Annotated in this window: 49 protein-coding genes and 1 pseudogene (1 of these 50 running past the window's edge); 24 read left to right on the top strand and 26 right to left on the bottom strand. The window is 64.2% G+C overall.

Features of this window, described 5'->3' with window-relative positions; translation table 11 throughout:
• A protein-coding gene (locus tag AC13F7_RS06395; RefSeq protein ID WP_482999611.1) for an efflux RND transporter permease subunit crosses the window boundary here: on the top strand, window positions 1-129 show its end. 2,967 nt of this gene lie to the left of the window's left edge; only the last 129 of its 3,096 coding nucleotides appear in the window; the start codon falls outside the window, past its left edge; it ends in the stop codon at window positions 127-129.
• 149 nt (window positions 130-278) lie between these two features.
• Here the strand turns inward: AC13F7_RS06395 and AC13F7_RS06390 are convergent, their stop codons facing one another.
• The 6 genes from AC13F7_RS06390 to ykgO form a co-directional block, all read right to left on the bottom strand.
• Window positions 279-1,511, bottom strand: coding sequence for a TraB/GumN family protein (locus tag AC13F7_RS06390; protein ID WP_481467915.1), 1,233 nt, complete (start codon window positions 1,509-1,511; stop codon window positions 279-281).
• A complete protein-coding gene (locus AC13F7_RS06385) occupies window positions 1,504-2,034 on the bottom strand; it encodes an N-acetyltransferase family protein (protein ID WP_481467913.1) in 531 nt (176 codons plus the stop codon). Before AC13F7_RS06385 ends, AC13F7_RS06390 begins: the two co-directional genes overlap by 8 nt.
• Before the next feature lie 20 nt (window positions 2,035-2,054).
• Window positions 2,055-2,942, bottom strand: coding sequence for a carbon-nitrogen hydrolase (locus tag AC13F7_RS06380; protein WP_482999610.1), 888 nt, complete (start codon window positions 2,940-2,942; stop codon window positions 2,055-2,057).
• 329 nt (window positions 2,943-3,271) lie between these two features.
• Window positions 3,272-4,306 carry an agmatine deiminase family protein gene (locus AC13F7_RS06375; protein ID WP_482999609.1) on the bottom strand — a complete coding sequence of 345 codons (1,035 nt, stop codon included), beginning with the start codon at window positions 4,304-4,306 and terminating at the stop codon, window positions 3,272-3,274.
• Window positions 4,307-4,352: 46 nt separating this feature from the next.
• Window positions 4,353-4,679, bottom strand: a complete 327-nt coding sequence (locus tag AC13F7_RS06370) for a hypothetical protein (protein ID WP_123729053.1) — start codon at window positions 4,677-4,679, stop codon at window positions 4,353-4,355.
• 181 nt (window positions 4,680-4,860) lie between these two features.
• Window positions 4,861-4,986 carry a type B 50S ribosomal protein L36 gene (gene ykgO / locus AC13F7_RS06365; protein ID WP_017355593.1) on the bottom strand — a complete coding sequence of 42 codons (126 nt, stop codon included), beginning with the start codon at window positions 4,984-4,986 and terminating at the stop codon, window positions 4,861-4,863.
• 194 nt (window positions 4,987-5,180) lie between these two features.
• Here ykgO and cmk point away from each other — a divergent pair, with 194 nt between their 5' ends.
• The 8 genes from cmk to galU all read left to right on the top strand — a co-directional run bounded on the left by cmk (window position 5,181) and on the right by galU (window position 13,488).
• A complete protein-coding gene (gene cmk / locus AC13F7_RS06360; protein WP_046273768.1) occupies window positions 5,181-5,861 on the top strand; it encodes a (d)CMP kinase in 681 nt (226 codons plus the stop codon).
• Window positions 5,862-6,053: 192 nt separating this feature from the next.
• Window positions 6,054-7,739, top strand: coding sequence for a 30S ribosomal protein S1 (gene rpsA / locus AC13F7_RS06355; RefSeq protein WP_019183099.1), 1,686 nt, complete (start codon window positions 6,054-6,056; stop codon window positions 7,737-7,739).
• Between the two features lie 87 nt (window positions 7,740-7,826).
• Complete coding sequence (locus AC13F7_RS06350) at window positions 7,827-8,132, top strand: integration host factor subunit beta (RefSeq protein WP_019183098.1); 306 nt, start codon at window positions 7,827-7,829, stop codon at window positions 8,130-8,132.
• Window positions 8,133-8,235: 103 nt separating this feature from the next.
• Window positions 8,236-8,520, top strand: coding sequence for a LapA family protein (locus AC13F7_RS06345; RefSeq protein WP_123729054.1), 285 nt, complete (start codon window positions 8,236-8,238; stop codon window positions 8,518-8,520).
• A 6-nt stretch (window positions 8,521-8,526) separates the two neighbouring features.
• Window positions 8,527-9,705, top strand: a complete 1,179-nt coding sequence (lapB, locus tag AC13F7_RS06340; RefSeq protein WP_346470447.1) for a lipopolysaccharide assembly protein LapB — start codon at window positions 8,527-8,529, stop codon at window positions 9,703-9,705.
• A 3-nt stretch (window positions 9,706-9,708) separates the two neighbouring features.
• Window positions 9,709-10,683: an MraY family glycosyltransferase gene (locus AC13F7_RS06335; RefSeq protein WP_481467907.1), complete on the top strand. Its 975-nt coding sequence runs from the start codon at window positions 9,709-9,711 to the stop codon at window positions 10,681-10,683.
• A gap of 16 nt (window positions 10,684-10,699) precedes the next feature.
• Window positions 10,700-12,607: a polysaccharide biosynthesis protein gene (locus tag AC13F7_RS06330; protein ID WP_353084197.1), complete on the top strand. Its 1,908-nt coding sequence runs from the start codon at window positions 10,700-10,702 to the stop codon at window positions 12,605-12,607.
• The gene (galU, locus tag AC13F7_RS06325; protein WP_346467423.1) at window positions 12,607-13,488 is read left to right on the top strand and encodes a UTP--glucose-1-phosphate uridylyltransferase GalU; all 882 of its coding nucleotides are present in this window, start codon (window positions 12,607-12,609) and stop codon (window positions 13,486-13,488) included. The genes AC13F7_RS06330 and galU overlap by 1 nt, the downstream gene beginning before the upstream one ends.
• 172 nt (window positions 13,489-13,660) lie before the next feature.
• Here galU and AC13F7_RS06320 read toward each other — a convergent pair whose 3' ends face one another.
• From AC13F7_RS06320 to AC13F7_RS06310, 3 genes are all read right to left on the bottom strand, one after another.
• Window positions 13,661-14,869, bottom strand: a complete 1,209-nt coding sequence (locus AC13F7_RS06320; RefSeq protein ID WP_121042146.1) for an acetyl-CoA C-acyltransferase — start codon at window positions 14,867-14,869, stop codon at window positions 13,661-13,663.
• Window positions 14,870-14,938: 69 nt separating this feature from the next.
• Complete coding sequence (locus tag AC13F7_RS06315; protein ID WP_482999608.1) at window positions 14,939-17,311, bottom strand: 3-hydroxyacyl-CoA dehydrogenase/enoyl-CoA hydratase family protein; 2,373 nt, start codon at window positions 17,309-17,311, stop codon at window positions 14,939-14,941.
• Between the two features lie 43 nt (window positions 17,312-17,354).
• Entirely contained in the window at window positions 17,355-18,017 is a 663-nt protein-coding gene (locus tag AC13F7_RS06310) for a TetR/AcrR family transcriptional regulator (RefSeq protein ID WP_482999607.1), read from the bottom strand.
• A 321-nt stretch (window positions 18,018-18,338) separates the two neighbouring features.
• Here AC13F7_RS06310 and ndk point away from each other — a divergent pair, with 321 nt between their 5' ends.
• The 14 genes from ndk to AC13F7_RS06240 all read left to right on the top strand — a co-directional run bounded on the left by ndk (window position 18,339) and on the right by AC13F7_RS06240 (window position 34,135).
• Window positions 18,339-18,764, top strand: a complete 426-nt coding sequence (gene ndk / locus AC13F7_RS06305) for a nucleoside-diphosphate kinase (protein WP_008265389.1) — start codon at window positions 18,339-18,341, stop codon at window positions 18,762-18,764.
• A gap of 10 nt (window positions 18,765-18,774) precedes the next feature.
• Complete coding sequence (rlmN, locus tag AC13F7_RS06300; protein WP_482999606.1) at window positions 18,775-19,980, top strand: dual-specificity RNA methyltransferase RlmN; 1,206 nt, start codon at window positions 18,775-18,777, stop codon at window positions 19,978-19,980.
• Window positions 19,967-20,764 (top strand): type IV pilus biogenesis/stability protein PilW, encoded by a 798-nt coding sequence (gene pilW, locus AC13F7_RS06295; protein ID WP_482999605.1) that lies wholly within the window; start codon window positions 19,967-19,969, stop codon window positions 20,762-20,764. The genes rlmN and pilW overlap by 14 nt, the downstream gene beginning before the upstream one ends.
• A gap of 6 nt (window positions 20,765-20,770) precedes the next feature.
• A complete protein-coding gene (locus tag AC13F7_RS06290; protein WP_482999604.1) occupies window positions 20,771-21,634 on the top strand; it encodes a RodZ domain-containing protein in 864 nt (287 codons plus the stop codon).
• A 58-nt stretch (window positions 21,635-21,692) separates the two neighbouring features.
• Window positions 21,693-22,331, top strand: coding sequence for a YfgM family protein (locus AC13F7_RS06285; RefSeq protein ID WP_482999603.1), 639 nt, complete (start codon window positions 21,693-21,695; stop codon window positions 22,329-22,331).
• Window positions 22,331-23,539, top strand: a complete 1,209-nt coding sequence (bamB, locus tag AC13F7_RS06280) for an outer membrane protein assembly factor BamB (protein WP_123729064.1) — start codon at window positions 22,331-22,333, stop codon at window positions 23,537-23,539. The genes AC13F7_RS06285 and bamB overlap by 1 nt, the downstream gene beginning before the upstream one ends.
• 12 nt (window positions 23,540-23,551) lie before the next feature.
• Window positions 23,552-24,943 carry a ribosome biogenesis GTPase Der gene (gene der / locus AC13F7_RS06275; protein WP_259261070.1) on the top strand — a complete coding sequence of 464 codons (1,392 nt, stop codon included), beginning with the start codon at window positions 23,552-23,554 and terminating at the stop codon, window positions 24,941-24,943.
• Window positions 24,944-25,017: 74 nt separating this feature from the next.
• Window positions 25,018-26,154 (top strand): molybdopterin-synthase adenylyltransferase MoeB, encoded by a 1,137-nt coding sequence (gene moeB, locus AC13F7_RS06270; RefSeq protein WP_482999602.1) that lies wholly within the window; start codon window positions 25,018-25,020, stop codon window positions 26,152-26,154.
• Between the two features lie 235 nt (window positions 26,155-26,389).
• A complete protein-coding gene (locus AC13F7_RS06265) occupies window positions 26,390-28,216 on the top strand; it encodes a monovalent cation:proton antiporter-2 (CPA2) family protein (protein ID WP_482999601.1) in 1,827 nt (608 codons plus the stop codon).
• A 201-nt stretch (window positions 28,217-28,417) separates the two neighbouring features.
• Complete coding sequence (gene folD, locus AC13F7_RS06260) at window positions 28,418-29,317, top strand: bifunctional methylenetetrahydrofolate dehydrogenase/methenyltetrahydrofolate cyclohydrolase FolD (RefSeq protein ID WP_179459121.1); 900 nt, start codon at window positions 28,418-28,420, stop codon at window positions 29,315-29,317.
• 229 nt (window positions 29,318-29,546) lie between these two features.
• Window positions 29,547-31,004 (top strand): IMP dehydrogenase, encoded by a 1,458-nt coding sequence (guaB, locus tag AC13F7_RS06255; RefSeq protein WP_026069766.1) that lies wholly within the window; start codon window positions 29,547-29,549, stop codon window positions 31,002-31,004.
• Window positions 31,005-31,115: 111 nt separating this feature from the next.
• The gene (guaA, locus tag AC13F7_RS06250; protein ID WP_176989808.1) at window positions 31,116-32,681 is read left to right on the top strand and encodes a glutamine-hydrolyzing GMP synthase; all 1,566 of its coding nucleotides are present in this window, start codon (window positions 31,116-31,118) and stop codon (window positions 32,679-32,681) included.
• Window positions 32,682-32,947: 266 nt separating this feature from the next.
• Window positions 32,948-33,712, top strand: coding sequence for a hypothetical protein (locus AC13F7_RS06245; RefSeq protein WP_482999600.1), 765 nt, complete (start codon window positions 32,948-32,950; stop codon window positions 33,710-33,712).
• Window positions 33,713-33,718: 6 nt separating this feature from the next.
• Window positions 33,719-34,135, top strand: a complete 417-nt coding sequence (locus AC13F7_RS06240; protein ID WP_482999599.1) for a hypothetical protein — start codon at window positions 33,719-33,721, stop codon at window positions 34,133-34,135.
• 429 nt (window positions 34,136-34,564) lie between these two features.
• Here AC13F7_RS06240 and AC13F7_RS06235 read toward each other — a convergent pair.
• From AC13F7_RS06235 to AC13F7_RS06195, 9 genes and pseudogenes are all read right to left on the bottom strand, one after another.
• A pseudogene (locus AC13F7_RS06235) lies at window positions 34,565-34,735 on the bottom strand (transposase); the annotation flags it as partial.
• 26 nt (window positions 34,736-34,761) lie between these two features.
• Window positions 34,762-35,043, bottom strand: coding sequence for a helix-turn-helix transcriptional regulator (locus tag AC13F7_RS06230; RefSeq protein WP_482999598.1), 282 nt, complete (start codon window positions 35,041-35,043; stop codon window positions 34,762-34,764).
• A 208-nt stretch (window positions 35,044-35,251) separates the two neighbouring features.
• A complete protein-coding gene (locus AC13F7_RS06225) occupies window positions 35,252-37,315 on the bottom strand; it encodes a hypothetical protein (protein ID WP_482999597.1) in 2,064 nt (687 codons plus the stop codon).
• 88 nt (window positions 37,316-37,403) lie between these two features.
• Window positions 37,404-38,240 carry a macro domain-containing protein gene (locus AC13F7_RS06220; RefSeq protein WP_482999596.1) on the bottom strand — a complete coding sequence of 279 codons (837 nt, stop codon included), beginning with the start codon at window positions 38,238-38,240 and terminating at the stop codon, window positions 37,404-37,406.
• Window positions 38,241-38,275: 35 nt separating this feature from the next.
• Window positions 38,276-38,845, bottom strand: coding sequence for a TIR domain-containing protein (locus AC13F7_RS06215; protein WP_482999595.1), 570 nt, complete (start codon window positions 38,843-38,845; stop codon window positions 38,276-38,278).
• A 728-nt stretch (window positions 38,846-39,573) separates the two neighbouring features.
• Entirely contained in the window at window positions 39,574-40,980 is a 1,407-nt protein-coding gene (lpdA, locus tag AC13F7_RS06210; protein WP_482999594.1) for a dihydrolipoyl dehydrogenase, read from the bottom strand.
• Between the two features lie 3 nt (window positions 40,981-40,983).
• The gene (locus AC13F7_RS06205) at window positions 40,984-42,327 is read right to left on the bottom strand and encodes a dihydrolipoamide acetyltransferase family protein (protein WP_482999593.1); all 1,344 of its coding nucleotides are present in this window, start codon (window positions 42,325-42,327) and stop codon (window positions 40,984-40,986) included.
• 3 nt (window positions 42,328-42,330) lie between these two features.
• On the bottom strand, window positions 42,331-43,374 hold the full coding sequence (locus tag AC13F7_RS06200) for an alpha-ketoacid dehydrogenase subunit beta (protein ID WP_070427218.1): 1,044 nt from the start codon (window positions 43,372-43,374) through the stop codon (window positions 42,331-42,333).
• 4 nt (window positions 43,375-43,378) lie between these two features.
• On the bottom strand, window positions 43,379-44,629 hold the full coding sequence (locus tag AC13F7_RS06195; RefSeq protein ID WP_482999592.1) for a thiamine pyrophosphate-dependent enzyme: 1,251 nt from the start codon (window positions 44,627-44,629) through the stop codon (window positions 43,379-43,381).
• A 262-nt stretch (window positions 44,630-44,891) separates the two neighbouring features.
• On the opposite strand from AC13F7_RS06195, the gene AC13F7_RS06190 reads away from it, so the two are divergent.
• Complete coding sequence (locus AC13F7_RS06190; RefSeq protein ID WP_176989816.1) at window positions 44,892-45,803, top strand: LysR substrate-binding domain-containing protein; 912 nt, start codon at window positions 44,892-44,894, stop codon at window positions 45,801-45,803.
• Here the strand turns inward: AC13F7_RS06190 and AC13F7_RS06185 are convergent.
• The 8 genes from AC13F7_RS06185 to AC13F7_RS06150 all read right to left on the bottom strand — a co-directional run bounded on the left by AC13F7_RS06185 (window position 45,773) and on the right by AC13F7_RS06150 (window position 57,642).
• The gene (locus tag AC13F7_RS06185) at window positions 45,773-46,924 is read right to left on the bottom strand and encodes a YkvI family membrane protein (protein WP_482999591.1); all 1,152 of its coding nucleotides are present in this window, start codon (window positions 46,922-46,924) and stop codon (window positions 45,773-45,775) included. The genes AC13F7_RS06190 and AC13F7_RS06185 overlap by 31 nt on opposite strands.
• Window positions 46,921-47,925 (bottom strand): class A beta-lactamase, encoded by a 1,005-nt coding sequence (bla, locus tag AC13F7_RS06180; protein ID WP_482999590.1) that lies wholly within the window; start codon window positions 47,923-47,925, stop codon window positions 46,921-46,923. The genes AC13F7_RS06185 and bla overlap by 4 nt, the downstream gene beginning before the upstream one ends.
• Complete coding sequence (locus tag AC13F7_RS06175; protein ID WP_482999589.1) at window positions 47,922-48,965, bottom strand: N-acetyltransferase DgcN family protein; 1,044 nt, start codon at window positions 48,963-48,965, stop codon at window positions 47,922-47,924. The genes bla and AC13F7_RS06175 overlap by 4 nt, the downstream gene beginning before the upstream one ends.
• Before the next feature lie 183 nt (window positions 48,966-49,148).
• Complete coding sequence (locus AC13F7_RS06170; protein ID WP_482999588.1) at window positions 49,149-51,362, bottom strand: TonB-dependent receptor; 2,214 nt, start codon at window positions 51,360-51,362, stop codon at window positions 49,149-49,151.
• Window positions 51,363-51,414: 52 nt separating this feature from the next.
• Complete coding sequence (locus AC13F7_RS06165) at window positions 51,415-52,713, bottom strand: peptide MFS transporter (protein WP_481468338.1); 1,299 nt, start codon at window positions 52,711-52,713, stop codon at window positions 51,415-51,417.
• Between the two features lie 19 nt (window positions 52,714-52,732).
• The gene (locus AC13F7_RS06160; RefSeq protein WP_482999587.1) at window positions 52,733-54,757 is read right to left on the bottom strand and encodes a serine hydrolase domain-containing protein; all 2,025 of its coding nucleotides are present in this window, start codon (window positions 54,755-54,757) and stop codon (window positions 52,733-52,735) included.
• Window positions 54,754-55,752 (bottom strand): dipeptide epimerase, encoded by a 999-nt coding sequence (locus AC13F7_RS06155; RefSeq protein WP_482999586.1) that lies wholly within the window; start codon window positions 55,750-55,752, stop codon window positions 54,754-54,756. The genes AC13F7_RS06160 and AC13F7_RS06155 overlap by 4 nt, the downstream gene beginning before the upstream one ends.
• Before the next feature lie 33 nt (window positions 55,753-55,785).
• The gene (locus tag AC13F7_RS06150; protein WP_482999585.1) at window positions 55,786-57,642 is read right to left on the bottom strand and encodes a serine hydrolase domain-containing protein; all 1,857 of its coding nucleotides are present in this window, start codon (window positions 57,640-57,642) and stop codon (window positions 55,786-55,788) included.
• Between the last annotated feature and the right edge of the window lie 29 nt (window positions 57,643-57,671).

The following is a 57,671-nucleotide window of genomic DNA, read 5'->3' as shown; positions in this document are numbered from 1 at the left end:
CTGCTGTTCCTGCCGACCATCTACGCCATGCTGGATGACATGAGCACGGCGGTGTCGCGGATCATCCAGCGTGCGCGTGGCCGAGGCGTGGCTGCCCCGGTAGTCGAGCCGGGCGCGGAATCGATTTGAGGGTGCGGGGAGGCCCGTTGGGCGGGCCTCCCTTTTTTTGCGAACCGCATCCACGCAGGGCGTGGATCTGCACATGGGGCGGTAGTGCCGGCCGTGCACAAAAAAGGCCACGCATTGCGTGGCCTTTCGATTCACAGCCGGCGCGGGAATCACCCCGCGACCTTACCCCACACCTGGAACCCGGTCAGCCACAACCCGAGCATGCTGCCCAGGTTGGTCAGCATGAAGGTCAGCACCACGCGGGTCACCCGGTTGCGGTACCAGCCCTTGACGCTCTGCGCGTCGTCGCGCAGCTTCAGGAAGTCTTCGTAGGCCGGTTTGCGCAGGCGCGCTTCCACCAGGGCCGAGAATGCACCGGTCGGGATGCTCAGCCGGAACGGCTTGAACGGCGCGACCACGATCGCGGTCAGGATGCTCAGCGGGTGGCTGCCCGCCAACAGGCAGCCCAGGCCGGCCAGACCGCCGGTGTACATCGCCCAGACCGCCAGCAGCTCACTGCCGACACCCAGGCCACCGCGATAGAAGCCCACGCCGATACCGGTCAGCACGATGGCCAGGATCGCCAGCGTGATCCACGGGATGTTGCGCTTCTTCGGCACGTCTTCCAGCGACTCGCGCAGCGGGCCCGGCGCGTCGGTGTCGGTTTCCAGGTACCTGGCCAGACCGGCCAGATGACCGGCACCGACCACGGCCAGCACTTCGCGCTGGGCCGGGTCGTGCACTTCACGCAGGCGCGTAGCCATGTATCGGTCGCGCTCGCCGATGATGGTTTCGTACAGGGCAGGGCTCTCGCTGGCGAACTCGCCGAAGCTGGCTTCGAGCATGTCGCCCTGCTTGAGCTTTTCGATCTCGTCTTCGCCGACTTCTTCCGAAGCGAACAGGCCGGCGCCCAGGCCCATCACCAGCTTGATCTTGCCGAAGAAGCCCAGGCGCTGCGAGGCACGCCGGAAGGTCAGGCCGACCTCGCGGTCGATCAGATGCACGGGCAGGTTGCGTTCGTTGGCCAGGGTGACCGCGCGCTTGAGTTCGGCACCCGGCTCGATTTCGAGCTGTTCGGCCAGGCGGCGCTGGTAGGCGGCCAACGCCAGGTTGGCAGCGAACAGGGCGACGCGGCCCTTGCGGATCACCTCGACCAGGTCGAGCTTGGCCAGCGCATCCGGATCGGTCAGTGCCTGCAGGCGCTGCGCGTCCAGCTCGACCGCGATCGCATCGAAGCGGCCACTTTCGATCGCACGTTCCACCGCTTCCACGCTGGCTTGCGAGACGTGCGCGGTGCCCAGCAGGGTGTAGCGCACGCCATCGCGTTCGACGATGCGGACGGGCTGACCGGCGAACAGAGTGTCGCCGGCGTCAATCAGGGTATCGGTCATTGCATCATTCATTCGAAGGGGCGCTGTCGGCACCATCGCCGAGCGCGCGCTGCATCTGGACGGTATCCAGCCAGCGGCCATGCTTGCGGCCGAGGCCGCGGAAAACGCCGACGGTATGGAAACCGAAACGCTCGTGCAGTTTGATGGAGGCGGTGTTGGTGGGCTCGCCGATCACGGCCACCATCTGCCGGTAACCGCGCGCGACGCAGGCATCGATCAGGCCCTGCATCAGCGCGGTGCCGACGCCGCGGCCCTGGAACGCCGCATCCACATAGACCGAGTTCTCCACGGTCCACTGGTAGGCGATCCGGCCGCGATAGGTATTGGCGTAGGCATAGCCGGCCACCTGGCCATCGACCTCGGCCACGAGGTACGGAAAGCCGCGGCCGACGATGTCCTGCATGCGGCGAAGCATCTCCGCCGCCTCCGGGATGTCGTACTCGTAGGTGTTGACGAAGTCGGTCACTTCCACCGCATAGATCGCGGTGATGGCCGCGATATCGGCATCGGTGGCATCGCGCAGCTGCACGGTCACGGTGGGGGTGTCCTGGTCGGTCAGTCGATGTAGCGCTTGAGCAGATCGCCGTATGCATCGATGCGGCGATCACGCAGGAACGGCCAGATGCGGCGCACGTGTTCGCTGCGCTGCAGGTCCACATCGCAGACCAGCACCGTCGGCTCGCCACCGGCTTCGGCGATGAACTCGCCCTGCGGGCCCAGCACGTGGCTGTTGCCCCAGAACTGGATGCCCGACGCGCCCAGCGGCGAGGCTTCATGGCCGACGCGGTTGCAGCTCAGCACCGGAACGCCGTTGGCCACCGCATGGCCGCGGTGACTGAGCACCCACGCATCCCGCTGGCGGCCCTGTTCGTCGCGCTGGTCATCCGGGTCCCAGCCGATCGCGGTGGGGTAGAGCAGCAGCTCCGCACCGGCCAGCGCCATCAGGCGCGCCGCTTCCGGGTACCACTGGTCCCAGCACACGAGCACGCCGAGGCGACCCACCGAGGTATCGATCGGGGTGAAGCCCAGATCGCCCGGGGTGAAGTAGAACTTCTCGTAGAAGCCCGGATCATCCGGGATGTGCATCTTGCGGTACTTGCCGAGCAGGGTGCCGTCTTTCTCGAAGACCACTGCGGTGTTGTGGTACAGCCCCGCCGCGCGGCGCTCGAACAGCGAGCCGACGAGCACCACGCCGTGCTTCTTGGCCAAGGCCCCCAGCCGCTCGGTGCTCGGGCCCGGGATCGGCTCGGCCAGATCGAACTCATCGACCGACTCGTGCTGGCAGAAGTACGCGCCGTTATGCAGTTCCTGCAGCAGGATCAGCTTGGCACCCTGAGCGGCCGCTTCAGCCACGCGCGCTTCGATGACGGCCAGATTGGCCTCGGCATCGCCGTGGTTGCGCTCCTGGATCAGGGCGACGGAAAGGGTGTGGCGTGAGCTCATCCGGAGACGGTCCTGCAAGGGGAAAAACGCAGTTTATCGCGGATGGGTGCACGCAGCGTGCTGGCTGCTAAATGGGCAACACCTGCATCGGTGGTGCCGGCCGCTGGCCGGCTCTGCAGGATGGCCGGAACATCGGTGGACGGGCCACAACTATCGGTTGCGGGCTGTCGCTCTTCCGTAGGCTGCCGACCCACTGTCGAAGGCGGGTCGGAGCGGGTTTGCGGGGGTATGAGCGGCATGGATGCCGCGACTTAAGCCCCCAGGGATGGGTTTACGGCGTCCCCCGCAAACCCGCTCCGGCCCGCCAGGCCGAGGTGCTCACTGGTCGATCAGGCCAGCAACCCCGCCGGCAGCTGCATCGTGATGCAGTGCAGGCTGCCGTTCTGCCAGATCAGCGAACGGCACGGCACCGCCACGATCTCGCGGTCCGGATACGCCTGGGCCAACACCGCACGCGCAGCCTCGTCGGCGGCATCGCCGTAGGCCGGCATCAGCACCGCGCCATTGAGGATCAGATAATTCGCATACGACGCCGCCAGGCGACGACCTTCGTCGATCACCGGCTGCGCCCACGGCAGCGGGAACAGACGATACGGCTGGCCATCGCTGGTCCGCAGCGCGGCCAGCTCGGCACCCATCGCCTGCAACTCGGTGTAGTGCGAATCGCTGGCGTCATCGCAGGCCTGGTAGACGATGCTGTCGGTCGAGGCGAAGCGGGCCAGCGTATCGATGTGGGCGTCGGTGTCGTCGCCTTCCAGATACCCGTGGTCCAGCCACAGCACACGGTCCTGCGCCAGCCAGGTGGCCAGGTCGGCGGTGAGCGATTCGCGGCTGCGGTCCGGATGACGCTCGTGCAGGCACTGCCAGGTGGTCAGCAGGGTGCCGGCGCCATCGGTTTCGATGCCGCCGCCTTCCAGCGCGAACGGAATGCTCTGCAGCTCCGCGTTGGCGAAGGTGCCGGCCGCGTGCAGCACGCCCACCAGCTGATCATCCAGGCTGGCGTCGAACTTGCCGCCCCAGCCGGTGAAGCGGAAGTCCAGCAGGCGGAAGCCGCCATCGGCACGCTTGAGCGTGATCGGGCCGGAGTCGCGCAGCCAGGTGTCGTCGTACTGGGCGGTCACGAACCGCACGCGGTCCGTGTCGATCCGGTTCGAGCGCAGACGCGCGTCGGCGTACGCCTCCAGGTCGTCGTCGGCGACGATGATCACCACCGGCTGGAAGCGGGTGATGGCCGCGACGAGCGCGATGTAGGTGTCCTCGACGTCACCCAGGCGATCTGCCCAGTCGGTGTCGGCGTGGGGCCAGGCGATCAGGATGGCGGACTGGGATTCCCATTCGGCCGGAAAGCGGAGCGTGTCGTTCATGATCTCGATGCGATGGCCCGCCGGTGGGCGGGCAAAGGGAAAGGGGTCAGCGGATCGGCGGTTTCGGCCCGATCTCGTTGGCGTCGGCGCGGTTGGCCACCACGTCGATCACCTTCTGCTTTTCGAAGTAGACGGTGAACTGCGGGTAGACCCAGCGGTTGATCGTCGGCCATTGGCGCTTCTGCCCGCCGCGCGGTTCCAGACGTTCGCCCGGGTCGCCGAACTGGGCCTGGACCTGCTGCATGCTCTGGCCGCGGACGGGCAGGGCGACAGCGGGCTTTTCACGGCTGCGGTCAATCAGCAGCGTGTCGGCGTGGGCACTGGAAACGGCCAGTACGGCCAGCAACGGCAAGGTGGTCAGGTAACGCTTCATCTCGATCTACTCCCCAGTGGTCAAGAATGCGGAAGGCCCCAGGGTCACAGGTCTGATGACCGACGGCCGTGGGCTACCCGGCGATTACAACAAAAATGGCAGCAAAAAGCCGCCCGTAGGCGGCTTCTTGTTCATCACCCGGCCCGGTGAGGGGCCGGTGGCGGCCGTGAGGCCGGCCGGCTCAGCGCTGGCGAGCCTTGAAACGCGGGTTCGACTTGCAGATCACGAAGATCTTGCCACGGCGACGGACGACCTTGCAGTCACGGTGACGGGACTTGGCCGACTTCAGGGAAGAAAGGACTTTCATTGCATACCTCGGCGTAAACGTTGGATTCGGTTGGAGCGCGGCCGCGATATGCAGATGACAATCGGCAGGTGACGCCCGTTCAAGCCCGCCATTCTACCGGGCTTTTTTCCATCCTTTCAAGTGGTTGCACCAAAAAGGTCTCGGGGCACCCCGGGCAGGGGCTAGAATGGGCCGTCAATTTTACAGGGAAACCCATGAATCAGCTTCCTTCCGTGCTCACCATCGATGGCCCTTCCGGGGCCGGAAAAGGCACTGTCAGCCGCATTGTCGCACGCCGGTTGGGCTGGCATTACCTGGATTCGGGCGCCCTGTACCGGGCGGTGGGCGTGGCGGCCAGCTGGGCTGATATCGATACCTCCGACGCCTCGGCGCTGGTCCGCTGCACCTTCGACACCCATGTGCGGTTCGTGGAATCGGCCGATGGCGGGCTGCGGGTGCTGGTCAACGAGACCGACGCGACCGACGAACTGCGCCTGGAGACCACCGGCGCCCTGGCGTCGGCGATCGCGGCCATCCCGGAGGTCCGGGCGGCGCTGAAAGAGCGCCAGCGCGCATTCAGGATGGAGCCGGGCCTGGTCGCCGACGGCCGGGACATGGGCACGGTCATCTTCCCGGACGCGCCATTCAAGGTGTTTTTGACCGCCAGCGCCGAAGAGCGGGCCGAGCGCCGGCATAAGCAGTTGAAAGACAAGGGTGTTTCGGTTAACTTTGACGACCTCCTGCGCGAGATCATGGCCCGCGACGCCCGTGATGCACAGCGCACAGTGGCGCCCCTGAAGCCGGCAGACGATGCCGTCGTCATCGACACCAGTGGTATTGGCATCGACGCCGTCGTTGCCAAGGTATTGGATCTGCTTCCGGTTTCGGGTGCCTGATCCGTTGTAAAGGAGGCCGTCAATCCATCGGCGGTGTCGCACCATCGCAAGGCAACAAAAGCTCCGTCCCGCAATGATGCGTGGCGGTTTTCCTACTTAACACACGACCTGCGTTTCCGGGGTCGACCAACAGGCGGGCAGTAAGCGGTTCCCTCGGGGGCCAATGCCCATGTGTCCAACAGAGTAAATCTAATGACCGAATCATTTGCAGAGCTGTTCGAAGCCAGTCAGGCCAATCTGGCCAAGCTGAAGCCGGGCTCGATCGTCAGCGGTGTCGTTGTTGAAGTCCGCGGCGATGTCGTGGTGATCAACGCCGGCCTGAAGTCCGAAGGCATCGTGCCGATCGAACAGTTCCGTAACGACGCTGGCGAGATCGATGTCGCTGAAGGCGACGTCGTCAAGGTTGCCCTCGATTCCATCGAGAACGGCTTCGGTGAAACCGTCCTGTCGCGTGAGAAAGCCAAGCGCGCGATGGTGTGGGACGAGCTGGAAGAAGCGTTGGAAAAGAACGAAACCATCACCGGCCGCATCAGCGGCAAGGTCAAGGGTGGTTTCACCGTGGACATCAAGGATGTCCGCGCGTTCCTGCCCGGTTCGCTGGTGGATGTGCGCCCCGTGCGCGACCCGGCCTACCTGGAAGGCAAGGAGCTGGAATTCAAGCTCATCAAGCTGGACCGCAAGCGTAACAACGTCGTTGTGTCCCGTCGTGCAGTCGTCGAAAGCGAGCATTCGGAAGAGCGCGAGCAGCTGATGGACAAGCTGCAGGAAGGCGCGATCCTGAAGGGTGTCGTCAAGAACCTGACCGATTACGGCGCATTCGTGGACCTGGGCGGTATCGACGGCCTGCTGCACATCACCGACATGGCCTGGAAGCGCGTGCGCCATCCGTCCGAAGTCGTGAACGTCGGCGACGAGCTGGACGTGCGCGTGCTGAAGTTCGACCGCGAGCGCAACCGCGTTTCGCTGGGTCTGAAGCAGCTGGGCGAAGATCCGTGGGACAACATCGCCCGTCGTTACCCGGCCAACAGCCGCGTCTTCGGCAAGGTCTCCAACGTCACCGATTACGGCGCATTCGTCGAGATCGAGCCGGGCGTCGAAGGCCTGGTGCACGTGTCGGAAATGGATTGGACCAACAAGAACGTCAACCCGTCCAAGGTTGTGCAGGTCGGTGACGAAGTTGAAGTCATGGTCCTGGACGTGGACGAGGAGCGTCGCCGCATCTCGCTGGGCATGAAGCAGGTTGCCGCCAATCCGTGGGAAACCTTCGCTGCCATCCACAAGAAGGGTGACAAGGTCTCGGGCCAGATCAAGTCGATCACCGACTTCGGCATCTTCATCGGCCTGGACGGCGGTATCGATGGCCTGGTGCACCTGTCCGACATCAGCTGGAACACCACCGGCGAAGACGTGGTCCGCAACTTCAAGAAGGGCGACAACCTGGACGCCGTCGTCCTGGCTGTCGATCCGGAGCGCGAGCGCATCAGCCTGGGCGTCAAGCAGCTGGAGCAGGATCCGTTCGGTCAGTACATGGCTGCCAACCCGAAGGGTTCGAAGGTCGAAGGCGTGGTCAAGGAAGTGGACGCCAAGGGCGCTACCATCGAACTGGCTGACGGCATCGAAGGCTACGTGGCCGCTCGCGACGTTGCGAACGAGCGCGTTGACGACGCGACCCAGTTCCTGAAGGTCGGCGACAAGGTCGAAGCCAAGTTCGTGGGCATGGATCGCAAGGGTCGTACCCTGCAGCTGTCGATCAAGGCCAAGGACGATGCGGAAATGCGCGAAGTGCTGGAGGAATACCAGTCCTCCTCGGCTTCCAGCGGCACCACCCAGCTCGGCGCGCTGCTGCGTGCACAGCTGAACGGCAACAAGTCCGAGTAATCGGTCTGTCGCTGTCGTAGTTTCCTGGACGGCCCGGACATCAGTCCGGGCCGTTTCAGGGTCTGAGTTCCTCCCCAAGAGCCCGTAATGACCAAATCCGAGCTGATCGAAATCCTGGCGCGCCGACAGGCGCATTTGAAGTCGGACGATGTCGATCTGGCCGTGAAGTCGTTGTTGGAAATGATGGGTGGGGCGCTGGCCGGCGGGGATCGCATCGAGATCCGTGGGTTCGGCAGTTTTTCGTTGCACTACCGGCCTGCACGGCTGGGGCGCAACCCCAAGACCGGGGAATCGGTCGCGTTGCCGGGCAAGCATGTCCCGCACTTCAAGCCGGGCAAGGAACTGCGTGAGCGCGTCAGCGCCGTGGTGCCGCTGGAAAGCGATCCTGCCTGAGTGTCCATCCGCCAAGGGGCGGATGCGTGATTTCCACGGAGTCGGCTGGTAGAGCGGAGTGTTAGTCCGCTACTCTTGAGCCCTACGGAACTGGAGCTGCTGCATGAATATCGTACGTCTGCTGATCCTGCTGGCGGTTCTGGTCGTGGGTCTGATCATCGGTGCGCTCAATTCGCAGCCGATCATCATCAGCCTGGGCTTTACCCAGATCAATTCCACCACCGGCGTGGCGATCATCATCGCCTTGTTGTCCGGTGCGCTCATCGGCGGCGGCCTCGTGCTGGCCAGCATGGTGATCCCGCTGTACGCCAAACTGCGCCGTGCGCAGAAGGCCGCGCCTGCCGTGGTCGTGGCTCCCCCTTCTTCTTCTACATTCGACGGACGCTGAGCGCCGATGGAATTTGTCTCCGAGTGGTTCTGGTTCTTCCTGTTCCTGCCCCTGGCCGCGCTGTCCGGCTGGGTGATCGGGCGTCGCGGCGGTCAACGCCATGGCGACAACCAGGTCAGTCATCTGTCCAGCACGTATTTCCGTGGCCTGAACTATCTGCTCAACGAGCAGCCGGACAAGGCGATCGAGCTGTTCCTGCACATCGCCGAGCTGGACAAGGAAACCTTCGAGACCCAGGTCGCGCTGGGCCACCTGTTCCGCCGCCGCGGTGAGGTGGATCGTGCGATCCGCCTGCACCAGGGCCTGGTCAACCGCGCCGATCTGACCGATCAGCAGCGCGTCCAGGCACTGCTGGCGCTGGGCGAGGACTACATGAAGTCTGGTCTGCTCGATCGCGCCGAAACCGTGTTCACCGAGCTGGCCCAGATCGACCAGCGTGCCCCGCAGGCGCTCAAGCACCTGATCGGCATCTACCAGGCCGAGCGCGATTGGGAAAAGGCGATCGACAACGCCAGCCGCTTCGAAGAAGTCACCGGCGAGCCGATGGGCAAGCTGATCGGGCAGTTCGAGTGCGAACTGGCCGAGCGCTACCGCGGTGCCGGCAAGATCGAGGAAGCGCGCGCGGCGATCGCGCGTGCCTACCAGGCCGATGCGATGTCGGTGCGTGCCGGCATCATCGAGGGGCGCCTGGAGAACGATGCCGGCAATGCCGAAGCGGCCGTGCGTGCCTATGAGCGCGCTGCGCGCAACGATCCCGAGTATCTGCCCGAAGTGCTGCAGTCGCTGATGCAGAACTACCGCAAGGTCGGTGACCTGGGTGGCGCGCGCGCGTTCCTGTCGGAGATGACCGAGCACTATCGCGGCATCGCCCCGGTGCTGGCCCTGACCCAGCTGATGGAAGAGCAGGAGGGCGTCGCCCCGGCACGCGCCTATCTCGGCCGTCAGCTCAAGGATCGTCCGTCGGTCCGTGGTGAGTCGGCGCTGATCGACCTGACCCTGGCCGAAGGCGCAGATTCGACCGCGACCCTGCACGACCTCAAGCACATCACCGATCAGCTGCTGGTCCGCAACCCGGCCTACCGCTGCACGCGCTGTGGCTTCGGCGCGCGCACGCATCACTGGCAGTGCCCGAGCTGCAAGGAATGGGGCACCGTCAAGCCCTTGCTCAACTACGCGGTGCTCTGACGCATGATGGTCGCTTGGATGTCCGGGCTGCTGGCAGTGCTGGCGGTGTCGGCGGGGCTGACCTGGGGCGCCCGCGCCTATGCACTGCGGCGCAATCTGTTGGATGAGCCCGGCGAGCGCCGCAGCCATGGTGTCGCGACGCCGCGCGGCGGTGGCATTGCAATCGTATTGACCCTGCTGCTGGCGACGGTCGTCGCGGCGGTGATCTGGCCCAAGGCCTGGGGCGCGCTGGCGGTGTTCGCGCTGGGGCTGGTGCTCGTGGCCGGCATCGGCTGGTGGGACGACCACCGCCCGTTACCTGCGATCCGCCGTCTGCTGGTGCACCTTGTGGCGGCGGCGTTGCTTGCCGGCCTGGTGCTGCATGCCACGGGCAATCCCTGGCAGGCCCTGCTTGCGCTGTTGTTTACCACCTCGTTGATCAACATCTGGAACTTCATGGATGGGATCAACGGGATTGCCACCACCCAGGCGATTCTGGCCGGCATCGCCTTCGCGCTGGTGCTGCCGCCGCCCTATGGGCTGGCGGGCGTGGTGCTGGGGCTGGCCTGTCTGGGCTTCCTGCCGTTCAACTACCCGCGCGCGCGCATCTTCATGGGGGATGTGGGGAGCGGGGCGCTCGGCTATGCGATCGCCGCCCTCGTGTGTCTGGCCAGTGTGCGCACGGATATCCACTGGTTGCTGCTGCTCGTGCCGCTGTCAGCCTTTCTTGTGGACGCAGGCTTCACATTGCTTTCGCGCATCCTGTCGGGACAGCGCTGGATGGAACCCCACACGCAGCATCTCTATCAGCGCGCGGTGAAAAGTGGCGCAAGCCACACTTTCGTCACCTGGGTGTATCTTGTTTTTGGAATATTCAGTGCGGCAGTGTTTAATGCATGCACGAATTTGCAGCCGAGGTGGGAGGCTGCCGTGGCCGTCGCGTGGTTGATCTTCGCGACCGGCCTTTGGCTGCTCCTGCGCAAGGGAATGCGCAACTAGAAGGATTACGCGGTTTATGACGCCTTGGCAGGACCGAATCACGGGCTTGATGCCCCGAGCGGCCATCGTCGCCCACGACCTGTTCATGGTCTGGGCGTGCTGGCAGCTGCTGCACGCTGGACGCTACTCGATGTTGGCCGATGCGCCGGCGTTGCCGCTCTGGAACATCGATACCTCGCTGGTCCTGGTCATTCAGGCTGTGGTGTTCTGGCGGGTGGGGCTGTATCGCGGCCTGTGGCGCTTTGCCAGCGTCGCCGATCTGCTCAACATCTTCAAAGCCAGCTTCATCGGCCTGCTCGCCATCGTGGTGGCCTTGGCGTACAAGCGCTTCGAAGGCGTGCCGATGTCGGTGCTGGTCATCTACCCGTTCGCGCTGTCGGCCCTGCTGGGCGCGCCGCGCCTGCTGTACCGCGCGTGGAAGGACTACCAGGCACTGCAATCGGACGTGACCGCCCGCCGCGTGCTGATCCTCGGTGCCGGCCAGGCGGCCGAAGCCCTGGTCCGCGATCTGCGCCGTTCCGGTGACTTCGAGCCGGTGGGCCTGCTTGACGACGCCCCGCACCTGCAGGGCGCCAAGCTGCAGGGGCTGCCGATTCTCGGCACGCTGGAAGATGCGCCCGCAGTGGTCCGCGAGACCGCCGCCAAACTTCTGGTGATTGCCATTCCGTCGCTGGATGCCGTTGGCATGCAGCGGGTGGTGGCTATCTGCGAAAGCACCGGCGTGCCGTTCCGCATGGTGCCCAAGCTCAACGACATTCTGCTGGGCCATTCGCTGCCGGGTGTGCTCAAGGAAGTGGCGATCGAAGATCTGCTGGGTCGCAAGCCGATCCTGCCGGATTGGGCGCTGATCCGCGGCTGGCTGGGCGGGCGTACCGTACTGGTCACCGGCGCCGGCGGGTCGATCGGTTCGGAACTGTGCCGCCAGTGTGCCCGCCATGGGGCAGGGCGCATCGTGCTGGTCGAGATGAGCGAGCTGTTGCTGCTGACCATCGAGGCCGAACTGCAGCGCAGCTTCCCGGATCTGGAAGTGGAAGCCGTGCTGGGTGACTGCGGTGATCCGGCGGTGATCCGTCATGCACTGTCGCTCTCGCGCGTGGACTCCGTCTTCCACGCCGCGGCCTACAAGCAGGTGCCGGTGCTGGAGCGCCAGCTGCGCGAGGCGGTGCGCAACAACATTCTGTCCACCGAGACCGTCGCCCGTGCCTGTGTCGAGGCGAAGATCGAGCATTTCGTCTTCATCTCCACCGACAAGGCGGTCGATCCGGTCAACGCGCTGGGCGCCAGCAAGCGCTACGCGGAAATGATCTGCCAGAGCCTGGACCAGAAGACCAGCCACACCCGTTTCGTGACCGTGCGCTTCGGCAATGTGCTGGCCTCGGCGGGCAGCGTGGTGCCGGTCTTCCGCGAGCAGATCCTCAAGGGTGGCCCGGTCACCGTGACCGACCCGGAAGTGACCCGCTACTTCATGACGATCCCCGAGGCCTGCCAGCTGATCCTGCAGGCGGCCGCCTCGGCCTCGCACGGTGCGATCTATACGCTGGACATGGGCGAGCCGGTGCCGATCCGCGTGCTGGCCGAGCAGATGATCCGGCTGGCCGGCAAGCAGCCCTACAAGGACATCGCCATCGTCTATACCGGCCTGCGCCCGGGCGAGAAACTGCACGAGACGCTGTTCTATTCGGACGAGGACTATCGCCCGACCGCGCATCCCAAGATTCTGGAAGCCGGCGTGCGTACCTTCGCCCGCGAGCAGGTGCTGGCCAATGTGCCGAAACTGCGTGAGGCGATCGCCACCTACGACACCGATGCGATCAACAGCATCCTGTTCTCGACCATGCCGGAGTTCTCTCCGCTACAACAGGACGATCACGTCAGCTCTGCTAAAGTTCTCGCCTTTCCGGCGCGTGAGGCCAACAGGTTCTGATGAGCAAGCGTATTCGCAAGGCGGTATTTCCTGTCGCAGGCTTGGGCACGCGATTCCTTCCGGCCACCAAGACCGTTCCGAAGGAAATGCTGCCGATCATTGATCGGCCGCTGATCCAGTACGCGGTGGATGAGGCAATCGAAGCGGGTTGCGACACTCTGATCTTCATCACCAACCGCTACAAGCATGCGGTTGCCGATTACTTCGACAAGGCCTACGAGCTGGAACAGAAGCTCGAGCGCGCCGGCAAGACGGAACAGCTTGAGCTGGTTCGCCACGTCCTGCCCAACGGCGTTCGTGCGGTGTTCGTGACGCAGGCCGAAGCACTGGGCCTGGGCCATGCGGTGCTGTGTGCCAAGGCGATTGTTGGCGATGAGCCGTTCGCCGTGCTGCTGCCCGACGATCTGATCTGGAACCGCGGCAACGGTGCACTCAAGCAGATGGCCGACGCCAACGAAGCCACCGGTGCAAGCATCATCGCAGTGGAAGACGTGCCGCATGACAAGACCGGCAGCTACGGTATCGTGGCCACGGAGGCCTTCGACGGCCGCCAGGGCAAGATCAGCGCCATCGTCGAGAAGCCCAAGCCGGAAGACGCCCCGAGCGATCTGGCGGTGGTCGGTCGCTATGTGCTGAGCCCGAAGATCTTCGAGCTGCTTGAAGCGACCGGCACCGGTGCAGGTGGCGAGATCCAGTTGACCGATGCGATTGCCGAACTGCTCAAGAGCGAGCGCGTGGACGCGTTCCGCTTTGAAGGCCGTCGTTTCGACTGCGGTACCCATCTGGGGCTGGTCGAAGCTACGATCCGCTTTGCGCTCGACAACGAGAAGCTGGCGGGCCCGGCACGCGAAGTGCTGCAGAAGATGCTGGCCGAAGGCTGAGGGCAACGCCGTCGCGGCGTGTAGTGCCGGCCGCTGGCCGGCTCCTCCTGCACAACAGCAAAGGGCAGCCGAGGGGCTGCCCTTTTCGTTTCCGACTGTGCACCCACCAGCGGTCGGTGCACACCTGTCGCATCCATCGGTGCCGACCCGTTGGCCGGCACCGATCAATGCCTTACAGCGATTCGAAGATACCCGCCGCGCCCATGCCGGTGCCGATGCACATGGTCACCATGCCGTACTTCTGCTGGCGGCGGCGCAGGCCGTGCAGCAGGGTGGCGGTGCGGATCGCGCCGGTCGCACCCAGCGGGTGGCCCAAGGCGATGGCGCCACCCAGCGGGTTGACCTTGGACGGGTCCAGGCCGCAATCGCGGATGACGGCCAGCGACTGCGCGGCAAAGGCCTCGTTGAGCTCGATCCAGTCCAGCTGGTCCTGGGTCAGGCCAGCCTGCTTGAGTGCCTTCGGGATCGCAGCGATCGGGCCGATACCCATCACTTCCGGGCGCACACCGGCGACCGAGAAGCTGACGAAGCGGGCCAGCGGGGTCAGGCCGTAATCCTTGATCGCCTGCTCGGAGGCCAGCAGCACCGCACCGGCACCATCGCTCATCTGCGAGGAGTTGCCCGCGGTGACCGTGCCGCCGAACTGTCCGTTGCGGAACACCGGGCGCAGCTTGGCCAGGCCTTCAGCGGACGAATCCAGGCGCGGGCCTTCGTCGGTATCCACGATCTTGTCGCGGGTGATGATGCGGCGGCCGTCGGCCAGGTCCGGCTGGCGGGTGCGCACATCGTACGGGCTGATCTCGTCCTTGAACTCGCCGTTCTGGATCGCGGCAATGGCCTTCTGGTGCGAGGCGAGGGCGAACGCGTCCTGCTCCTCGCGCGAGACCTTCCATTCCTCGGCGACCTTCTCGGCGGTGATGCCCATGCCGTAGGCGATGGCGACGTGGTCGTTGTCGAACACGCTCGGCGCCATGGCGATCTTGTTGCCCATCATCGGCACCATCGACATCGACTCGGTGCCACCGGCCAGCATCAGGTCCGAATTGCCCAAGCGGATCTGATCGGCGGCCATCGCCACGGCCTGCAGGCCGGAGGAACAGAAGCGGTTGACGGTCTGCGCGGCGATGGTGTCCGGCAGGCCGGCCAGCAGCACGCCGATGCGCGCCACGTTCATGCCCTGCTCGGCCTCGGGCATCGCGCAGCCGATGATCGCGTCGTCGATGCGGTTGAGGTCGATGCCCGGCGCCTGTGCCACGACGGAGCGGAGCACGTGGGCCAGCATGTCGTCGGGGCGGGTATTGCGGAACACACCCTTGGGCGCCTTGCCCACCGGGGTGCGGGTGGCGGCGACGATGTAGGCGTCCTGGATTTGCTTGGTCATTGCAGTGATCTCTTGAATGGGGTCTGGAAGACGTTGCCGGCCAGCGGCCGGCACTACCGTTCTCTTCCGTCAGTTCCGCAGCGGCTTGCCGGTCTTGAGCATGTGCGCGATGCGGGCCTGGGTCTTTTCCTGCTGGGCCAGTTCGACGAAGTGCTTGCGCTCCAGCGTCAGCAGCCACTCTTCATCCACCAGCGTGCCGCGATCCACTTCGCCGCCGCACAGCACGGTGGCAATGCGCACGGCGATCTCGTAGTCGTACGGGCTGATGAAGCGGCCTTCCAGCATGTTGACCAGCATCATCTTGAAGGTGGCGATACCGACGTCACCGGCGACCTGGATGCGGCGGGCCGGCATCGGCGGACGGTAGCCACCTTCAGCCAGCGCCAGCACTTCGGCCTTGGCGATGTGCAGCGTCTCGAAGCTGTTGAACACGACCTTGTCGGTGGCGCGCATCAGGCCCAGTTCCTTGGCGTTGACCGCCGAGTTGGAGACCTTGGCCATCGCGACGGTTTCGAAGGTCTTCTTCAGCTCGGCGAACACGTCACCGCCGGGACCTGCGGCCTGCGAGGCGCGCACGGCCAGTTCCTTCAGGCCACCACCGGCCGGCAGCAGGCCGACGCCCGCTTCAACCAGGCCGATGTAGCTTTCCAGTGCGGCCACGCTCTTTGCGCTGTGCATCTGGAACTCACAGCCGCCGCCCAGGGCCAGGCCGCGCACGGCGGTCACCACCGGCACCAGCGAATACTTGATCGCCTGGCTGGTGCGCTGGAAGTTGTGCACCATCTCTTCGAACTGGTCGACCTTGCCCGCCTGCAGCAGGCCGAGCGCACCGGCCAGATCGGCACCGGCGGAGAAGGGTTCCTTCTGCTGCCAGATCACCAGGCCCTTGTAGTCCTGCTCGGCGCGCTTGATCGCTTCCTGCAGGCCGTTGAGCACGTGGTCGGACACGGTGTTCATCTTGGTCTTGAAGCTGACCACCGCGATGCCGTCGCCGTCGTGCCACATGCGCACGCCGTCGTTCTCGAACACGGTCTCGCCCGGGCTGAAGGTCTCGCCCAGCAGCGGATCCGGGAAGCGCTGGCGCTGGTACACCGGCAGGGCCGAACGCGGCAGCTTGGCGTTGCGGGTCGGGCTGTAGCTGCCTTCGGCGGCGTGCACGCCATCGCGGCCATCGAACACCCAATCCGGCAGCGGGGCACTGCTCATGCTCTTGCCGGCGACGATGTCATCGGCGATCCACTGGGCAACCTGCTTCCAGCCGGCGGCCTGCCAGGTTTCGAACGGGCCCAGCGACCAGCCGTAGCCCCAGCGGATGGCCAGGTCGACGTCGCGCGCGGTCTCGGCGATATCGGCGAGGTGGTAGGCGCTGTAGTGGAACAGATCACGGAAGGTCGCCCACAGGAACTGCGCCTGCGGATGCTGGCTTTCGCGCAGCTTGGCGAACTTCTCGGCCGGGTTCTTGATCTTCAGAATCTCGACCACTTCCGGGGCGGCGGTGCGGTCGGCAGGGCGGTAGTCCTGCTTCTCAAGATCGAGGACCACGATGTCCTTGCCGACCTTGCGGAAGATGCCGGCACCGGTTTTCTGGCCGAGGGCGCCCTTGGCGATCAGCGCATCCAGCCACTTGGGCGATTTGAAGAACTCATGCCACGGGTCGTTGGGCAGGGTGTCGCCCATCGTCTTGATCACGTGCGCCATGGTGTCCAGGCCGACCACATCGGAGGTGCGGTAGGTCGCCGACTTCGGGCGGCCGACCAGCGGGCCGGTCAGGCCGTCCACTTCGTCGAAGCCCAGGCCGAAGGCCTGCGTGTGGTGGATGGTGGACAGGATCGAGAACACGCCGATGCGGTTGCCGATGAAGTTCGGGGTGTCCTTGGCATACACCACGCCCTTGCCCAGGGTGGTGACCAGGAAGGCTTCCAGGCCTTCCAGCACCGAGGCATCGGTGCTGGTGGCCGGGATCAGCTCGGCCAGGTGCATGTAACGCGGCGGGTTGAAGAAGTGCACGCCGCAGAAACGATGGCGCAGCTGCTCCGGCAGCACGTCGGCCAGCTTGTTGATGCCCAGGCCCGAGGTGTTGGAGGCCAGCACGGCGTGATCGGCCACGAACGGGGCGATCTTCTTGTACAGGTCCTGCTTCCAGTCCATCCGTTCGGCGATGGCTTCGATGATCAGGTCGCAGTCCTTCAACTGCTCCAGGCCGGTCTCATAGTTGGCCGGCGTGATCGCCTCGGCGTAGGACTTGCTGGCGAGCGGGGCCGGGCTGAGCTTGCCCAGGTTGGCGATGGCCTTGAGCACGATGCCATCGGCCGGACCTTCCTTGGCGGGCAGGTCGAACAGCACCGTGTCGACGCCGGCGTTGGTCAGGTGGGCGGCGATCTGGGCACCCATGACGCCGGCACCCAGCACGGCGGCGCGGCGGACTAGCAGGGAATTGGACATGTCGATAAGCCTTTGTTGTCTGGAAGCCGGTCAGCGCCCGGCTCTACGGGGTGGAAAGGGAGGTCGTCGAAGCGCTCGAGACCGCGCTGGCGCGGAATCCGGCTTCGGCGAAATGAATCAGTTCCTGGGCGGCATGGGCACGATGCGCCGCTTCGGTGACACCGGCGGGTCGCTTGATCAGGCCGAAGTCGGCCATGGCATAGGTCAGCGAGCCGGCGAGGAAATCCAGGCGCCAGTACAGCTCTTCCTTGCTCAGCCCCGGCACGCAGGCGGAGATCGCTTTGCCGAAGTCGCGCAGAACGTGGCCGTAATGGTCGGAAAGGAATTTGCGCAGGTTGTCGTTCTTCTCCGCGTAGGCACGCGCGATGACGCGCACGAACGCGCCGCCGGTCTGGCGGTCCTGGGCCATGGCCAGGGCCGGTTCGACGAAGGCGGCCAGCACCGGGCGCAGTTCACCGGGATGCTCGCGGCGGGCCGACTCCAGCTGGGTCAGGCGTGCCGAGGTCATCTCGTCCATGCGGCGGCGGAAGACCTCGTTGACCAGGTTTTCCTTGGAGCCGAAGTGGTAGTTGACCGCGGCGATGTTCACATCGGCCTGGCTGGTGACCTGGCGCAGCGAGGTGCCCGCGAACCCGTGCAGGGCAAACAGTTCCTCGGCAGCGCCGAGGATGCGGTCCTTGGTGGAGAAGTGAGCAGGTTTGGCCATGGGGCAGGGCAGTTCAATCAAACGATTGTTTGATATTAGACCTGCGGTTGCGTCACCGCATTGTGCGGCGCAGCAGAAACGGGGGTTCGTTCATCCGCGCTCCCGACAGTGCCGGCCGCTGGTCGGCAACCACGCCATTGCCTGAACAGGCCGATCACCCGAGGCGCACAGGGCGTTGCCGGCCAGCGGCCGGCACTACCGTACGGCGGGGTTACACGTTAGAATTGGCGCACGTATATCAGGCTAAGCCCGCGTTTTGACGCGGGTTTTTTTCATGTTAACCTCGGGCCGATCAAGTGGCCCGCCCAACGGAGTATTCCCATGGCGCTGGAGCGCACCCTTTCCATCATCAAGCCGGACGCCGTCGCCAAGAACGTCATCGGTGAAATCTACGCCCGCTTCGAAAAGGCCGGCCTGAAGGTCGTCGCCGCCAAGTACAAGCAGCTGTCGCGCCGTGAAGCCGAAGGCTTCTATGCCGTGCACCGCGAGCGTCCGTTCTTCAACGCGCTGGTCGAGTTCATGATCTCCGGCCCGGTGATGATCCAGGCGCTGGAAGGCGAGAACGCCGTGCTGGCCCACCGCGACCTGCTGGGCGCCACCAACCCGAAGGAAGCCGCCGCAGGCACCATCCGCGCCGACTTCGCTGAATCCATCGATGCCAATGCCGCCCACGGCTCGGACTCGGTTGAGAATGCCGCGATCGAAATCGCCTACTTCTTCGCCGCGACTGAAGTCGTCTCGCGCTGAGAGTGATGCCGTGAACGAGGTCGTACAGCCAACCGCCATCCCATCCGTGCTCGTTCCGGGCCCGGCTGTGGCCAAGCAGAACCTGCTCGACCTCGATCGCGAGGGTCTGGAGCGCTTCTTCGCCGAGACACTCGGCGAAGCGCGCTACCGTGCCCATCAGGTGATGAAGTGGATCCACCATCACTACGTCACCGATTTCGATGACATGACCGACCTCGGCAAGGCCTTGCGCGCCAAGCTCAAGCAGCATGCCGAGGTGCTGGTTCCCAACATCGTGTTCGACAAGCCCTCCGCCGATGGCACCCACAAGTGGCTGCTGGCCATGGGCACCGATGGCAAGAACGCGATCGAAGCGGTCTACATCCCGGACAAGAACCGCGGCACGCTGTGCGTGTCTTCGCAGGTCGGCTGTGCGCTGAACTGCACGTTCTGTTCGACCGCCACCCAGGGCTTCAACCGCAACCTCTCCACTGCCGAGATCATCGGCCAGGTGTGGGTCGCGGCGCGCCATCTGGGCAACATCCCGCACAAGCAGCGTCGTCTCACCAACGTGGTGATGATGGGCATGGGCGAGCCGTTGATGAATTTCGACAACGTCGTGCGCGCCATGAGCGTGATGCGCGACGATCTGGGCTACGGCCTGGCCAACAAGCGGGTGACGCTGTCCACCTCCGGCCTGGTGCCGCAGATCGACCGCCTCTCCGCCGAGAGCGACGTGTCGCTGGCGGTGTCGCTGCATGCGCCCAACGATGCACTGCGCGAGACCCTGGTCCCGCTCAACAAGAAGTACCCGATCGTTGAGCTGATGGCCTCGTGCGCACGCTACCTGCGCGCCAACAAGCGCCGCGAGTCGGTCACCTTCGAATACACCCTGATGAAGGGAATCAACGACCAGCCCGAGCACGCCCGCCAGCTGGCGCGGCTGATGCGCCAGTTCGACAATGCCGTGCAGGCCTCGAACTCGGGCAAGGTCAACCTGATTCCGTTCAACCCGTTCCCCGGTACGCGCTATGAGCGCTCCGGCGAAACGGAAATCCGCGCCTTCCAGAAAATCCTGCTCGATTCCAAGGTGCTGACGATGGTGCGGCGCACCCGCGGCGACGATATCGATGCCGCCTGTGGCCAGCTCAAGGGCCAGGTGATGGATCGCACGCGCCGCCAGGCCGAGTTCAACAAAACGCTGCAGGACGGGAAAGACCGGAATGCCGCTGCCTGATCGCCGATTGCCAGCCGTTGTTTTCTTCGCGCTGGCATTGGCCGGCTGTGGCAAACAAGGTGTCAAACCGCCGTCCGCTCCGCTCGAGGTCGCACCGACCTATGAGGCCCGTGACAACCCCGAGATCCGCAAGCGTGTGAATTACCAGGACCAGATGGTCCTGGCTGGCGAGTCGATGCGCGCCGGCGCCCTGGATGCCGCCGAGAAGCGGGTCCGCGCGGCGATGAAGATCGACGCGCGACGTCCAGAGGCATACATGATGCTGGCGGCCATTGCCACGCAGCGTGGCAATGAGGCCGGCGCCGGCGCGCTGTATGCCAAGGCCGCCGAGCTGGCCCCGGATCGGGGTGACGTCCTCAATAATTATGGTGCTTGGCTATGTGCTCATGGCCGGCAGGCCGAGTCGCTGGTCTGGTTTGATCGCGCCCTGCAGGCGCCGGGCTACACCACGCCGGCCTCCGCACTGGCCAATGCCGGCGGCTGTGCGCTGGAGGCGGGCCAGTCCGAACGGGCTACGCCGGACCTGCGTCGAGCACTTGAGATAGATCCCGCCAATGCGTACGCACTGGAGTCGATGGCCCGCAGCGAGTACGCCCAAGGGCGCTATTTCGAGGCCCGCGCCTTTGCGCAACGGCGTCTGGCGGCTGCACCGGCCACACGTTCCGTGTTACAACTTGCCTCTCAAATCGAGGCGCGGCTTGGCGACAACGTGGCATCCGGTCGCTATCTGCAGCGAATTCATGATGAATTTCCGCAGGATGCGGCACCTAATCCCCGGGGTTGAAGCACTGTGATTGATGACCAGACTGTGAACGCTTTTGATACTGCGGCCGGTTGCGGAGCCCGTCTTCGCCAGGCCCGTGAAGCGGCCGGCCTGACCCTGGAAACGGTGGGGCAGCAGCTGCGCATGCCGGTTCAGGTAGTCAAATCGCTGGAAGAGGAGCAATGGCAGCGCCTGGGCGCGCCGGTCTTCGTCCGCGGCCAGCTCCGAAGCTACGCCCGCCTGCTGAAGGTGGATATCGGCGACGTTCTCGAACAGGCGCACATCGGTCCGATCGTGCCGCCGCAGCTGGTGAGCCATACGCATACGCCGCGCGCGCGTCGCATCGCCGAAAGCCTGGGCCGTCGCGTGCTGTATGTCGGCATCACCGCCGTGCTGGCGGTGCCGGTCTGGTTTGCGACCCGCGGCCATTTCGATGGCACGGCCAACACCCCCAATACCGCGTCGCTGGATGTCATCCCGGCGGCGGTACCGGTGGCCGGTGGCGACACACCGACCGCCCCGGCGCCAGCGACGGCCGAAAGCGCCAAGCCTTCGGCACCGTCCGCGCCGTATCTGGCGTCGCTGACGCCGGTCCCGCGTCCTGCTGCCGCGCCAGTGGCCGTGGGCGGCGGTCTCACCCTGCAGTTCAAGGGCGACAGCTGGATCGACATCACCGCGCCCGATGGCACGACCGTCGAAAAGGCGTTGCTGAAGTCGGGCGAGACCCGCAGCTTCGCACCGGGGCAGGTGGCCCGCATGGTGCTGGGCAATGCATCGGCGGTCGAGGTTCAGCAGGGCGGCACTATCGTCGACCTTTCGCCGTACCAGCGAGCCAACGTGGCACGCTTTACGGTATCCTCTGACGGCTCCGTGGCCCCAGTTTCGCACTGAGCTGCGTTTCCCAATCCAATTCAAATAGCTCCTCCTTATGGGCGGGGCGAGAGTACGCATGGCGATCGACGACCTGCTCGACGAGCACGAACAAAGTGAACGCGTCCGCAGCTGGCTGCGGAAGAACGGTGTCAGCATCCTGGCCGGTGTCGCCATCGCGATCGGTGGCATCTGGGGCTGGAAGGAATGGCAGACCCGGCACAGCAACAGCCTGGCCGGTGCCAACGTCCAGTACCAGGTCGTGCTCAAGAGCCTGGAAGACAAGGATCTGGAGCAGGCGGCCAAGGGCGTGAAGGCGCTCGAAAGCGGCAAGGCCAACATCTATGCCGATCTGGCTGCGCTGCAGCTGGCCAAGGCCCAGGTCGATGCCGGCAAGAACGACGACGCGCTGGCGACCCTGCGCGCGATCAGGGCCGACCCTGAATTCAAGCCGGTGATCGAGCAGCGCGTCGCGCGCCTGCTGGTGGCCACCGGCAAGACCGAGGATGCGATCAAGCAGCTCGGCACCGCAACCGACAGCACCAGCCTGGAAATCCATGGCGATGCGCTGATGGCGCAGGGCAAGCGTGATGCGGCCCGCGAACAGTATGAGAAGGCGCTCAAGACGCTGGACGTGGCAGCGCCCCAGCGGCGCCTGCTGGAAACCAAGTTGACGGATGCCGGTGGCACCGTCACCGATCCTGCGGAGTTGGTGTAATGAATCAGATGGTCATGATCAAGCGCGTTGCCACGGTTGCCCTGTTGGGCATGGCCCTGACCGGCTGCAGCACGATGAAGGGCTGGTTCGCCGGCAAAGATGCCGCGGCCAAGAAGGCGCTGGAACCGGCCGAACTGGTCAAGTTCGATGCCACCACCAAGGTGGACCGGATCTGGTCGGCCAACGTGGGCAAGGGCGAAAAGCGCATCGGCGTCCGTCAGGGCCCGGTGGTCGCCGATGGTCGCGTCTATGCCGCCGCCATCTACGGTGGCGTGCACGCCATCGACCTGCAGACCGGCAAGAAGGTCTGGACCTACGAGCCGGCCAAGGAAAAGAAGAAGCCCAAGCTGCGCTTGTCCGGTGGCCCGGGCGTGGGTGAAGGCCTGGTCGTCATCGGCACGCTGGACGGTCAGGTCATCGCCCTGAACGCGGCCGACGGCACCGAAAAGTGGCGCGCCAAGGTGCCGGGTGAAGTGATTTCCGCCCCGGCCGTCGGCCAGGGCATGGTGTTCGTGCGCAGCAACGACGGTCGCGTGACCGGTCTGGATGTCGAGAACGGCACCCAGCGCTGGTTCAACCCGCGTGAGCTGCCGGCACTCACCGTGCGTGGCAATGCCCCGGTCGTGACCGGCCCAGGCGTGCTGTTCATCGGCAACGATGATGGCTCGATCGCCGCGCTGGCCATGCAGGACGGCCGCACGCTGTGGGACCAGATGGTCGGTACCGGCGAAGGCCGCACCGAGCTGGAGCGCATGGCCGACATCGACGGCGCCCCGGTGCTGGAAGGCAATACGCTGTACGTCAGCAGTTTCAAGAACCAGACCATGGCGATCGAAGGCCCGACCGGCCGTCCGCTGTGGGCGCGTGATCATGGTGGCGCCGGTGGCGTGGCCCTGACCTCGAGCAATGTGTTCGTCACCGACAACAAGGGCGGCGTGTTCGGCCTGGACAAGACCAGCGGTTCGGCCATGTGGTCGCAGACGGGCCTGGCCCGTCGTTCGCTGACCGGTCCGGTCATCCACGGCGATTACGTTGTGGTCGGTGATTACAAGGGGTATCTGCACTGGTTGCGGACCGATAACGGTGAGTTCGCGGCGCGCGCCAAGAGTGGCGGCGACGCCCTCCTGGCACAGCCGGTGGTCGCCGATGGGATTCTGCTGGTGCAGAACGTTGATGGAAAGCTGACCGCATTCCGGTTGGCACAATAAGGAGTTACCGCGATGCTGCCCTTGGTCGCCCTGGTTGGACGGCCGAATGTCGGCAAGTCCACGCTGTTCAATGCGTTTACCCGTACGCGCGACGCGCTGGTCCATGACCAGCCCGGCGTGACCCGGGACCGTAATTACGGTGTTTGTCGTCTTGATGAAGACCACCCGTTCCTGGTGGTCGATACCGGTGGTATCGCCGGTGAAGAAGAAGGTCTGGCCGGCGCTACCGCCCGCCAGGCCCGTGCTGCCGCCGCGGAAGCGGATCTGATCCTGTTCGTGGTCGATGCCCGTGAGGGCCCGATGGACGACGAGATCCTGTCCTGGCTGCGCAAGCTGGCCCGTCCGACCCTGCTGTTGATCAACAAGATCGACGGCATGAACGAAGACACCGTGCGTTCGGAATTTGCCCGTTACGGCTTCAGCGAAATGCTGACCGTCTCGGCCGCGCACCGTCAGGGCCTGGATGATCTGCTGGACGAGGTCGTGGAACGGTTGCCGGAAGAGGGCACCACCGAGACCCTGGACACCGACCCGAACCGCATTCGTATCGCCTTCGTCGGCCGTCCCAACGTGGGCAAGTCGACGCTGGTCAATCGTCTGCTCGGCGAAGAGCGCATGATCGCCTCCGAAGTGCCCGGTACCACCCGCGATTCGATCGCGGTGGACATGGAGCGCGACGGGCGTGAGTACCGACTGATCGATACCGCCGGCCTGCGTCGCAAGGCGCGCGTCGAGGAAGTGGTCGAGAAGTTCAGCGTCATCAAGACCCTGCAGGCCATCGAGCAGTGCCAGGTTGCGGTGCTGATGCTCGATGCCTCGGAAGGTGTCACCGATCAGGATGCCAGCGTGCTCGGCGCGGTGCTCGATGCCGGCCGTGCGTTGGTGGTGGCGATCAACAAGTGGGATGGCCTGACCGATTACCAGCGCGAGCAGGCTGAAGCCCTGGTGTCGCGCAAGCTCGGCTTCGTGCCGTGGGCGGAAGTGGTGCGCATCTCGGCCAAGCACGGCTCCGGCCTGCGCGAGCTGTTCCGCTGCATCCACGCCGCGCATGCCTCGGCGACGCACGAGTTCAGCACCAGCGAAGTCAACAAGGCGCTGGAAACGGCGTACGAGACCAACCCGCCGCCGGCGATCCGTGGTCACGTGTCCAAGCTGCGTTACGTGCATCCGGGCGGTTCCAACCCGCCGACCTTCATCGTCCACGGCACCCGTCTGAAAGACCTGCCGGAGTCGTACAAGCGCTACCTGGAGAACTTCTTCCGCAAGCGCTTCAAGCTGGTCGGCACGCCCGTGCAGTTCATCTTCCGCGAGGGTGTGAATCCCTACGAAGGCAAGAAGAACGTGCTCACCGAACGTCAGCTCAAGCGCAAGCGCCGCTTGATCAAGCACGTCAAGGGCAAGTGACCCAACAAAGAGCCGGCGCAAGCCGGCTCTTTTCATTGGCGCTGCCGACGCCCCCGTGCGCGATAATCCTCCGCATGAGCACGATCCACGAACTCACCCCGGCGCAGGCCCGGGAACGCCTCGCCCATGGCGCACTGCTGATCGACGTCCGCGAGGCGCATGAGCGTGCCACCGGCATGGCTGAAGGTGCGCTCGGCATCGCCAAGGGCGATCTCCACGCCGAGCCAAGCACCTACCTGCCAGCCACTGATCGCGAGGTCGTCCTGATCTGCCAGAGCGGCAGGCGTTCGATGGAAGCCGCCGTTTTCCTGTCTGACCTGGGCTACACGAATATTGCGTCCGTGCACGGGGGCACCACCGCGTGGCGCGCTGACGGCCTGGCCCTGGTGCAGCCGATGCAGAGCGACGCCGAGCGTGACTTCAACGAGCGGTACTCACGTCATCTGCTGCTGCCGCAGGTCGGTATCGACGGCCAGAAGACGCTGCTCGCCTCACGCGTGCTGGTGCTCGGCGCTGGCGGCCTGGGCGCACCGGCCAGCTTCTACCTGGCCGCGGCCGGGGTAGGGCACCTGCGCATCGCCGATGATGATGTGGTCGACCGCAGCAACCTGCATCGGCAGATCATCCATACCGATGCCAGCGTCGGCGAGCCCAAGGTGCTCTCGGCACGCGCCCGCCTGCTTGCACTCAATCCTTCGCTGGACGTGGAGGCCGTGCAGGCACGGGTCACCTCGGACAACATCGATGCGCTGCTCGAGGGTGTCGACGTGGTGCTGGATGGCTCGGACAACTTCCCGCTGCGTTACCTTCTCAACGATGCCTGCCTCCAGCATGGCATTCCGCTGGTGTATGGCGCGGTGGAGCGCTTCACCGGCCAGGTCAGCGTGTTCGATGCCGGCCGCCAGCGCGGTACCGCGCCGTGCTACCGCTGCCTCTTCCCCGAGCCGCCGCCGCCCGAGTTCGCGCCCAACTGCTCGGAGGCGGGGGTGCTCGGCGTGTTGCCGGGCATGGTCGGCCTGCTGCAGGCCACCGAAGTGCTCAAGCTCCTGCTCGGCATCGGCGAGCCACTGATCGGTCGCCTGCTGACCTTCGATGCGCTGAGCATGCGCTTCCGCGAGACGCGGCTGCGTCCGGATCCGGTCTGCCCGCTCTGTGCCCCCGGGCGCGAGTTCCCCGGGTACATCGATTACGCCGCGTTCTGCAGCGCCTGAGAGGTAGGGCGTAGATCCACGCCATGCGTGGATGCCGTTCGCGAGGGGGCCGGGTGAGCGCAGCCACGCATGGCGTGGCTCTATCGCCGGGTTCGGTCGCGATTTCAGGACGATCTGACATCAAGGTCGAATATCGTTCTGAATTCAGCACGATAAAACGCAGCATCCGCGCTACTGCCCTCCAACGCTTTGCCCTATCGTTGACGCATCTTTTGTAGTCCGGGGAAGCAACCGCATGGCGGTGGAAGCAGGTGCCAGTGAATTGGTGAAAGTGGTCGCCCTGCTGGGTGCGGCAGTGGTCATGGTGCCGCTGTTCCGCCGGCTCGGGTTGGGCTCGGTGCTGGGCTATTTCGCCGCGGGCCTGGCGATCGGCCCGTTCGGGTTCGGCTGGTTCTCCGATCCGCAGGCCATCCTGCATACCGCCGAGCTCGGCGTGGTGATGTTCCTGTTCGTGATCGGCCTGGAAATGCGCCCATCGCATCTGTGGAGCCTGCGCAACGAGATCTTCGGTCTGGGCACGCTGCAGATCGTGGTCTGCGGCACGGTGCTGACCGGCGTGTGCATGCTGCTCGGCTTCCCGCTGCCGGTGGCCTTCATCGGTGCCGCCGGGTTCGTGCTGACCTCCACCGCGGTGGTGATGCAGTTGCTGGCCGAGCGCGGCGACATCGCGCTGCCGACCGGCCAGAAGATCGTCTCGATCCTGCTGTTCGAAGATCTGCTGATCGTGCCGCTGCTGGCGGTGGTCGCGTTCATGGCGCCGGTGCACAGCGATGCCGGCGAGACGTCGCGCTGGGTCACGGTGGGCATCGCCGCCGGTGCGATCGTCGGGCTGGTGCTGGTCGGCCGCTTCCTGCTCAATCCGCTGTTCCGCATCCTCGCCGCCGCCAAGGCGCGCGAAGTGATGACGGCCGCCGCGCTGCTGGTCGTGCTCGGCGCCGCGCTGCTGATGCAGCTGGGTGGGCTGTCGATGGCGATGGGCGCATTCCTCGCGGGCGTGCTGCTCAGCGAATCCACCTTCCGCCACCAGATCGAAGCGGATATCGAGCCCTTCCGCGGCATCCTGCTCGGCCTGTTCTTTCTCAGCGTCGGTATGGCGCTGGACCTTACCGTCGTCGCCAACAACTGGCCGCTGATCGTCTCCGGCGTGTTTGCGCTGATGTTTGCCAAGGCGATCTGCATCTACGTGGTTGCGCGCATCCTCGGCAGTGATCATCGCCAGGCGCTGGACCGTGGCGTGGTGATGGCGCAGGGCGGCGAGTTCGCGTTCGTACTATTCTCCGCCGCAGCGGTGGCGGGTGTGATCGATGTGCAGGTCAACGCCAACCTCACCGCGATCGTGGTGCTTTCGATGGCGCTGACCCCGCTGTTCGTACTGCTGCACGACAAGCTGATGCCGGATCGTGAAGTCTCGCTCGATGGCGTCGAAGAAGCCGACGGTCTGTCCGGCAGCGTGCTGCTGATCGGCTTCGGCCGTTTCGGCCAGGTGGCGAGTCAGTCGCTGCTGGCGCGCGATGTGGATGTGACCATCATCGACAACGACGTGGACATGATCCACAACGCCGAGCGTTTCGGATTCAAGATCTACTACGGCGATGGCACACGCCTGGATGTGCTGCATGCCTCGGGCGCGGCGTCGGCCCGGGCGATCGCGGTGTGCGTCAACAATGACCAGGATGCCGATCGCATCGTGGAGCTGGTCACTCACGAGTTTCCGCAGGCCAAGCTGCTGGTGCGCTCGTTCGACCGCGAGCATTCGCTGCGCCTGATCCATGCCGGCGTCGATTTCCAGATTCGAGAAACCTTTGAGTCGGCCCTGCAGTTCGGCCAGGCCGCGTTGATGGAGCTGGGTGCCGATCCGGATGATGCGCGCGAGATCGCCGAGCAGATCCGCGAACGCGATGCCGAACGCTTCGAGCTGGAGATGGCGGGCGGAGACCTGCGTGCCGGTGCGCACATGGTGTTCGGCAGCGCGCTGCCGGGCGTGCCGACGCCGACGCCGTTCACCGCGCCCAAGCGCAAGGCGCGCACGCTCAATGCCGAGCAGGTGCCCGAAGAGGAATGAGGTTACGGTCGTGGGGGGGGGGGGGGGGGGGGCCGCGGGGGGGGGGGGGGGGGGGGGGGGGGGGGGCCGCCCGCGGGCCGGCACCCAGGTGGCGCTGCCCGGGCGATCGTGGCTGCCGGCCAGCGGCCGGCACTACCGGTGGGCGGGGCGGGCCGAATCGGGGACAATAGACGACCGTCGCCCCCACGCCTGCCGCCCTCGATGAGCTCACCGACTTCCGACACCGCTTCTTCCGCCCGCATTCTCGACGGCCGCCGCATCGCCGAAGACCTGCTGGACAGCCTCAAGGTCCGGGTCGATGCCCGCCTGGCTGCCGGTGGCAGCCGTCCGGGCCTGGCCGTGGTGCTGGTCGGTGGCGACCCGGCCTCGACCGTGTACGTGCGCAACAAGCGCCGCGCGGCCGAGAAAGTGGGTATCGAAGCCTTTGATTACGATCTGCCGGCCGGCACCACCGAGGCCGAGCTGCTGACCCTGATCGATCAGCTCAATGCCGATCCGAAGATCCACGGCATCCTGGTCCAGCTGCCGCTGCCGGGCATCCCGGACGCCAACCGCCTGATCCACCGCATCGACCCGCGCAAGGACGTGGACGGCTTCCACCCGGAAAACGTCGGTCATCTGGCCCTGCGCGAGTTTGGCCTGCGCCCGTGCACGCCGCGCGGCATCGTGACGCTGCTGGGCCACACCGACCAGCCGGTGCGCGGTCGCAACGCCACCATCGTCGGCGTCAGCAACCACGTCGGCCGCCCGATGGGCCTGGAGCTGCTGATCGCCGGCTGCACCGTGACCAGTTGCCACAAGTTCACCCCCAAGGACGTGCTGGAGCAGTCGGTGCGCAACGCCGACATCCTGGTGGTCGCCGTGGGCCGCCCGGGCATCGTCCCGGGTGAGTGGGTCAAGCCGGGCGCCGTGGTGATCGACGTGGGCATCAATCGCCTGGATGACGGCCGCCTGGTCGGCGATGTCGGCTTTGAGGCCGCTGCCCAGCGTGCCAGCTGGATCACCCCGGTTCCGGGCGGGGTAGGGCCGATGACCGTGGCGACCCTGATGCAGAACACGATCGAGGCGGCCGAGGGGTACGCGTCCACGCATTCGCGCTGACGCTCCCAAGGTGTGCTGCACACACCTTGGGCCCCCACTCACCAGCACTCACGCCGCCGCCGCTTCGCGGCCGCCCCCGAACTTCGGGGGCTCTCCCCCTGCCGGGATCGCGGGCGGCCCATGGCTGAACCGCGTGGCTGCCCACGCGACACAGCGTCGCATCCGACCCCTGCCAAAGACGCCCGAATCAGGGTAAAATGTCGCGCTTCCCCACATCTCGGGTATGCCGATGCTGCGCATCCAGGCTGAAGCTCTCACCTACGACGACGTCTCCCTCGTCCCCGCTCATTCCATCATCCTGCCCAAGGATGTCAGTCTGGAAACGCGCCTGACGCGCGACCTGCGGCTGAAGCTTCCGATCCTCTCGGCTGCCATGGATACCGTCACCGAAGCCCGCCTGGCGATCGCCATGGCCCAGCTCGGCGGCATGGGCATCATCCACAAGAATCTGAGCGTCGAGCAGCAGGCTGCCGAAGTCGCCAAGGTCAAGAAGTTCGAGGCCGGCGTCATCCGCGACCCGATCACCGTCGGCCCGGAAACCACCATCCGCGACGTGCTGGCCCTGACCCAGGCGCGCAACATCTCCGGCGTGCCGGTAGTGGACGGCGGCGGCCAGCTGGTCGGCATCGTCACCCACCGTGACATGCGCTTCGAGACCGAGCTGGACGATCCGGTCCGCCACATCATGACCAAGAAGGATCGCCTGATCACGGTCAAGGAAGGCGCGGCCTCCGATGAAGTGCTGCAGCTGCTGCACCGCAACCGCATCGAGAAGATCCTGGTCGTCAACGATGATTTCGCCCTGCGCGGCCTGATCACCGTCAAGGACATCCAGAAGAACACCGATTACCCGAACGCCGCCAAGGACACCGCCACCCGCCTGCTGGTCGGCGCGGCCGTCGGCGTCGGTGGCGATACCGACCGCCGGGTCGAGGCGCTGGTCGCCGCCGGGGTGGACGTGCTGGTGGTGGACACCGCGCACGGCCACTCGCAGGGCGTGCTGGACCGCGTCAGCTGGGTCAAGAAGCACTTCCCGCAGGTGCAGGTCGTCGGTGGCAACATCTGCACCGGTGAAGCCGCCTTGGCGCTGCTGGACAGCGGTGCGGACGCGGTCAAGGTCGGCATCGGCCCGGGCTCGATCTGCACCACGCGCGTCGTCGCCGGTGTCGGCGTGCCGCAGATCACCGCGATCGACCTGGTCGCCGAGGCGCTGCAGGACCGCATCCCGCTGATCGCCGACGGCGGCATCCGTTACTCCGGCGACATCGGCAAGGCGCTGGCCGCCGGTGCCTCCACCATCATGATCGGTGGCCTGCTGGCCGGTACAGAGGAATCGCCCGGCGAGACCGAGCTGTTCCAGGGCCGCTCCTACAAGAGCTACCGCGGCATGGGCTCGCTGGCCGCGATGGAGAAGGGGTCCAAGGACCGCTACTTCCAGGACGCCTCCAGCGCCGACAAGCTGGTGCCCGAGGGCATTGAAGGCCGCGTGCCGTACCGCGGCCCGGTCGGCGGCATCATCCACCAGCTGATGGGCGGCCTGCGCGCCACCATGGGCTACGTGGGCTGCGGCACCGTCGAAGACATGCGCAGCAAGCCGAAGTTCGTCAAGATCAGCGGCGCCGGCCAACGTGAGAGCCACGTCCACGACGTGCAGATCACCAAAGAGCCGCCGAACTACCGCGCCTGATGCGGCATGAGCAAAGAGGAACGAGGAAGCTGATTCCCGTTCCTCTTTCTCTATCCGCCGCCGGTAACGATTCTGTGTTTCCCGTATTCACTCCTGCATTGCCCGGGCACCATGACCAACATCCATAACGACAAGATCCTCATCCTCGATTTCGGCGCCCAGTACACCCAGCTGATCGCGCGCCGCATCCGCGAGCTCGGCGTGTATTGCGAGATCTGGGCATGGGACCACAACCCGGCTGACATCGCCGCGTTCGGCGCCAAGGGCATCATCCTGTCCGGTGGCCCGGAATCCACCACGCTGCCGGGCGCGCCTGCCGCACCGCAGGAAGTGTTCGACAGCGGCCTGCCGATCTTCGGCATCTGCTACGGCATGCAGACCCTGGCCGCCCAGCTCGGTGGTGCCACCGAAGCGGCCGACCAGCGTGAGTTCGGCCATGCCGAAGTCAACGTCGTCGCCCCGGATGCGCTGTTCAAGGGCCTGAGCGACCACGGTGGCGAGCCGAAGTTGAATGTCTGGATGAGCCACGGCGACCACGTCTCCGTCGCGCCGCCGGGCTTCACCGTCACCGCCGTGACCGATCGCATCCCCGTGGCCGCGATGGCCAACGAAGAAAAGCGCTGGTACGGCGTGCAGTTCCACCCGGAAGTGACCCACACCCTGCAGGGCCAGGCGCTGCTGCGCCGCTTCGTGGTGGACGTGTGCGGCTGCGAGACCCTGTGGACCGCGGCCAACATCATCGACGACCAGATCGCCCGCGTGCGCGAGCTGGTGGGCGATGACGAAGTGATCCTGGGTCTGTCCGGCGGCGTCGATTCGTCCGTCGTGGCCGCGCTGCTGCACAAGGCGATCGGCGACAAGCTCACCTGCGTGTTCGTCGATACCGGCCTGCTGCGCTGGCAGGAAGGCGACCAGGTGATGGCGATGTTCGCCGAGCACATGGGCGTCAAGGTGATCCGCGTCAACGCGGCCGACCGCTACTTCAGCAAGCTCGAAGGCGTCAGCGATCCGGAAGCCAAGCGCAAGATCATCGGCAACCTGTTCGTGGACATCTTCGATGAAGAATCCACCAAGCTGAAGAACGCCAAGTGGCTGGCGCAGGGCACCATCTACCCCGACGTGATCGAGTCGGCCGGCAGCAAGACCGGCAAGGCCCACGTGATCAAGAGCCACCATAACGTCGGCGGCCTGCCAGAGCACATGAAGCTGGGCCTGGTCGAGCCGCTGCGCGAGCTGTTCAAGGACGAAGTGCGTCGCCTCGGCGTCGAGCTCGGCCTGCCGCGCAGCATGGTCTACCGCCACCCATTCCCGGGCCCGGGCCTGGGCGTTCGCATCCTGGGCGAAGTGAAGCGCGAATACGCTGAGCTGCTGGCCAAGGCCGATGCCATCTTCATTGATGAGCTGCGCAAGGCGGATCTGTACGACAAGACCAGCCAGGCGTTTGCCGTGTTCCTGCCGGTGAAGTCGGTGGGCGTGGTGGGTGACGCGCGGGCTTATGAGTGGGTGATTGCGCTGCGGGCCGTGGAGACGATTGACTTCATGACGGCGCATTGGGCGCATCTGCCGTATGAGTTCCTGGGTACGGTGAGCAACCGGATCATCAATGAGTTGCGGGGGGTATCACGGGTGGTTTATGACATCTCGGGGAAGCCGCCGGCGACTATTGAGTGGGAATGAGTTGAAAGAACGAGGGCGCCGAGAGGCGCCCTTGTTGTTTGAGCTTGTCCGTTCTACATTGTTAGAGGCAGGTTGATGATCATACTTGCGCGTCCGAATTTCCGATTATATTTGTCAATTTTCGGTTTGCTTCGGCATTTAGTCGGGTGCATCAAGGGGGGGGCTTTCTATTTTGACTTAAATTGGGTCTGAGCCGGTCTCTAGTTTATTTTTTATGGTGGCGTTGGTGGTGTCAGCCTAATTTAGCTGCGGTGACTTTTTATTAAATGAATGGTATCGATACAGTGCATAGGAATGCCTCGTTGCCTAATCCAATCTTCGCATTTTTCCCTGGTGTGTCGGCCTTCCCCCTCACGCCATATCTTTATATAAACATCTCGTTAAACCCTGGTGATGTTCTTGATAGCAATGCTTTGAGTAAGTATTTGGAGGATGTTGCAAGTCAGGCTGGGGGCGGCGCTCAGGGCGAGGATGAGTGGCTTTCGTTTGCTCGAAAGGAGAATCTTATGGCTGGTGAAGAGCCTTTTATTCGTCCCAAAGAGTGGTACTACGGGGATCGCCGGTGGATTGCGGTTAGTAAGCCGTCGAGATGGGAGATTCATCTGTACGTCGGGTTATGTGGTGCTGCTTCCAATTCTCAGTCTCTAGTTCATCTTGCCACAGAGACAAATAAGTGGCTTCATAAGGTACCCTCTAAGCTGAGGCCATTCTGGAAAATCCGTTACAGTGCTCCGGTAATCTCGGGTGAAGTGAAGGTCGCCAATTATGAAACTGGAATCCGTATCGCATCGCGTCAGAGATTTCTGAGAACTCTGGCCGGAAAGGACTCTGCTGCTATGGCTATAGGTCTTCTAATTCCAATTATTGGCTATTTTATTAAGAATCACGTAAATGGTGAGTGGTCAGGAATTATTGGGCAGATTGGATTGGTTGGTGGTGTTGCAATCTTGACTATTTTCTTGGCTGCCATTATTCGGCATTTCTTTATCATTCCCAGATTCATTTGGAATGTAGATAAACTTCACGATTGAGGGTGTATGGTGCAGAAATTTTCTGATCCGATCGGTTTTGAGCGCGAACTTGTTTCGATTGCGGACTCGGTCTTCGCTGGGCGCGGGGATATTCGACATGAAGAAAGTGTTGGGTTTGGATTTGATGCTTGGAGGCTCGACTACGTCGTTGATTTGAAGTGGAGTGCTCGACCGGGGCGTTACGTTTTTGAATTTAAGTATTCGAGCTATCCGACTCTGCCGGAGTCGCTCCTTAGGTCCCTTGTTGCGAGGTTTTCTTCGCTTAAGAGTGCAAATCCCGGAATGGGGTTTACTTGTATCATTGTTACAAATGGGAATGCTCCAGTTGAGGAAAGTCAGCTGCCCCCTTACATCAAGGTTATTGCCGGCATACAGAATGGAGAGCTGTGGCGAAAGAAGCTTAGCGAGATGTTCCTAGGATAGAGGCGACGGTCGCCATGAGGAATTGTCGTTACAACGAGGATGGCGCCATGGCATCGACTCGCGGAGGCCAAACGCAGGTCCGACCTGCCGTCAGCTGCGATCGAGAGTCGGGCCGAGTTGAGCGCGCGCAGTGAAGGATGCTGTGGGCCCATCAACAATCCCCTCATCCAGATGCCGCTCCGGCTCCGCTGCGACCCGGCAGCGGTCCGCCGAATGCAGCACCTGCAGCACTGTCAGCAACCCCACCAACGCGCGCTCGGTCCTCGCAAGGCTCATGCGGCGGCCCGGTGACACATCGTTCTCCGTCCAGGGCAGTCCATCGGCACCCTCGCAGCCGCGAATGCGCTTGAGGATGCCGAGCAGGGAGCTCAGGTCGGGCAGTGGTTAGTCGTCATTGATGGGCTCAACAACGGTGTACGAGGAGAAGGTGTCGGATTCGCTCATGCCGCCGAACTTGCTGCGCCACAGGTAGTACGAGGCCTCGCTGAAGCCATGCTGGCGGCAGAGGTCCTTGATGGGCATGCCGGCCTCAGCTTCGCGTAGGAAGCCGATGATCTGCTCTTCGGAAAAGCGCTTCTTCACGTCCAATCTCCTTGTCATTGAGGATTGGACTCCAAACCGCTTCGCTACTCAATCTCGGGGGGGGGGCGTCGCACGCAGCGCGGTGTCAGCCGGAAGCGCCGGGGAAACTCGCCGCGCTGCTCCATTTCGTAGATGGTGGTGCCCGCCAGTGGCACGATCTGATGCAGCTCACGTCGGCGGATCGTGCGGCGAAAGGGGGAGTGGAGAACCTTTCGGGAACTGCGGAAGCTCGACGTATTGCTCAGTGCCGGGGTAGGGCAGCGAAGTGTTGGGTTGTGCTGGTTCCGTGAGCGGTTTCGAGTCGGCAGCCATCGTCCAGAGTCCATGATGTATGCAATAAGCGTTATGGTGGCTACCGGTGGCGATCGTGACAACTTGCTGCAGCAAGGCTGGGCGTATGGAACAGGTATTTCGGCGTTCCGCCGTTGCGCCGCTTGCCTCATGTCGCTCTGAGGGAAAAGTTGCAGCAAACAGTTAAGCGAGAGATTGCACATCACTCGCCGACATTGCGGGAGCAATGAACTATAGAGGCGTCTAGCCAGCTTGGAATGACAAAATCATCGTTCCCTGACCACTGTCGGCGGGGTAAAGAAAGATGCCGCACGGCCACAATAGGCGCTCAACATGGATATTCAGCCCATAAAGGTCTTCTCGCGTCCAGGATTCCCGCTTCCAGAACTGTAGCAGATCATACGCAAACGCATTGACCCACCCGGTAAGCTGTCGTGCGGCTATCGCAGCACCAGCAGACGTTTCTGCAGTTGGCAAGGGTGCTTTCCCCATGCCGTCCAGATGTCCAATCAGCCGGGCCGAGGCAATCAGGATATCGGTTATGGCAGCGTGGGCGGTGTTAAACAGTTTAGGGTGATCGCCGTCTATCGCATGTTCCTCTTTTGCCTTGGTGATACGAGCATAAGTCAAGTCAAAGGTCTGGGTAAGGTAACTTGAGAACTCCTGCTCAAACAAATTTTCCGCTCCAAATCCCGCGCTTTCGTAAGCATAGCGATAAGCACGCAACGCCTTACGCATAGCGCAATGCAATACTGCATCATGCTGGTTTTCCGTTACAGGCTCCATCAGGAAACCCGGTAGCGTACTTTCAAATTGGTTCACCGTATGTGCGAGAGACAATCCCGCGACAAGCAAATGCAACGTGACTCCTGCATCTTGCATTTCCTCGCCAACCAAGGACATGGCGTATTCTTTGTTCAGCACGATACGTACCTTGAGCTTCCCTTCCTGCAAAACCAAGAGAGCGGCAGCTCCCTGTGCAATATAATCCGGTATACCTTCCGGATTCGTATTTGCGCCGAAGCCGCGCTCTGTATCGGTAAGCGTCTTTCCAAACTCGGACGTAAATGTGATGCCGTCCAGACGTGTCAAGTTTAGCCACTGGCGCAACTTTTCAACAAGGGATTGAGTAGCTCCGCTTATATGGGAAACATCTTCCTCGGTGGACCAGCCAATGAAAGTAAGTTGATAACCCGAAAACGGCGTTGGAGCCAATGGGGGTATAGTTTTGCTTTGTGGGTTTCTGTGCGGCAAGAGACTGCTTAGAGCCTCTTGGACAACGAAGTCCATCTTGCCTTTCCAGCGTTTCCCGATTTTCTCGCTTAAATCTACATGAGTGGATGATGCTGCGATAAAAATCTCATCGCTACACTCTGACGCTTCATGATTAAAACTAGATAGATCAGGAACAGTGCTGCCTGCGCGCACCCCTACAAGCAACTTTCGTGATGTCAGGGGCATGACGACGGCAGAAGCCGTCGATGTCATGATATAGGGGAGGAATCCGCCTTCTTTCTCATCGAGGCCAAGCGCGATGCAGTCCGGCATGATTGCGCCGTCTTCTGGCGCCGGACATATACTCCATGCAAATTCTTCCAAGTCCCGCTTGCGTGGCTCTGCAATCAATCCATTATTCAGAAATTTTTTATGACTATCGCTTACAATCTCGTCGATGCGTGAAAACAGGCCAGAAAAAGCCTGTTGAAATTGGTCGGGTATGGGGTTTGTATCCCCTAGCATTTTCTCCTTTGCAAACATGAAAATCATTCTATCCAACGACGCTTTTGGAATTTTTGTTTGGCTAAGAAAAAGACGAATGGTTTGAGTTAATTTTTCTTCCTTATCAAAAGCGGATGCAATATGCTCATTCCAGGTTATATTTGGCGCAGCCTCCCCTAAGCCAAGTAGAGACACAATCGTCTCTTTGTCGGCGAATATCTCCGATACGCCTACCATGAGATTCATGGCACCACTGCTGAACATGCGGCGCACACTATTTCCGCGGGGAGTCAAGTGCGCAATAACCTCCGCTGCGATGCTGGCATCTGCAGCTGCGCCCATCTCAATGGCGCGTAGCGTACCTAACAAGTGACCTAGCCTGTCTTCGTAGCTGGTGATAATGTCGTCAAGAGTTTTTCTTCCATCACTCGACGGTTTGGAGTAGAAATCGCGTTGTGCGGCTATGCGGTCGATATTGGAGATATAATGTTTATCAATGCGGTAAACGTACGTCTTCTTAGATTTAGCGCATATAAGGAAGCCGCGTTGAAATGACTGCGGAATGTGGTGCTGTATTCTACCGGACATGGCATTTCCTTTTGCGTTTCCTACATAAGGTCTTGCTGCCTTTGCGGCCACATGAAACCATATTCAGCAAAAAGCTAAGTCCTCAATGCTACATGCCATTTCTGGCGGATTTGATGTCTAGAAGATTTATCTGATCAATTTTTTCTTTGTGAATAACAATGGTCAACTTGGCAGGGTGCTTGAATCGCATTTCACTGATGCGAAACGTCCACAGCATGATCTTCAACAGATCTTCGTCGCTGATATTCTTGTGTCCCTTGATTCGCGTAATACCAGATCCGAAGATCGTAGTGGATACGCTTTGTTGTGCGTAAACCCTGTTTACTTTGTCCCAGAAATTAATCAAAAACTCTAGATATTCGGGCATTGTCAGGTTCGCCCTGTTGCTGTCATCAAATTTGGCAAAGGCTGTAACGAGGTAATCTTTATAGACGCAGATTGTGCCGACCTTATACTTAATCCTCTTGCCAGCCGTTCTGTCTACCTCTCTGTCCAATACATCGTCATCTTCAAATTGATAATCATCGATATGCCGGTCTAGGTCGGCGACACTTGTTCCGAGATGCTGCTCTAGAAAGATTCCATTGAGTGATCGCTTGGCAATGATTCTGTCATCTACCACGGTATCGAAGTATTCGTTAAAGGCGATGGCCTTTAGTCCTGATTGCTGGAATATGTCACCGGTCTTGATGTTGACAGTGCTACCCTCAATGCTCAGGCTTACATCTTGGAGATTGTTTGATCTTGCCCATAAGATGAGATAGGTCAAAAGCAACAGTACCAAAATCGCGGCACCAGCCATAACCCGATACTCGTCCAGAATATCAACGAATATCAGGGTTCCAGAAAGTGCTGCAAAAAAACCGGACGATATTTCCAGAAATTTCTTAAATATTCGCCTATCAAAAAGACTTACCTTTGCCACTACAATTTCTCCCCGGAGACGCAATATATGTCGGTTTAAGGAATAGCCGGGTAACGATAAACATCCGCCTCTTTTTTCGTCGCCAGCATAAATCCAGAATCATTGAACGCCGTTTTGATTAGATCCTTCTTCATGGGCACATGAAGCGTGGGCACACTGCCCATTGAATCCTTGAAAACAGGAATTTTCGCCCACAAGTTCTTTACCGTCTGCTTAAGCGACCCATTAATCAACAGATCTTCCTTGGTGGCATATTCTGGATAGATGACGATTACGGGCAATCCCTGGTCATTGATGCCGTAATCGATCTCTTCCCTGATCGCTCTAGAGTTGACCGTGGTCGAACTTAGAAAAAGGACAATATTTTTTGACGATCGCAGGCGTGTTCGCAATCTAGGCTTCAGGGTTGTCTCCCAGTCACTGCCATCACGAACGTTGTATGTCGTCGCGTGAGAATCAATGAACGGAAAGCTCGAATCTGCACCTTTCCAGGATCGGAGCAGGTTGTAGTAGCAAAAGTCCTTGGTTGCATGTGCACCTAGCGCGCTGGGGTTGAATGGCTCGGCCACATAAAAGGCGCTGTAGTTTCCGTTTCGTACAGACATTGTTGTTTTCTCCGTTGTTGTTTGCCCGTGTCGGCTGTCGCCAGCGTGCTCATTTGAGTCCCCAATTTATCAAGAATAGATAACATTTGGAGACAACTGTCGGGCGTCTCTGCTTCGCAGACCGTGCTGCTCCAGGTTCGCTATTCGCCCATCCCTGACGGGACTGGCTATCGCCAGCCTTCCACATCCCTGACGCCTTCGGCCCGGCTTCTAGCTTCGGGCCTGCGCGCTTCGCTTGCGTGCGGACTGGTGGGCTAGGCGCGCCTAGTGCTGGCAAGCGCCTCCCGTTTCGAAGCCGTCGCGACCAGTACGAGGGCGAGCGGGGAGCCGGAGCTGACGATCGCGATCGATCCGTTGGGTTCCGAACGCGCCGCTGGTCGACAGCGTGCGTGCGATCAGCGAAAAATTTCCCGATCCACCGGTGCATTTTTCTACCCAAGGGAGGGGGATCAGTGCGGCGGGTTCGCAGTGGTTCTGCCGCCATTCGCCTATGTCTGCTGCTGCCAAGTGTTCCGGAAGAGCTCGGTCGTGTCGCCCGGCCACCCGCTCGCTACGTTGGGGCGCCCGGCAAAGCGCCCGAAAGAGCGCAGGTCGAAAACGTGGCCTGCCTCCGACAGCCGAAGTCTGGCCGCATGCCGAAGAGCAAGAAACAAAGAGCCCGCAATGCGGGCCGTTTGTCTTGGTACCAGGTAGGGTGTCCGAGCATTGCTCGGACCTACAGACCTGCCTCAGATATGCAACGCATGCCCCAACGCACGCAGCGCCGCTTCCTGCACCGCCTCACCCAGCGTCGGGTGCGGGTGAATCGTCCCGGCGATATCCTCCAGCGTGGCGCCCATCTCAATCGACTGCACGAAGGCGATGGACAGCTCCGATACCTGCACGCCCACGGCCTGCCAGCCGAGGATGCGGTGGTCACTGCTGCGTGCGACAACGCGCACGAAGCCATCGGTGGATTCCAGCGACATCGCGCGGCCATTGGCCGCAAACGGGAACAGCGCGACCTTGGTCTCGATGCCCTGTGCCGTGGCCTCGTCCGGCGACAGCCCGACCACCACGATTTCCGGATCGGTGAAGCACACCGCCGGAATCGCGGCCGGCACGAAGTGGCGCTTCTTGCCGCTGAAGATCTCGGCCACCAGTTCGCCCTGCGCCATCGCCCGGTGCGCGAGCATCGGCTCACCGGCGACATCGCCGATGGCCCACACATTGCGCATCGAGGTCTTGCACTGGTCGTCGATCTTGATCGCCTTGCCGGTCAGATCCAGCTGCAGCGATTCGAGATTGAAGCCGTCGGTCTTCGGGCGACGGCCGACCGCGACCAGGATCTGGTCGGCGTCCAGCGCAATCTCGTTACCGTTGGCATCACGCACGCGCAGCTGGCCGTTGTCGGCCAGGCCGAGCACGCTGTGGCCGGTCAGCAGCTTCACGCCGGACTTCTCCAGGTGCGTGGCCACCGGCTTGGTCAGCTCGGCGTCGTAGGCCGGCAGGATGCGTTCCTGGGCCTCGACTACCGTGACTTCGCAGCCGAGCTTGCGATACACCGTGCCCAGTTCCAGGCCGATGTAACCGCCACCGACGACGATCAGCTGCTTGGGCAGCGAGGTCGGCGAGAGGGCTTCGGTTGAGGAGATGACCTTGCCGCCGAACGGCAGGAATGGCAGTTCCACCGGCACCGAGCCGGTGGCCAGCAACAGATGCTCGCAGGTGATGCGCAGCGTGCCGCCATCTTCGGCGGCACCGGCGATCTCGACGGTCTTGCCGTCGACGATCGTGGCCCAGCCCTTGATCAGCTGCGCGCCGTTCTTCTTCAGCAGTGCGCTGACGCCGCCGGTGAGCTTCTTGACGATGCCGGCCTTCCACGCCACGGTCTTGGCCAGGTCCAGCGAGGGGGCCTGGACGCTGATGCCCAGCGGCGAGGTGCCCGCCGCATACGCGGTGACCTTGGCGAATTCCTCGGCGGCATGGATCAGCGCCTTGGACGGAATGCAGCCGATGTTGAGGCAGGTGCCACCCGGATTGACGCCCTCGACCACGATGGTCTTGACGCCGAGCTGGCCGGCGCGGATGCCGGCGATGTAACCGCCGGGACCGCCGCCGATGATCAGCAACTGGGCTTGAAGGGTATGGGACATCGCTTACTCCACGAACAGCAGGGCCGGGGTTTCCAGGCGCGTACGGATCGCCTGCACGAACTCGGCCGCATCCATGCCATCGACGATGCGATGGTCGAACGAGGACGACAGATTCATCAGTTTGCGTGCCACCACCTGACCCTCGCGGAACATCGGGCGTTCGATGATGCGGTTCACACCGACGATCGCGACTTCCGGATGGTTGATGATCGGGGTCGACACCACACCGCCCACCGCACCGAGGCTGCTGATGGTGATGGTCGAGCCGGACAGCTCCTCACGGGTGGCCTTGCCCACGCGCACGGCGTTGGCCAGGCGCGCGATCTCGGTGGCGGTCTGCCACAGGTCCAGCGACTCGGCATGCGCGACCACTGGCACCGACAGGCCGACCTCGCTCTGGGTCGCGATGCCCAGCTGCACGCCCTCGTAGCGGGTCACGATGTTGGCCTGGTCGTCGAAGCGCGCGTTCATCTGCGGGAAGTCGCGTGCGGCCAGCACCACGGCGCGCGCCAGCAGCGGCAGCAGGGTCAGCTTGCCGCGCTCCTTGGCCCAGCGCTCGTTGAGCTTGGCGCGCAGGGCTTCCACTTCCGTGACGTCGATTTCTTCCACATAGGTGATGTGCGGAATGGTCGACCAGGACTGCTGCATCTTCTGCGCGATCTTGCGGCGCAGGCCCATGATCGGCACCTGCTGCTCGCCGGTACGGCGCGCATAACTGCTGCCGCCGGCACTGCCACCGACCGGCTGTGCCTTGCCACCGGCGGCGGCGTAGGCGTCCAGATCGGCCTGCAGAATGCGACCGCCCGGGCCGGTAGCCGGCACGTAGCGCAGCTCGATCCCCAGGTCCCAGGCGCGGCGGCGCACGGCCGGCGAGGCCAGCGGGGCTTCACCGGCGTTGAGCACGCCGTTGGTGACCGCGCCACGCGCGTCCTGCTTGGCGGCAGGGGCGGGGGCGGATGCCGCGGCGGCCTTGGCCGGCGTCGCAGCCGGTGCAGCCTCGGCGGCGGCCGCAGGTGCCGCTGCGGGCGCAGCCGCCTTGGGCGCAGCAACCGGTTCGGCCGGCGCGGCAGCAGCCGGTGCACTGGCGGCGCTGGCGTTGCCCGCGCCGTCCACTTCCAGGCGGATCAGCTCGCTGCCGACGGCCATCATCTGGCCGGGCTTGCCGCCCAGCGAGACCACCGTGCCTGAGACGGGCGAGGGGATCTCGACCATGGCCTTGTCGGTCATGACCTCGGCCACGACCTGGTCTTCGGCGACCGGGCCACCGACCTCGACCTTCCAGGTGATCAGTTCGACTTCGGCGATACCTTCACCGATGTCCGGCATCTTGATGACGTGATGTCCCATGGTTCAGTCCTCCAGCACGCGCTGCATTGCATCGATGACCCGGGACGGACCCGGGAAGTAGTCCCATTCCTGCGCGTGCGGATACGGGGTGTCCCAGCCGGTAACGCGTTCCACCGGGGCCTGCAGGTGGTAGAAGCAGTGCTCCTGCACCAGCGCGACCAGCTCGGCGCCGAAGCCGCAGGTGCGGGTGGCTTCGTGCAGCACGATGCAGCGGCCGGTCTTCTTGACCGAGTTGACGATGGCGTCCAGGTCCAGCGGCCACAGGCTGCGCAGGTCGATCACTTCGGCGTCGATCCCGGCATCTTCGGCGGCGGCCTTGGCTACCCACACGGTGGTGCCGTAGGTGATGATCGTCAGTGCCTTGCCTTCGCGGGCGATGGCGGCCTTGTCCAGCGGCACGTTGTAGTAGCCCTCCGGCACCAGGTTGTCCGGGTACTTGGACCACGCGGTGACCGGGCGGTCGTGGTGACCGTCGAACGGGCCGTTGTACAGGCGCTTGGGCTCCAGGAAGATCACCGGATCGTCGTTCTCGATCGAGGCGATCAGCAGGCCCTTGGCGTCGTACGGGTTGGACGGCATGACGGTGCGCAGGCCGGTGGCGTGCGCGAAGATCGCTTCCGGGCTCTGGCTGTGGGTCTGGCCACCGTAGATGCCACCGCCGCACGGGGTACGGAACACCAGCGAGGAGGTGAAGCTGCCGCCGGAGCGATAGCGCATGCGCGCCGCTTCGGAGACGATCTGGTCGTAGGCCGGGTAGATGTAATCGGCGAACTGGATTTCAGCGACCGGGCGCAGGCCGTAGGCGGCCATGCCGATCGCCGCGCCGGCGATGCCGTTCTCGGAAATCGGCGCATCGAACACGCGCTGCTTGCCGTACTTGGTCTGCAGGCCGTCGGTGCAGCGGAACACGCCGCCGAAGTAGCCCACGTCCTGGCCGAAGACCACCACGTTGTCGTCGCGTTCCAGCATCACGTCCATCGCCGAGCGCAGCGCCTGGATCATGGTCATCGGCGTGCCGCCGGTGTTGTTTTGTTCAATCCCGCTCATGTATTCAGACTCCCAACTGCTGACGCTGGCGACGGAGGTGTTCGGGCAGGTCTTTGTAGACGTCTTCGAACATGAGGGCCGCGCCGGGACGGTTGTCGCTGCCGAGCAACCCGTGGGTCTCGGCTTCCTTGAGGGCACGCAGGATCTCGGCATCCAGTTCGGTGCGCAGTTCGTCGTGCTGCTGCTCGCTCCACAGGCCGCGCTTGATCAGGTGCTGCTTCAGGCGGTCGATCGGATCGCCGAGCGGGAACTGCTGGGCATCATCGGCGGGGCGGTACTTGGACGGATCATCCGAGGTCGAATGCGGCCCGGCGCGGTAGGTCACCCACTCGATGAGGGTGGGGCCGAGATTGCTGCGGGCGCGTTCGGCGGCCCAGCGCGAGGCGGCGTACACCGCCAGCAGATCGTTGCCGTCCACACGCAGCGACGGAATGCCGTAGCCCACGCCGCGTGCGGCGAAGGTGGTGTTCTCACCGCCGGCAATCGCCTGGAAGGTGGAAATCGCCCACTGGTTGTTGACCACGTTGAGCACGACCGGTGCGCGGTACACGTGCGCGAAGGTCAGCGCGGCGTGGAAATCGCCTTCGGCGGTCGCGCCATCACCCACCCATGCGGTGGCGATGCGGGAGTCGCCCTTGATCGCCGAGGCCATCGCCCAGCCCACCGCCTGGATGTACTGGGTGGTCAGGTTGCCGGAGATCGAGAAGAAGCCGTAATCCTTGTACGAGTACATGATCGGCAGCTGGCGGCCCTTCAGCGGGTCGGCCGCGTTGGACAGCACCTGGCACATCATGTCCACCATCGGCACTTCCTTGGTGACCAGGATGCCCTGCTGGCGGTACGTCGGGAACTGCATGTCGTCATCGCGCAGTGCCAGGGTCTGGCCGACGGCGATGGCTTCCTCGCCCAGGCACTGGATATAGAACGAGGTCTTCTTCTGGCGCTGGGCGATCAGCATGCGCGCGTCATAGGCGCGCGTCTTGAGCATGGCGTGCATGGCACGCAGCAGCACGGCGTCGTCGATATCGGCGGCCCACGGGCCCACGGCGTCGCCGTTATCGTCCAGCACGCGGATCAGCTGGCCGGTCAGCGGCGCGGTCTGGCTGGCGCTCACGTCCACGGGCGGCTTGTCGACCGCGCCGGCGGGGCTCAGCTTCAGATAGGAAAAGTCGGTGGCCTGGCCGGGACGGGCGCTGGGCTCGGGCACGTGCAGACGCAACGGCTCGCTCGTGGCGGGAATCTGGGGTGATGACATGTCAGGGGCCTCGCTGGGCTTGGGTCATGGAGCTACAGGCATACCGCAGGCGGGGGGCAACGGTAATGGCGATGTTGGCGCGCCGACATCCGGTCGGGATCTCGTCGCGAAGCGGGTAAGGACCAGCGCTTGCAAGGCGGCTGGGGCCATGGCGCATTGCACCCAGTGTGAAGTCTAGAGGCACAGCGGCTTATCGTAAATTTGTTTAATTGCGTATGAGGTATTGTTTATTCAGATATCTTCGTTCCGTGGGAGCCTGTGCATGCAAATCCCCGCCAACATGACCCTGCGCCAGCTGCGGTACTTTGCCGAAGCGGCCGAGTTGGGGCAGTTCTCGCAGGCCGCACGCAAGCTGCACGTCTCCCAATCGGTCATCACCACAGCAGTCGCCCAGCTGGAAGCGTCGTTGGGGCTGAAGCTGTTCGACCGCATGCCGCACGGGGTGGGGCTGACCGCCGAGGGGCACCGCTTCCACCAGCATGTGCGGCACATCCTGGATACGCTGCAGGACGCGCTCAGTGAGCCCATGTTTCTGGCCAACACCTTGCCGGGCCGGGTGCGGATCGGCGCTTCCTATACGGTGCTGGGCTACTTCCTGCCGAGCCTGCTGGCGCGCTTTAAGCGCTCTTACCCGCAGGTGGAGGTCGACCTGGTCGACATGGACCGCGCCGCGATCGAGCAGGGCGTCAGCAGCGGCGACCTCGACTTCGGCCTGTGCATCATTTCCAACATGGCCGAGCCCTACGTGCTGCGGCGTCAGGTGCTGATCCGCTCGCGCCGCCAGCTGTGGCTGGCCGAGTCGCATCCGCTGCTGCAGCTGCCGGTGATCAGCCCGGCCGACGTGGAGCCGTATCCGTACATCATGCTGATGGTCGACGAGGGCCAGGAGTCGGCCATGCGCTACTGGCGCTCGGTCGGGCGCGAACCCAACGTCGTGTTCCGCACCTCGTCGCTGGAAGCGCTGCGCGGCATGGTCGCCTACGGGTTCGGGGTCAGCATCCTGTCGGACATGGTCTACCGCCCCTGGTCGCTGGAGGGGCGCCGGATCGACGTGCGCACCCTCACCGATGCGGTACCGCCGATGGAAGTCGGCCTGGTCTGGCGCCCGGACGAAGACCTGTCCGCGCCGGCACGCGCACTGCATCAGTTCCTGGTCTTCGCCTGTGGCGGCTGAGTGGCGATGACCTCGAACGCCTGCCCGCGGCGAGACCCGATCTGCCACGCCGAGTACGCCAGCAGCGGCACCACGTAGGTGGCCAGGATGGCGTAGGCCAGCAGCCGGTAGCCCTTCGCGATCAGCGCCACCAAGCCGATGCCATCGGCCAGGAACACGGCCATCAGCAGGATCGCCACGATGATCGCCACACGGACCCCGCGCTTCGGTGCGGCACCGGTGCGTTCTGTCCAGTTGACGCTGATGCGGCCATCCACCGAGGCCATCAGCGTGACCCCGGTTTCCACCAGCGCCACCATGATCATCAGCCGGAACAGCCACTGGAACCACGGCAGGCCAAGCTGGCCCAGCATGAGGTCGGACGGCAGCGGGGCATCGGCGATGTCCGGCAGGAACGCGATCATGCAGATGTAGAACACGATCGCCGGCAGGATCGCCAGCGGGCCGGCCAGGGCGCCGGCGATGACCGCATCGCGGCGGCACAGCAGGTGGCGCACGACCAGCAGGATCGAGACCGCCGCGAACATGTTGTAGCCGGCGTAGGTCACGCCGTTGAGGACCCAGTCCGGGCCGAGTTCATGGGTGTTGGACAACTGCGACATCGCGCCGCCGCCGAAGCGGTACAGGATCAGGCAGGCAGCGATCGCGTAGACCAGGTACATGAAGGCCGACATCAGCTTGAACATGCGCTCGACGGCGTTGGTGCCGGCCTGCACCACGCCGGTGATGATCGCCACCAGCAGCAGGGTGCCGACGATCCGCGGCCAGCCGAACATGGTCGCGGCCAGTTCGCCGGCAGCAGCGCCGAACACGGCCAGCACCACCACGATCAGCGCCAGGTAGGCCACTTCGAAGGTCCACCAGCCACGGCCGAGCAGATGCCGGAAGAAGGTGCGGTAGTCGTTGGCACGGATCGCCCGTGCCAACAGGAACGTCAGGATGCAGATCACGCTCCAGATCAGCATCGACAACACCATCGCCGCCAGGCCGCCCCAGGGGCCCGACGGGAGGAAAAACTCCGCCAGCTCACGGCCGGTGGCGTATCCGCCGCCGATCACGGCGGACTTGAACGCCAGACCGGGCAACAGATACCGCTGGAACCGGCTGGCGGCGGCGGTCACTTGCGGGCGGCCGCAGGCTGCAGCAGGTAGAAGTCGCGCACGGTGCGCGCGATCTCGGCGATCACCCGCTCACGTTCGCTGCGCGGGGCATTGCTGGCTTTGACGAACACCGAAATGGCGAACTGGCTGCCGTCGGGCAGGGTGACCACGCCCACATCGTTGACGGTGCCGGCCACGGTGCCGCTCTTGTCGGCTACCTTGGTGCCTGGCGGCAGGCTGCCGCGCAGGCGTGCACTGCAGGTGCGGCAGCGTTCCATGATCTGCACCAGCACCTCGGTGCTGGCCGGGCTCAGCGCCCTGCCGGTGAACAGCTGGGTCAACAGGGTGGTCATCGCGCGCGGCGTGGAAGTGTCGCGCGGATCCTTGTCGAAGGCTTCGTTGCCGGATTTGGTGCGCTTGACGACCTCGGGGTCGAGAGTCAGTTCGGCAACACGCTCCTTGGTCAGCGGTTCATCGCCCAAGCCGAAGATGTCGCTCAGCAGCTGGCGCGTGTTGCGATCCAGGCGCTGGCCTTCGATCCCCTGCGCACGCAGCCAGGCGGTGACCGCGGCCGGTCCGCCGGCCTGCGCCACCAGCACATCGGTGGCGGTGTTGTCGCTCTGGGTCAGCATCACTTCCAGCAGGTTGTGCACCGACAGGCTCACACCGTCGTGGATGAAACGATCCGCGATCACTTCCGAATCGACGTAGAAGGCCTTCGGTACCGGCACCATCGTGGTCAGTGCCAGCTCGCCGGTATCCACCTTGCTCAGGATCACCGCTGCAACGGCGACCTTGAACGTGCTGGCCATCGGGAAGCCTTCATCCGGATTCAGATGGACCTGCGCGCCCTTGCCATCCAGGCGCCACGCCGAGACGCCGACCTTGCCGTCGATCAGGGTGGAAAGCCGTGCGACTTCCGTTTCAACTGGACTGGCCTTGCTGGCGCTGAAGGCGGCGAGCGGGCTGAGACCCAGCAGCGCCGCAATGCACAGACTCAAGGTACGGGGTGTCTTCTTCATGCGATGCAGGCCTCGAGCAGACGGTTGAATTCCCCATCTTGACGCATCGGATCGGCTGCCGGCAGACCCAGGCGCGCGCTGACTTCTGCACAAGCGGCCGATGCCGCTTCGTCGCTCATGCCATGAGTGTTGAGGCTGACGCCGACGCAGCGGATAGCCGGATTGGTGCGGCGGCCCAGCTGCACGGTCAACGCGATCACGTCTTCGATGGAGGGCAGCGGGTAGTCGGGGTAACCGAGCACGTGCTGGCGCCCCGGCTGGTGGCAGACCACGAACACGTCCGGCTGACTGCCGTGCAGCAGGCCAAGGCTGACGCCGGCGTAGGCAGGGTGGAACAACGAGCCCTGGCCTTCGATGACATCCCAGTGATCGGCGGCCGCATCCGGGCTGAGCAGTTCAGCGGCGCCGGCAGAGAAGTCGGCCACCACCGCGTCCATCGGAATGCCGCTGCCGGCGATGAGGATGCCGGTCTGGCCGCTGGCGCGGAAGTCGGCGTCCACACCACGTTCGCGAAGGCCGCGGACCAGGGCCAGCGCGGTGTACTTCTTGCCGAGTGCGCAGTCGGTGCCGACGGTCAGCACGCGCTTGCCGGTACGCTTGCGGCCATTGCCGACCGGAATGCCGCGTGGCGGCACGCGCACGTTGATCAGCTGGCGACCAGTGCGTTCGGCGGCGGCGGCCAGTTCCGGGATATCACCGAGTTTGTGGTGCATGCCGCTGATCAGGTCCAGGCCTTCCTCCAGCGCCTCGACCAGTGCCGGCAGCCACTGCGCCGGAATCACGCCGCCACCGTTGGCCACGCCGATCACCATCGCACGGGCACCGGCGGCACGCGCCTGGGCGGGCGTCATCGTCGGCAGGCCGGTGGTGATCGGGCAGCCGGGCAGGCTCCACTCGGCGACGCACACCTCCGGCGCCCAGTCCTTCAGGCCGATCGCGGTCTTGGCGAAGCCCGCTTCGGTGGTATCACCCAGGAACAGCAGGTAGGGCTGGGGGAGGGCGGCAAGAGCGAGCACTTCAGCGGTCGGGGTCGAGGTCATGACGGAATCCAGTAGGCGAGCGGCAGAGGGTGAGCACCCACGACGGCGACGGCGGCAGTCGTTGGCCTCGTTGGACCTGTATAAGTCCTAATCAGAGAATATGCAACCTAAATAGGATAAATGCTCAGTCGTTGTCTACTGGCAACCGGCGACAGAACTGCCGCCGGGCGCGAGGCATCGGCTTCAGTACCGATAGTCGATCAACATGCCGATGGTGCGCGGCTGCAGCGGCACACCGGTCACCGCCACGTAGCGGTTGAGCGCGTCGCGGACGGAGCCGGTGGAGACATAAGCACGCTCATCGGTGGCATTGCGGGCATACAGGCGGACCGTCCACGTCATGTTGGTCAGCTCGGCATGCAGGTCCAACGCGTTGTAGCTGTCGATCTCATAGGCGCCAGCCACGCGCTCGCCGGTGACCCGGTAGCCCGCACCGACCCGGCCCTGCCACTGGTCGCTCACGTCGAAGTCGTAATCGATGGTGCTCGACCAGCTCAGGCGCGGCGTCATGGGCATGCGGCCACCTGCGACCAGGCCGCTCGACGTCGGCACATCCCCGATCTTCGAATCGATGTAGGCCGCGTTGAGGCCAACGGTCAGGCGCTCGGCTGGGCGCACCATCATGCTCAGCTCCGCCCCCTGGCTGCGCGCGCTGCCGGCATTGCCCATCCAGCTCAGGCCGTTCTCGGACACGCGCACCTGGATGTCGTCCCAGTCGATGCGGAACAGCGCCAGATCGATCATCGCGCGGCGGTCCCAGAAGTGCGATTTGAAGCCGAGTTCGACGTTGTCCAGCGTGTCGGCCTTGGTCATCGGCACCACGCCGGAGGTCGATACGTTGGGACCACCCGGGCGGTAGCCGGTGGCGTAACGGGCGTAGATCATCGAGCTGTCGTTGAGGTGCCAGCGCGAGGCCAGCTTCCACGTCGTCACGTTGTCGTCGGCGGAATCGGCCAGATCGATCGGCCGCGGACCGTACAGCAGGCCGATGCTGTGCTGCTCGAAGTCCTGCTGGTTGCGCGCATGCCGCACACCGGCGGACAGATCGAAGCGGGGGCTGAACTTATACGTTACGTCGGCGAAGATCGCCTGCTCGTCGTAGGTGCCCGGCAAGCTCGCGGTGCCGGGGTTGAACGGCAGCGGGATGCCATTTGCATCGTAGGCACTGACCTGCTGGCGGTTGGCGTTCTTCTCGCCGGTGAAGAAGGTACCGAGCAGCCACTCGACGCGCTCGCTTTCCTTGGAACTCAGGCGGAACTCCTGCGTCCATTTGCGCGTGCCGAGGAAGACATCGAACTGCGCCTGGCCGGCGGGGTAGGGGGTCAGATACGGCCATGCCACGCCATAGACCAGCGAGGAGTCCTGCACTTCATCCATGCGGGTTTCGGAGAAGCTGGTGGCGGAGACCAAATCCACACTGCCCAGGTCCCAGTCCAGAATCGCCGAGTAGTAATCCGTTTCCATCCGGTACGGCGTCGCGCGCTGCAGGATGCCTTCGAGCGGGCCGCGGATCGGCGCCAGCGTGGGGTAGGTCAGCCCCACCGCGCTGGAGTTGTCGGCATCCACGATCTGCGAGAGCGCCTGCACGCGCAGGTTGGCGGTGTCGCTGATGCGCCAGGTCAGCGCCAGGCGGGAGGCCAGCTGGTAGTAGCCGTTGCTGTCCTTGGCATCCTCGCCGATGAGGTCGGGCTGGTCGACGTACCCGGGCGTGCTCTGACGCGAGAGGCTGGCGCGCATGGCCAGCTTGCCTTCAATGAGCGGTACGTTGAACGCAGTACGCACGCCGATGCCGGTATCGCCGGCCTCCTTCGTGGCGTTCACATCCGTACCGGCGCGAAACTCGAACGCATCCGGATCGGCCGCCTTGGTGATGTACTTGAACAGCCCGCCCATCGAGCTGGCGCCGTACAGCGTGCCCTGTGGACCGCGCAGCACTTCCACGCTCTGGATGTCATACGGCAGCAGGTCCAACGCGTAGGTGGTCGCGCGCTGTTTGTTGCTGCTCGGGCCGATCGGCGTGTCATCGATGTAGGTACCGATGATCGAGCCGCCCCCGAGAGGCGCGACTCCGCGCAGGGCCATCGTGGTCTGTCCGGGCGCGCCGCCGCTGTCCACCTGGAAACCGGGCACATACGCGGCGAAGTCGTTGAGCCGGGTCGCACCAATGGCTTCAAGGCGCTCTTCGCTGATCACGCTGACGCCGGCCGCCACCTCCATGACGTTCTCGCTGCGCTTCTGTGCGGTGGCCACCACGCGATCGAGCTCCACCACATCGGGGGTGCTGCGGTTGCCATCGGTGTCGGCATCGGCGTCCTGGGCCAGGGCAGAGGCGGCAAGGCCCATGCAGCACAGAGAAACGGTGGTGGCCAGGATCGAACGTGTCATCGTCTTGCGCATGCGGCGGACTCTCCGGAATCAGGAACGGGGTCAGGCAGAAAAACGACCGGGATTACGTGTTGCGCGCGGGCGTCCCATTGCCCCCCAACAGCGGCCGCGCGCGTCGTTCCAGCTGCAGCAGCAGCACCGCAACGAGCATGCAGGTCGCGCCCATCAGCGAGAAGAACACGGTGCTGGACAGCGTTGACCACAGCATGCCGACCGCGCCGGCCAGCAGGTTGCCGCCGAAGGACGCGAGGAACCAGAACGCGATGATCGTCGCGCCGAAGCCTGCGGGTGCCAGACGCGCGAACAGACCCAACCCCACCGGCAGGATGAACAGCTCGCCGAAGGTGAAGATCGCAAAGAACAGCGCGGCCCACAGCCAGCCGACCTTGGCCGACGGTTCGCCGCCGAGGATCGCCACCAGCACGAACGACAGGCCGACCACGGCGGCGCCGATCGCCATCTTGGTCAGCGCCGCAGGTTCACGACCGCCTCGCGCCTGCCGCGTCCAGCGGCGCACCAGCAGCGGGGTGATCAAGAACACCAGCAGCGGATTGAGCGAGAAGAACCAGGTCATCGGAATCGTGAAGTCCGCAGTGAGCACGCGGTCCACGCCGGTGTCGAGCCAGATCGCGATGGTGTTGCCGATCTGCTCGTAGGCCAGCCGGAACACCACGATGAGCCCGGCAATCATCGCCATCAGCTGCAGCAGCGGGCGGTACGCCGGTTGCCAGAGCGCCGAGAAAGGCAATGTGGCCCGCTCGCTGCGCGGCGGGTCCGGCGGCAGGTGGCGGCGCCCGCTGATGTAGATCACCAGCCCCAGCAGCATGCCGATGCCGGCGGCGGAGAAACCTACATGCCAGCCGTATACCTCCCCCAGCGTGCCGCAGATCAGCGGGGCGAGAAACGCGCCGAGGTTGATGCCCACGTAGTACACGTTGAACGCCGAGCCACGACGCGGATCATCGCGCTGGTACAGATCGCCGACCTGGCCGGGCAGGGTCGGCAGGAACAGGCCATTGCCCAGCACGATCGCCAGCAGGGCCGGGTACAGCAGCGCATCGAAGGCCATCAGGAAATGGCCGAACGCCATGATCGCCCCGCCCAGGATCACCGCACGCCGCTTGCCCAGCCAGCGATCGGCGAGCATGCCGCCGAACACCGGGCTCAGGTAGGCCAGCGCGGTGTACAGGCCATAGATCATGGAGGCCTGTTCCTGCGAGAACAGCAGCTGCTTGGTCATGTAATAGACCAGCAGCGCGCGCATGCCGTAGTAGGAAAACTTCTCCCACATCTCGGTGAGGAACAGGATGGTCAGGCCCGGCGGTTGCCCGAACCAGGCCTTGCGCGGTGCATCAATCGTCATCGGGCGGGGCGTCCGTCGGTCAGAGCTGCAGGCCGGTACTGATCAGGCGCTGGGTGATGGCGACGAACGCCACCACCACGCCGGCCAGTGCGACGACCCCGGCGCCGTAGCGGCGCACGCGGGGCCAGCTGGCCGGCGCGCGGACCGCCACCCACACCAGGGCCACGGCTGCCAACACGCTCAGCCACGACAGCGCCTGCACCAGGATCAATGGACCGTTGGTGTAGGACGAGATCGCGCCCGGCCCCGCGATCGATTTCACGTACAGCGCCCAGGCGACCACAGTGCCCAGCTGCGTGGTGATCGACAACGTCTGCAGCCGGCGCAGGCCGCGGCCTTCTGCCGGTGCGCTGACCCGGTAGTAACGACGTACGAACACGCCACCGATGCGCAGCACGGCCGACAGCGTCAGCAACCCCAGTGCGACAAACAGCGCAGGGCGCAGCCACGCCGGTGAACGCCACGCGGGAATCGGCTCGAAGCCGAACACCGAAGCGAACGGACCGCCGGAGAAGTACACCGGCCGGCCATCCTCGACCTTCACTTCCAGCAGCCCGCGACCGTTCTCCTGCTGCCACAACCACGGCGACACCTCGCGCCAGCGCAGCAGTTGACCGTTCAGGCCCTTCTGGCCATCGACGGTGATCGTGCCGTCGTCCTCCGGGTGCACGCGGGTCGGCGCGAACAGCGAGAGCATGCGCAGATACGAACTGTCCGAACGGCGTGTGCTCTGCCAGGTCACGCCGGCCAATGCTGCGGCATGTTCGCGCGCGACAGCGGCATCCACGCCCGGGCCGGCTGCCTGGATCGGCAGCGTCGGCAGGAAGTTCTCCACGAAGCGCTCCCACACCTGGGCGCGCAGGGCCGAGCCGGCCGCATCACGCCCCACGCTGTTGGTGGAGACGAACACGCCGATGTTGCGTTCGGGGATCATCCACAGCCACGAGTAGAAGAACAGCATCGTGCCGCCGTGCGAGCGGGTGTCGTAGCCGCCGGTGTCCGAGGCCATCCAGCCCAGCGTCATGCGCGGCAGATGCGGCAGGATCGCCGCCTGCGGGGTCAGCATCTGCGCGTTGGTCTCGGCGCGCATGATGCGCTGCCCATCAAGCTCGCCATGATTGAGCGTGGCCATCATGAAACGTGACATCGCCGACCCGGAGGCGTACAGACCGCCCACGCCCGGCGCGGTGTTCTTCTCGGCCGGATAGCTTTTGCCCGAGCCCAGCAGATAGCCCTTGGCGGCATGCGGCAGCAGCTCGGCCGGCAGCTTCTGCTCGAAGCTGGCGTACTGCATGTCCAGCGGCTGCAGGATGTGCTGGCGGGCGTAATCCTCGAAGCGCTGGCCGCTGACGCGCTCGACGATGTACGAGGCGATGCCGGTGGCGTAGTTGGAGTATGCCGGCTTGGTGCCCGGCGCGGAGATCTGGTTGGGCACCCAGTCCTTGAGGAAGTTGTCGCGGTTGGCCGGATGGTCCGGACCCAGCACGATCAGATAGCGCATGCGCTCTTCCAGACCGCTGGTGTGGGTCATGATCTGGCGCAGCGTGACCGGCTCACCCTTGGCCGGGACCTTGATGTCCAGGTAGGTGTTGATGTCGGTGTCCAGGTCCAGCTTGCCCTGTTCGACCAGCTGCATCACCGCGGTCCAGACGAACAGCTTGGAGATCGAGCCGGGGCGGAACAGGGTGGTCTTGGGATCCACCGGTGTGCGCTTTTCCACATCGGAGAAGCCAAAGCCGCGCTCGGTGACGACCTTGCCGTTCTCGACCACGGTAACCACGGCGCCGGCAAGATCGCCCTGCGCCATCAGGTACGGCACCAGGCCATCGAGGAAGGTGTCCACGCGCGCCGCATCCAGCGTGCCGGTCGGTGCCGGCGCGGGCGTGATGGTGTCAGGCGATTCGGTGGTCGCGGGGACCGGTGCAGCAGCGGGCGTCGGCGCCTGCGCATGCAGCGGCGAGAACGCTGCGGTCGATGCCAGCAACATGCCAGAGATCAACGTGCGCCACTGGGTCGCGCGCGGACGATGCGATGTCGTGCTCATGCGTGCACTCCCTTGCCCCATACGGCATCGTCGCAGTGCACCAGTCCGTCGTCATAGCGCAGGCCCGGGACGCGGTCGTCGCTCAGGAACAGCGGGCCATCCAGATCCACCACGTCGCAATGCTGGCCCACGATGAAGGCCGGGCCCATCGCCCAGCTGCTGCCGATCATGTTGCCGACCATCACCTGCATGCCCAGCGAGCGTGCCTTGCCGACCATCGCCAGGCTTTCGGTGAGTCCGCCGGCCTTGTCGAGCTTGATGTTGATGACGTCGAACAGGCCTGCCAGCGCGTCGATCTCTGAAACGTCCTGCACACTCTCGTCGGCGGCGAACGGCAGCGGTCGTGCGAAGCCCTTGAGCTCGGCTTCGCGGCCGCGCGGCAAGGGTTGTTCCAGCAGCTGGATGTCGTTCTCCAGCAGCACCGGAATCAGCGCATCGAGCACATCCACGCTGTAGCCCTGGTTGGCATCCACACCCATCCAGACGTCCGGGCGCACCTTGCGCACGGCGCGCACGCGTTCGACATCGATATCCAGATCGCCACTGAGCTTGAGCTTGAGTGCCTTGGCCGGTGCATAGCGCCCGATCGCGATCGATTGCATGGTCGCCGGGTCATCGGCGCCGAGCGTCCAGGTGGTCAGCAAGGGCCGTGTCTGTGACAGGCCCGCCAGCGCCCAGGCGTGCTTGCCGGTGCGGCTGGCTTCCAGATCCCACAGGGCGCAGTCCAGCGCGTTGCGCGCGCCACCGCGCGGCAGCAGCTGCTGCAGCTCGGCGCGGGTGATGCCGGCTTCGATCCGCGCACGCAGCAGTTCCAGCGTGGCCAGCATCTGCTCGGGCGTGTCATCGAAGTAGTACACGCCGCTGGCTTCGCCACGGCCGCGATGGCCGCCGTCTTCCAGTTCCACGCGCAGTACCGGGGCGTGTTCGAACACGTAGCCGCTGATCCGGAACGGGGCCAGCAACGCAAGCGAGTCGATCTGCAGGGTCAGTTTCACAGGATGTCTCCAGCCCCGTGGTGGGGCTACGGGTCAGTAGTTGAGTGCGAAGTCGGCCAGGCCCATCAGGACCAGCACATAGGCGAGCACGCAGGCGGCGATCAGCAGCAGCACGGCCCACAGGCGCGCGAGCCTGCCGCGCCCGGCGCGGAAGGTCTGCACCAGATTCCAGGCCGTCGCGCCGATGCCGCCGACAATGGCGATCACCGAGGCGATGCCGAGCGCGATGATGGTGGGGTCGAGCCGGTCATCGAGGCGGGCGAAATCCGCCGATGCCCACGCCATCACCGCCAGCGCCGCGGCAGGCACCAGCAGCAGGAACCAGCAGGCGGCGCGGCTCAGGCGATAGGCCAGCAGAGTGCTGCGCGGCCAGCCGAGCACACGGCCATGACGACGCCGCACGAACGCCGCGATCGGCCAGGCCAGTGCGGACAACGCCAGCACGGTCACGGCCGCGGTCAGCAACGGCTTGAGCCACAGCGCCGAGCGGTAGCCTTCCGCGGCCAGGAATACGTTGAACGGCGAGGACGAATCCACCGCGAAGCCGACCGGCTTCCCATCCTTGAGGATGGCGGCCAGGCGCAGTTCGCTGTTGCTCGCCTGCCACAGCCACGGTCCAATCGGCTTGAAGGTGGTCGGCTGCCCGTTGGGCTGCTTCAGGCGCGGTAGACGCAGGCTGCCATCGTCGAGTGCTTCCAGGCGCGTCTGGGTGAGGATGCCGGTGCGGCCGATGCCGGTTTCGGCACGGCGCGAATCGAGATAGCTCGGTGCGGCCAGCAGGCGAGCCTGCTGCTTGGCCAGCGCGGCGTCGGCGGCCACGGCCGGGGCCGGAGTAGCGGCCGGGAAATAGCGATCGGCAAAGTTCTCCAGCAGCTCACGCCGGATCGGGCCGGTGATGCCATTGGCGCCGGCACTGTTGAGCGAAACGAACAGGCCGACATCGTGGTCGCGGAACAGGAACAGCTGCGAGTGGAAGGAGTAGGTGTCACCGGCGTGGGACACCACGCGCTGGCCATTGACGTCGATCTCATAGAAGCCGAGCGCCATGGTGTTGAGCGGCGGCGCGAAGCGCGTCTGCGGGGTCAGCATGAGCTGGCTGGTCGCCGCTTTCAGGATGGCCGTGTCATGGCCGCCCGCCGCGCTCAGGTGCGCGATCATGAAGCGCGCCATGTCGCTGCCGGTCGCCGACAGCGCACCGGCCGGGGCGGATGGGGTGACCTCGAACGCCCGCGGCTTGCCCGAGCCCAGTGCGTAGCCCTGGGTGACCAGGGCACGCAACGCCGGTGGCAGCGGCTGGCGGAAGCTGGCGTGCTGCATCTGCAGCGGCACGAAGATGTGCTGCTCGACGTACTCGGCGAACGGTTGGCCCGACACACGCTCGACGATGTAGCCGGCCAGGCTGGTGCCGTAATTGGAGTACGCGGGCACAGTGCCCGGCGCGAAGATCTGCGCCGGCACGCGGCGCTTGAGGTACGGCCCCAGTTCGATGCCGCCGGCCTCGGCCACCGCCTCGCTGGTCCACATGTACTTGATGTTGGCCTCGAAGCCACCGGTGTGCGTCATCAGCTGGCGCAGCGTGATCGGCAGGCCGCGTTCGGGCACCTTGAAATCCAGGTACTGGTTGATGTCCGCGTCCAGATCCAGCTTGCCGGCTTCCACCAGCTGCATCACCGCGGTCCAGGTCATCAGCTTGGAGACCGAGGCCATCCGGAACAGGGTGCGGTCCGGATCCACCGGCGTCTGCTTGGCCACATCGGAGACGCCGTAGCCGCGACGGACCAGGATCTGGCCGTCCTTGACGACGGTCACCACCGCACCGGCGATGTCCCCGCGTGCGATCGCATAGGGCATGAAGCCATCCAGCCAGGTGGTGGCATCGTCCGCCGTCAAGCGGTCAGCCGACCCCGTGGCGGGTGGCG

Source organism: Stenotrophomonas sp. K-6, assembly GCF_056861555.1.
Note: the sequence above shows the minus strand (reverse complement) of the source record. Positions and strands in the feature narration are given on the sequence as shown.

Bases quoted from the DNA above. Each gene is read 5' to 3' on its own strand.
- AC13F7_RS06390 (WP_481467915.1), bottom strand. From the start codon at position 1,511: ATGAATGATGCAATGACCGATACCCTGATTGACGCCGGCGACACTCTG.
- AC13F7_RS06380 (WP_482999610.1), bottom strand. From the start codon at position 2,942: ATGAGCTCACGCCACACCCTTTCCGTCGCCCTGATCCAGGAGCGCAAC.
- AC13F7_RS06375 (WP_482999609.1), bottom strand. From the start codon at position 4,306: ATGAACGACACGCTCCGCTTTCCGGCCGAATGGGAATCCCAGTCCGCC.
- AC13F7_RS06370 (WP_123729053.1), bottom strand. From the start codon at position 4,679: ATGAAGCGTTACCTGACCACCTTGCCGTTGCTGGCCGTACTGGCCGTT.
- ykgO (WP_017355593.1), bottom strand. From the start codon at position 4,986: ATGAAAGTCCTTTCTTCCCTGAAGTCGGCCAAGTCCCGTCACCGTGAC.
- cmk (WP_046273768.1), top strand. From the start codon at position 5,181: ATGAATCAGCTTCCTTCCGTGCTCACCATCGATGGCCCTTCCGGGGCC.
- rpsA (WP_019183099.1), top strand. From the start codon at position 6,054: ATGACCGAATCATTTGCAGAGCTGTTCGAAGCCAGTCAGGCCAATCTG.
- AC13F7_RS06350 (WP_019183098.1), top strand. From the start codon at position 7,827: ATGACCAAATCCGAGCTGATCGAAATCCTGGCGCGCCGACAGGCGCAT.
- AC13F7_RS06345 (WP_123729054.1), top strand. From the start codon at position 8,236: ATGAATATCGTACGTCTGCTGATCCTGCTGGCGGTTCTGGTCGTGGGT.
- lapB (WP_346470447.1), top strand. From the start codon at position 8,527: ATGGAATTTGTCTCCGAGTGGTTCTGGTTCTTCCTGTTCCTGCCCCTG.
- AC13F7_RS06335 (WP_481467907.1), top strand. From the start codon at position 9,709: ATGATGGTCGCTTGGATGTCCGGGCTGCTGGCAGTGCTGGCGGTGTCG.
- AC13F7_RS06330 (WP_353084197.1), top strand. From the start codon at position 10,700: ATGACGCCTTGGCAGGACCGAATCACGGGCTTGATGCCCCGAGCGGCC.
- galU (WP_346467423.1), top strand. From the start codon at position 12,607: ATGAGCAAGCGTATTCGCAAGGCGGTATTTCCTGTCGCAGGCTTGGGC.
- AC13F7_RS06320 (WP_121042146.1), bottom strand. From the start codon at position 14,869: ATGACCAAGCAAATCCAGGACGCCTACATCGTCGCCGCCACCCGCACC.
- AC13F7_RS06315 (WP_482999608.1), bottom strand. From the start codon at position 17,311: ATGTCCAATTCCCTGCTAGTCCGCCGCGCCGCCGTGCTGGGTGCCGGC.
- AC13F7_RS06310 (WP_482999607.1), bottom strand. From the start codon at position 18,017: ATGGCCAAACCTGCTCACTTCTCCACCAAGGACCGCATCCTCGGCGCT.
- ndk (WP_008265389.1), top strand. From the start codon at position 18,339: ATGGCGCTGGAGCGCACCCTTTCCATCATCAAGCCGGACGCCGTCGCC.
- pilW (WP_482999605.1), top strand. From the start codon at position 19,967: ATGCCGCTGCCTGATCGCCGATTGCCAGCCGTTGTTTTCTTCGCGCTG.
- AC13F7_RS06285 (WP_482999603.1), top strand. From the start codon at position 21,693: ATGGCGATCGACGACCTGCTCGACGAGCACGAACAAAGTGAACGCGTC.
- bamB (WP_123729064.1), top strand. From the start codon at position 22,331: ATGAATCAGATGGTCATGATCAAGCGCGTTGCCACGGTTGCCCTGTTG.
- der (WP_259261070.1), top strand. From the start codon at position 23,552: ATGCTGCCCTTGGTCGCCCTGGTTGGACGGCCGAATGTCGGCAAGTCC.
- moeB (WP_482999602.1), top strand. From the start codon at position 25,018: ATGAGCACGATCCACGAACTCACCCCGGCGCAGGCCCGGGAACGCCTC.
- AC13F7_RS06265 (WP_482999601.1), top strand. From the start codon at position 26,390: ATGGCGGTGGAAGCAGGTGCCAGTGAATTGGTGAAAGTGGTCGCCCTG.
- folD (WP_179459121.1), top strand. From the start codon at position 28,418: ATGAGCTCACCGACTTCCGACACCGCTTCTTCCGCCCGCATTCTCGAC.
- guaB (WP_026069766.1), top strand. From the start codon at position 29,547: ATGCTGCGCATCCAGGCTGAAGCTCTCACCTACGACGACGTCTCCCTC.
- guaA (WP_176989808.1), top strand. From the start codon at position 31,116: ATGACCAACATCCATAACGACAAGATCCTCATCCTCGATTTCGGCGCC.
- AC13F7_RS06245 (WP_482999600.1), top strand. From the start codon at position 32,948: ATGAATGGTATCGATACAGTGCATAGGAATGCCTCGTTGCCTAATCCA.
- AC13F7_RS06240 (WP_482999599.1), top strand. From the start codon at position 33,719: ATGGTGCAGAAATTTTCTGATCCGATCGGTTTTGAGCGCGAACTTGTT.
- AC13F7_RS06230 (WP_482999598.1), bottom strand. From the start codon at position 35,043: ATGGACTCTGGACGATGGCTGCCGACTCGAAACCGCTCACGGAACCAG.
- AC13F7_RS06225 (WP_482999597.1), bottom strand. From the start codon at position 37,315: ATGTCCGGTAGAATACAGCACCACATTCCGCAGTCATTTCAACGCGGC.
- AC13F7_RS06215 (WP_482999595.1), bottom strand. From the start codon at position 38,845: ATGTCTGTACGAAACGGAAACTACAGCGCCTTTTATGTGGCCGAGCCA.
- lpdA (WP_482999594.1), bottom strand. From the start codon at position 40,980: ATGTCCCATACCCTTCAAGCCCAGTTGCTGATCATCGGCGGCGGTCCC.
- AC13F7_RS06205 (WP_482999593.1), bottom strand. From the start codon at position 42,327: ATGGGACATCACGTCATCAAGATGCCGGACATCGGTGAAGGTATCGCC.
- AC13F7_RS06200 (WP_070427218.1), bottom strand. From the start codon at position 43,374: ATGAGCGGGATTGAACAAAACAACACCGGCGGCACGCCGATGACCATG.
- AC13F7_RS06195 (WP_482999592.1), bottom strand. From the start codon at position 44,629: ATGTCATCACCCCAGATTCCCGCCACGAGCGAGCCGTTGCGTCTGCAC.
- AC13F7_RS06190 (WP_176989816.1), top strand. From the start codon at position 44,892: ATGCAAATCCCCGCCAACATGACCCTGCGCCAGCTGCGGTACTTTGCC.
- bla (WP_482999590.1), bottom strand. From the start codon at position 47,925: ATGAAGAAGACACCCCGTACCTTGAGTCTGTGCATTGCGGCGCTGCTG.
- AC13F7_RS06175 (WP_482999589.1), bottom strand. From the start codon at position 48,965: ATGACCTCGACCCCGACCGCTGAAGTGCTCGCTCTTGCCGCCCTCCCC.
- AC13F7_RS06170 (WP_482999588.1), bottom strand. From the start codon at position 51,362: ATGCGCAAGACGATGACACGTTCGATCCTGGCCACCACCGTTTCTCTG.
- AC13F7_RS06165 (WP_481468338.1), bottom strand. From the start codon at position 52,713: ATGACGATTGATGCACCGCGCAAGGCCTGGTTCGGGCAACCGCCGGGC.
- AC13F7_RS06160 (WP_482999587.1), bottom strand. From the start codon at position 54,757: ATGAGCACGACATCGCATCGTCCGCGCGCGACCCAGTGGCGCACGTTG.